The sequence below is a fragment of the Spirosoma pomorum genome, from assembly GCF_054776615.1.
Window position 1 is genome coordinate 1 of sequence record NZ_BAAHBP010000041.1, and the last position, 57,671, is coordinate 57,671.

Sequence of the window (57,671 nt, forward strand, 5' to 3'; positions counted from 1 at the left end):
CACAAGGGCGGCTATGGATAGCCGACGTGGCCGCGGCTCATCAAGCTGATGGCTCGTTGGGTGCAGGATTTAGTAAGGAGCTTATTGTGGCGTTGCGGAGAGCGCCTATCGAAGGTAGTAGGTGACCAAGCGGCATCGGCCGTCCGACTATAACGGGGCCTTCAAAGTGGCGTTAGCCCAGTGGAGCATCGATTTTGAGAAAGCGTCCCGCCCCGCATCGGCACGTGGTTTCGTGCCAGTTGCCAAACGATGGGTTGTTGAGCGGAGTATTGCTTGGACAAATTTCTTTCGACGGGTGACCAAAGACTATGAGTATACCACGGTCCGCCGTTGCGGTATCATCTTCGGTTAGTTGGCTGTACTTAGCCAACATTCAGATTATGCTACAGCGTATCGACGCGTATTGCCAAAGCTAATTCCCCAACACACTCTAAAGGTACTTTTGTCGAAAAGTCTAAAATCGGTAGGCACCCGTAATGCCAGCACTTGACGAGTTAAAGCCTGCTTGAAAACTGTATAGAGCCGCTCCACTACCGAATGAACCACTAGCCGTTATGGAGGGGATCAATTCAGCGCTTACATACCACCTTGGGTTTAGGTTATACTGTGCACCTAAGACAAAGCCTACTCCTATAGAAGGCGTTACAATGAGCAAACTTGAGCCCTTGTAGGTAGTACTACCTCCATTACCGTCGCTAATTGTCAAGGTACCCGTGTTAGAGGAGTTCAAGCTAAGACTGGCAATCAGTTCAGTACCGTAAATAAACTGGAGTTTGTCACTAATAGTCCTACGCTTCTCTTTTCCGGCAGCTCCACCTACCGAAAAGCCAATTAGAGTGTTGTTCTGAATAAAATTGGCGCTCAAGTTGCCAAAAGCCAATCTATACCGTCGGTAGGTATTTTCACTGATCTGCTTTTTGTAGACTAATCCAAAGCTACTTAAATCGCTGATTCTCAAACCGATTTCTCGATTGGGAGCGTCTTGAGCGAAGAGTGTCGAGGTAAGCAGTAAACCGGTTAGACATAGAGTCAAGAAAAGCTTCATCATTGTTTTCAATAAGTTTATACGTGAGCCAAACATATCAAAAACAAACTAAACAGAATCGATATATTTTGAAATAATCTAATGACTGGTACTATTTAAAATTTATACTTTTTCAAGGGTAGTTGTATAACTATTTTTATGTAAAGAGATTATTCACACATTGTGTGAATGATGATCTTACTAGAGAACAAGGGATAAGTCTATTTTATGAGAAAATTAAGACCAACACTGCCCTGCCATCTTTGATAGGATAGTGTTTTAGTAAGTTCGGTCCAAGCTCGTTCGCCAATCCCTTCTAAAGCCCAACGTTTTGCGATTCGGAAGTGGACACCTAATCCGGCGGATGTTTGCCAAGCTGTGTTTCGCTCATAATTGTAAGTGGTGGCTGGTAGATATTGAACGGCGGCCCCTAAGGCTTGACCAGAGAATTTACTTTGACCAAGGCTGGCTCCTACCTGACCAAACAAGGCTAACCGCCTGTCACGAACAAAATAGTAACGACTTGATAGACCAAGGCCTGTATAGCGGGAAAAGCTACCGTTTACATTGTGACGACCCTCTAGAGCAATTGACCAGCCGTCTTTGAGAAAATATTGAATACGGGGAGTAAAATACTTTGTATCTCCACTGGAGATGGGCCCAAAAGCACCCCCTACATTGATACCTGCGCTTAGATGACCTTGACCTAATAATTGACTCTGTTTTTGATCATTGGGCGACTGAGAGAACCCGAAAAAAGGCCCTAAAAAACCTACCAACAGTAAAAGCCTTTTCATAATCGTATGCTGTTTTGTTGGTAGCAAGTTAGGGCTAGAAAAGCAAGATCAGCCGGGATTAAAGTCTTTTAACATTTTGACAGAAAGCTGTTGTATAAGTGCAATTATGTTAGGTAGTTATTTCTTGTACTTGAAGACTAAATAACTCACTATACCAGGAGAATATGTACCATCATTAATTCGATAGGCACCATTAGCTCCTAATCGCTGGCAATTCGTTTGCAATTGTCGTTTCACTTGCTGATCAGTATTCAGACTCGGTCTTTGATCGAGTGTCGATAACGAAACCACGCCTAACTGCTCAATATCTTTGGGAATATCTCGTTCCAGCAGAAAAATTCTTACTGATAGGCTATCCGTCTGTAGGCTACCGCCTACTTCAGCCAGGGGCTTGATTTTAGACGTGACACAAGCATGTGAGCACATACCAAGACAGAATAGAACAACGATTGTGCTCTTCGAAATCTGTTTCATAATCAGTGTTATGATAACTACTAGCACAATATATGAGATCTATGGAATTTGATTGATAGCCTCTGGCATAAAAAGTAGTCTCATGAGACGTCCATTCAGGAAGATTGATGAAGGTTCTTCTGTCGAACTGTGCTTTGGTACTTCGATCCGTCGGAGACAGCTATCTCAATAAGTAACCGCAACGGCGACCCGGATCTCTTTTGCCACTAACAGATGAGTATGTAAGATTATTCCAATATGGATCACCCCAGCCTATCTTCGTTCACTTCCAGACACAAAATTTGGCATGGCTCATGCTTATATATGCTGCCAGTTTATTCCCGTTTGATGGCTTGCACGGTAACAATCGTTGGGGCCGATTGGTAAAAGTCAAACAAAGCCCGCCCGACCAATTCGTGGCTAATGTTGTTTAAAAACGTATGGCTATTGGCCTGAAAGTATTCTTCGCGGGGCGCTACGATCAGGTGCGAGTCAAACACACTAAATAGTTGTTTCTGGCCTTCCTGCTGGAGCATTTCCCGGCACTGCTGGCGTTGTGTGTGGCAGCGGGGATCCAGGTGCGCAAAAGGCGTCACCAGGAGCACGTTATGCCGGTAAGGACTCAACAGACGTAACAACTCCATCAGCGCTTTCGGCGGTCTGGCCAGGCCAAGCCATTGCTTCATCCGCCAGCCTGTCATTTGTACTAAGGACCACAGCCGGTTTCTGGTAGTTGGACCGGGAACAGCCGCCTGATCCGTCCGAAGTGGCCAGAGCAGCGACGGACTTAACGGCTCGGGTTTCGACGACCAGCGAACGGAAACATCCGTCGAGGCCGTCAACCAATGCTGATTGGGCTGGATAATAATCAGGTCATACTGGTTGAGTGGCAACCGGGATAACGTCGATATAGCTTGCGGAATAGTTAAATGCGCGTAGGCTCCAACCGAGACAGCGGGGCCGTTCTGACTAATCTGTCGGATAAAATGACCAATATAACTTAACTGACCAGCCGACAGGCCATAGCCATACGTATGCGCATCACCAAGTATCAGTATATTCATCCTCACGTAACGGCACGATTCAGGTCCGTCTACTGTCAGTACGTCTTTGGGTGCACAAACGTGGCAGCGTAAAAAAAATGTCCGATAGACTATTGATTTGCAACGCTTTTGGCGTTGGGTGCGTATTGGGATTATCAAGCATGTGCTCACGCTAATTTGACATAACTTTGTTCTTCAGGAAATCGTCATCCTTCTCTGACAATGACCTTCCGGGTGTCATCCAGGCTTGCCGTGCCAACGATCCCCGTGCACAGCGCATTTTATTCAAGCAGTTTTTCGGGTACGCCAAGAGCATCTGTTTGCGCTACACGTCCAGCGTTGAAGAAGCCGAAGACGTATTAAACGAAGGGTTTCTAAAAGCTTTTCAGCACCTGGACAGCTACAACGAAGCTTTACCATTCAAGGCCTGGCTGCGAACGATTCTGGTTAACACGGCCATCAGTCACTACCGTCGGAATAATCGTTACGAACAGCAGTCCTCCCTTGAATCAGGCGAGCAGGTAGCGCTCGATAATGATGTCGTTGATCAGATTGCGGCCGATGAAATCCTGGCCTTGGTTCAAAAGCTAAATCCTACGCACCGTACGGTGTTTATGATGCACGTTGTCGATGGCTACAGCCTCCACGAAATTGCCGAACTGCTGAATCATAATGAAGCAACTGTTCGCTCTAATTATTCACGCGCCCGCCAGAAGCTGCAACAGCTAATCAAGCAGGCGTACCCGTTCCATGTCAAGTCAGGCCCAGCGGCCTCTATTCCTTATCATGAAAACTGATCGCTTCACCGATATTATCCGGCGTAAACTGGAAAGTATTCGGCCGGAGTTTACCGAAAACGACTGGACCAGGATGCAGGCGGCCCTTCAGCAGGGAGCCCCGTCCTCATCAACCGTTGTCCAGCACCCGGCCAGCCGAAGTTGGTTTGCGCGTCCCTGGGTTCCGCTCACAGCAGCAGCTAGTGTGGCCGCGCTAGTGGCCGTGGCAGCCTGGCAACGGGCTGAGATTGCCACGTTGCGCCAAACGGTTCAGGCGTTAAGCCCGGCAAAACCAGATGCTCCCCAGCTGTCTTCGGTCCGTCCCGCCGACCCGTCGACTACGCCAGCAATTATCCATCAGACCGATACGGTGTACATCACCAGGTATATTCCCGTCCCGGCTAAAGTGTCGTCTAATTTCGACCAACCGGAAGGAAACGGACAGTGGGCCAACTCATCGCCATCCAATGAGCCCGATCGCCAAGGACTCTCGGTTACGGATTCCGAAGGCCGTATTGCTCAACGTCGCGCTCCATCCGGAGCTACTGGGCTCCCGTCTACTCCAATCTCACCGGAAACGAAAACGACGAACGGTACAGATGGACAACTGCTGATTGACCGTTCTGGCCAGGCAGCGAACGAGCGACCGATTAACCAGTCGAATCGGTCAGCAACATCCGCTTCAGGAAGGATTCGATCGGATCTTGCCCAATCAGGCACGAACGTAACGCCGTCCGAAGGGTTCAGAACTGGTACGTCGGGGAGCAGGAATCAGCGTGACCGAACTGGCACAATAGCGGACAGAACGGGGCAAAACGCAGGTAATGGAACTTACCCTGAATCTTTGGCTAGTAGCAACGGGGCAATGGGTACACCAAACAATGCACCCGCTGAACCTACTGAGTCAGCCAATGCCGGCGAATCAACCATCGCGGCTAACTTCGATCAGTTGGCCAATCAGCCGTTACAGCTAACCGATACGGACTGGAATACCATGCTGTTACGTAAAGCAACCCGCCGGATGCGGCCAGCCCGAACGGTAACGATCAATGGTACCCAAGCCCCAGCCAGCCAGTCAGTAGCCAGCCTTGCCCCGCGTTTTCGACTCGGTGTTGGCGGGGACTTGACGACTCGTGCCAGAAGTACCGCCATTACGGGCGAGCTTATCCTGGGAAAACACTGGACTCTGGGTGTTGGCTACGGCCAGTCGATTTGTTCCGACGGCGATTTCCAGTCGGAAAAGGATTTTAATATGAAGAATCCGCAGCCGTTCCGGAAGGAATTCAATAAAGTGATTGACCCTAAAGCTGACCCTGCCCAGTTCATTGCGAACATCCGCCTGCAACGGGAGCAACAACAGATTCCACTGCAGATCGGTTACCGGATTCCACTCGCCAAGTCGTTTACGGTTTTGCCGACAGTGGGAACAAATCTGACACTTTCGAATGAAGAACGTCTGTCTTTTGACCGGATCGCAAAAGTTTTTGGTGGCACAGATATCGTTCGGGTTGAGTCGAGCCGTAACCGCCCATACGATGTTTTCAACAACCTGACTTTTGGTGCAGCGATTGAGTGGCAAAAAAAACACTGGGTGGCTCAGGCGGGGCCGCTGGCTACCACACAGCTTGTTCAAGTCCCTAACCCAAATACATTAAATACAGTCAACGTGGGTGCCCGGGTTCGGCTATTCTACCAGTTCTAGCCAAACAGTTTCAACACGAAAAAGGCGCTTCCATGATGGAAACGCCTTTTTCGTAAAGGGGAATTTAGCCAGTCTATTTGGTAGCAGCAATGCGCCAAACACGGTCGGACGCATCGTCGGCGACGAGTAACGCGCCATCGGGAGCCACCGTTACGCCCACGGGGCGGCCATACACGTCTTTGTCTTTGCCAGTAATAAATCCGGTCAGGAAATCTTCGGGTTTACCAGGCTTTCCGTTTTCGAAAGGAACAAACACCACTTTATACCCCGAGAACGTCGACCGGTTCCAGGAGCCATGCTGGCCAACGAACGCACCATTCTTGTATTTGGTTGGGAATTGATCGCCATCATAAAAAGTCAGGCCCAGCGAGGCCGTGTGCGATCCCAGTGGAACGTCTGGTACAATAGCTTTCTGCACCAATTCAGGATGCTCTCCTTTCCGGCGCGGATCGACATTCTGACCGAAGTACGAATAAGGCCACCCATAGAAACCACCTTCTTTTACGCTGGTCAGGTAGTCGGGCACCAATTCATCACCCAGTTCATCGCGTTCGTTTACGGCCGTATATAAGGTATTGGTCGCTGGCTGCCAGTCCATTCCAACTGGATTACGGAGACCGCTGGCGTAGATTTTCTCGCCACTGCCATCCGGATTGATTTCCAGGATGTTCGCCCGGCGCACCTCGTTGGATTCGCCGTGTTCGCCTACGTTACTGCCTGACCCGACGGACACGTAAATTTTCTTACCATCCGGACTAGCCAGTAGGTTGCGCGTCCAGTGGTTGTTATAACCACCCGCTGGCAGATCCAGTATTTTCTTACCAGTAGCTGTCATTTTCATCTGACCAGCTTGATAGGGATATTGAAGTAGCCCATCCGTGTTCGCTACGTAAAAACTATTACCCAGCACTAACATTCCGAACGGCTGGTTCAACCCTTCCAGAAATACCTCACGCGTATCGGGTTTGCCATCTTTGTTGGTATCCCGGAAAATAGTGATTCGATTAGGGCTTTCTCCGGTATGCTCCGACTTATTCTGACCACTTACAATCGACGTAACTTTTTTCTTGACGCCCTTTCGTTCGGTATTAGCTTCAGCCACGAAAATGTCACCGTTGGGGGCTACGTATATCCAGCGCGGGCTGGTTAGGTCTCGGGCAAATTCGGTAACGGTAAATCCAGCCGGGGCCTGTGGTGTTTTTCCATCGGGCCAGTTAACTACGTTGCTGTAGTGAATGGTTGATTTAGTTTCGTAAGGTGCCGGTAAGTTGAGCTCTTTTACTTCGGTTTCAACTACTGCGCCGGTTCCTTCGGTTTCTTTCTTTTGACTACAGGCTAAGAGGCTGGTCGCTAGCCCGAGTGCTAGTATTGCTGATGTTTTCATTGATACTACGTTCTGTTTTGTTGAGCAGTGACACCTACTATCAGGTACCTTTACTCAACTACGTAGTTAACTCTTTGGTTACAATTCGCTGGTAACGCATTTGCCCTCGACCAATCACAGGGGCATCGAAAATGTAGCGTAGGCGATTGGCCCTTTGTAAAACACCTCGCTTACGGGCTTCATACCGAATCGGCGGTAGAAATCGGCGGCATCAAGCCGGGCATCGCACCAGAGTCCCTTGGCTCCCAAACGCCGGGCCTCGGCAATGACATAATTCAGCAGTTGCGTTCCAATCCCCTGACGCTGACAATCCGGGCGAGCCGCAAACTTCCGGAACCGCGCCAGACGACCTGCGTCTGTTTTTTCCTCAAGAAAAAGCGAGATGACCGCTATCAGTTCGTCGTTCTGGAAAGCGCCGTAGTGGTATCCGCTGGTGTCATCATCTATTTTTACGTAGTCGAGCGGTTTGTCCGGCCAGAGCACACTATGACGTAATGCGTAGGTCTGCTCAGGCGTGATCGGTTTAACGTTTATCATGGAATTAGAAGGGTAGTTTTCCCAGATCGACGTTTCCTCCTGTCAGAACAACGCCAATTTTCTGACCAGTAAACTGATCTTTGTGTTTTAGCACGACGGCCAGTGGTACAGCGCAAGATGGTTCGATCACGATCTTCATCCGCTCCCAGACCAGCCGCATGGCCGCGACAATCGCTGCGTCGGAAACGGTCAATACGTCCGTTACGTGTTCACGGATAATGGCCAGCGTCCGTTCGCTCAAGCTCGTCATCAGGCCATCGGCAATGGTATTGATGTATGGCGCTTTCTCTACTTTACCGCTTTTGAACGACAGAACGGCATCGGCGGCCCCTTCGGGTTCACCCGCAATAACACGAGTTTCGGGCGATAAATAGTGAGTAATCAGACTTGTTCCGCTCAGAAGCCCTCCCCCGCCAACGGGCGTCAGGATAACGTCGAAGGGTGTTTCCTGCCCGTAGTCTTCGATCAATTCTTTGGCAGCGGTCGCCTGCCCGGCAATAACCCGGTCATCATCGAACGGATGGACCAGTACGGCTCCGGTTTGTTCAATCAGGTCACGAACGCCCTGTTCCCTAGCCTCCAGCGTAGGCTCGCATTCCACAATCTGGGCACCGTATCCCCGTACCGCATCTTTCTTCACCTGGGGCGCCGTGCGGGGCATCACGATATAAGCAGGCAGACCAACCTGCCGGGCCGCAAAAGCGACAGCCTGCGCGTGGTTCCCCGACGAATGCGTCGTTATAGCCCTACCTTCCTCATTAGCGGCTACCTGTAGCACCGCGTTCAGACCACCCCGGGCTTTGAAAGCGCCTATTTTTTGAAAGTTCTCACACTTGAAATAGAGATCGGCACCCGCCCGCTGGTTGATCGTTTGGTTGATCAATACGGCCGTGCGGTGGATGTAAGGCCGAATCCGCTCGTGGGCGTTAGTGATGGTTTCGAGGGTAATCATAGAGCAAGCAATAGGTAACAGTCGACGCAAAATACGGATAAACCTCCCATCTCTGGTCAGCCAGTTTAGTGATAGCCGACGTACCAGTACCATTTCCCTGGTTTCGACTTGGATTTTCAAATGGGAAAGCGGTCATTTGTCTTTCAACGAATTCTTAAACCCTTTACTCCATGACAACGTCCCGTCGCTCGTTTATGAAGCAGGCCGCCGGTGCCGCAGCCGGTTTGGCATTGATGCCTGCTGCTTTTGCCGAGGCCCCGCTAAAAAAACCGTTTTTCGATATTTCGCTGGCTGAATGGTCGCTGCATAAAGCACTGTTTGCCAAGAAGATCACTAATCTAGATTTTCCGGCTATCGCCCGTAAAGAATTCGACATCAGCATTGTCGAATACGTCAATCAGTTCTTCAAGGACAAAGCCCAGGATAAAACGTATCTGAACGATTTGCTGACCCGGTGTAAGGACAATGGTATCTCCAATCACCTGATCATGATCGACGGTGAAGGCGAACTTGGCGCGACGGACAAAGCGGAGCAAGACAAAGCGATTGCCAACCACCACCGCTGGGTCGAATGCGCGAAATACCTGGGTTGCAAAACGATCCGGGTGAATGCTGCTGGCAAGGGTACCGCCGAGGAAGTATCAAAAGCCGCCGTCGATGGACTGGGTAAGCTCGGCGAGTTTGCCAAAACGATGAACATCAATATCATTGTAGAGAACCACGGCAGCTATTCATCCAACGGGCAGTGGCTGTCGGGCGTGATGAAGCAGGTGAATATGAAGAATGTCGGCACGCTGCCTGATTTCGGCAATTTCTGCATAAAGCGGGCGTCGGGTCCCGACCGGACCTGCGAGGAGCAATACGACCGATACCAGGGCACGAAAGAGCTACTACCCTTCGCCAAAGGCGTATCGGCTAAAACCTACGATTTCGATGAGAATGGCAATTGTATCGAAACGGACTACAGTCGCATCCTAAAAATCGTAAAAGACAGCGGATTCAAAGGCATTGCCGGTATCGAATACGAAGGCAGCAAAGTCGACGAGTATGAGGGCATCCGCAAAACCAAAGCTCTGTTAGAGCGCGTAGGAACGATGGTGTAGATTGAAGGAGGAGTGGGAACAAGGGAAAAGGAACAAGGAGAAATAGTGAAGATAATAGTCTGCCGCTTTTTTGCCCTTGTTCCTTTTCCCAGCGGCCCGGTCCTACTCTTCTTGTTTCTGTTTTTACTTTATCTGAATGAAAAAAAAGTTTACCTACCTAGTACCATTTCGTTTACCGATTGTTTTTCTTTCCCTTTTTGTCCGCCTGTCGCAACCAACTCATGCACAGGCTATTTTTTCGCCGGGCCAGCTGAGACTGAGGGACGGGACTACCCGCAGCGGCCAATTGGCGATTAAACGCATCAATAAAACACAGCGGATTATCCTGCTTGATCAGTCGGGGAAAAACAGCTACGCGCCCGTCGATGTAACAGCGATCCGAATCGGTGACGAGCATTTTGTATCCCGGAATGTAAGTGTCCGGGACAGCAGCCATGTCCTGCTGCGCCAACTTGTTTCGGGCTACGTGTCGCTGTTTCAGTATGAACGGAAGGGTGGAACGAACCTACTGCTGGTGGAAAAGGACCAGACGCTTACGGCCCTCAATGCAGCAGCGCCGGGCACAACACTAACGACGTTACTGGCCGACTGTCCGTTATTAACAGCTCCGATGGCAAAGGCGTCCCGCCGGGATCTAAGCCGGTACGTCGTTGACTATAACCAGTGCGTTAAACCTAATATGCCCACAACGTCTTTGCTATCGGCTTCGCGCTCCGTCAGCGTTACGGTCAGTCCGCGGTTGTTTCTGGCGAGCGGTTCGTTCCGGTTTCAGGAATCCGACGGCAGCAAGTCAGCCGCATCGACGACCTGGTCGACACTGGGCTACGGCGCCGACATTGGCCTTTCTTGGCGCAGTCGACTGAGTGCGAGTTTCACAATGGCCCTGCTTCGTCAGGAAGGTCGCTGGAACCTCGATCAGACCGCTAAACTGGTTCTCCTTGTCGACAGGCTGGGCGAACAGACCTTATTTTTGAATCCGAATCTCCGCTACTCATTTACTCGAACAAGCCAACAAAAAGTTGTTCCTTACGTACAAGCAGGATTAGTATTCAATAAATTATTATCCGGAGAGATGGTACAAAGCGACCGGGTGTACGCCAACCCCCAAACGCTGATTATCAACCAGGAAGCGGGCCTTGACGAGCTGGGCTGGTCAGCCGGCTTGGGTATCAACTGGCATATTACGTCTCGTTGGTCGGCCGTGGGTGATTTCCGCTGGGTCTACACCAAAGCCCTCAACGGGTATCAGGTTGAACTACGATCTACCTACGCTAAACTGAGGCCCGTCAACAGCTCCTCCATTGGCTCATTGGGGGTAAGTTATTCCTTTTGAAAAAGAAAAAGGGCGGACAGGAACAGGAAGAAGAGATGCGTCATCAATTCCTTGTTCCTGTCCGCTCTTCTCTCTCTTCCTATTTCAAACTTCCCATTCCCCCATCGACGCCAATAATCTGTCCGGTGATCCAGGAGGCCTGGTCGGAAAGCAGATAGGCGGCCATACTGGCAATATCGTCGGGGGTACCGTACCGGTTTAGTGGGTGTCGTTTGTTAGCTGATTCCCGTTTGGCGTCATCGCCTAGCAAGCCAACAGACTCGGCCAAAGGGGTATCGGTTAGCGATGGGGCAACGGCATTTACCCGCACTTTGAACGGAGCGAACTCAGCGGCCAACGACTTTGTCAAGCCTTCTACTGCCGATTTTGCCACCGACACCGATGAGTGAAGCCCCATGCCCAGCTTAGCAGCCACCGTGCTGAACAGCACGACACTCGCTCCCTTTGCGGCTTTTAAGGGTGCATAAGCCGCCTGGATAGCCGACACCGCGCCCAGTACGTTAATCTCCAGGTCAGTCCGGTAACTATCAATCGTTAGTCGCTGAAATGGCTTCAGGTTGATCGTACCGGGACAATACACAAGCCCGTGCAGAACGTCAGGCAGTTGATTAAGCGCATCAGAAGCGGGCGTTTGTGTAACATCCCAGGTCATGTGCGTTGACTGACTATCTGCGGGTTGTTGCCGACCAGCCGTAAAAAGCGTAGCGCCCTGTTCCTGAAGCGACTTTGCCAGCGCGTAACCGATGCCTGAACTGGCACCAACAATAAGAATATTTTTTCCTTGCATGTACTTGAAATATGGACGTATTGACGATGTCAGACTAAGCCGACGTACAACGTTTTTGTTTGACACTTGGCCTTAACTAAACGCGCTACCGGCTAACGTGACGACTTTCGTACCAGTCCACATTTTAAATACTCAGCAAGCTTGATTCAAACACAGAGGCACAGAGAACACAGAGTTGATTTTGTCGAACAACGACATCTATCCTCTGTGTTCTCTGTGCCTCTGTGTTTATCTTTTTTTACGCTCCGATCAGAGCAGGCAATTGTCTCGATATAGTCTTTCTCCTTTTTTAGATCGTCACGCTCGGTTGCGATACGTAACGCAGGAATTCCTGTCGGGTTGCGTCCTCCTTGAATTTGCCGCTGTAAGATGAAGTGATCGTCGATGAGTCAGTATCCTGAACGCCCCGCGTCGATACGCACAGGTGCTTCGCATCAATCACGACGGCGACGTCGTCGGTTTTTAGAACGGATTTTAGTTCTTCCGCGATCTGTACCGTTAGGCGTTCCTGCACCTGAGGTCGTTTGCAGAAATATTCCACAATGCGGTTCAGCTTGGATAGGCCGATAACCTTGCCGCTGGAGATATAAGCCACGTGCGCCTTACCAATAATCGGGACAAAATGGTGCTCGCAGTACGTCTGGACCAGAATATCCTTCTCGACCAGCATTTCGTCGTAGCGAAACTTGTTATCGAACAACGTCGGCTCAGGTTTATTCTCAGGATTGAGGCCCCGGAAAATCTCCTTAACGTACATCTTCGCCACCCGCCGGGGCGATCCACGCAGACTATCATCGGTCAGGTCGAGACCCAACGTTTCCATAATAGCCCGGAAATGGCCTTCAATCTGCTCTATTTTTGCGTCGTCATCCAACGCAAACGCGTCCGGACGCATGGGCGTATCAATGGACGTAGCAGCGTGAATGTCACCGAGTTCATCAACTAATTCGTCGGAGAAATAACCACTATGCGTACCGTTAAGCGACGTGCCGTTCGACGGGTTCTCGTTAGGCGGGATACTCGACGAAGTTCCGTTCAGTTTCATACAATCTTACTTTAAGATCCAGGTGATCATCCAGTTGACCGCGTAGGATGGAATAAATGACAATAGCAATGTTCTCGGCGGAAGGATTCAGATCGGCAAATTCAACCGTATCGAGGTTCAGGTTCTTGTGGTCGAAGCGCTCCGTGACGTGTTCTTTGATCAGATCGCCCAGGTGCTTCATATCGATAACATAACCCGTTTCGGGATCAATCGGGCCGGTCACCTGAACAATTAATTCGTAATTGTGGCCGTGGTAATTTGGATTGTTACACTTGCCGTAGACGCGCGTGTTTTTTTCATCCGACCAGTTCGGATTATGCAGCCGGTGCGCTGCGTTGAAATGTTCCTTACGAAACACCGCAACCCGTGGGGCCTCGGCCCGAGAAGTATTCATAAATAGACTCGAAAAAAGTTCAATCAGCCAGTCCGCACAAAGGTTGTGTACTACACCGGCTGACGTCAGCGCATGCCCACCGGACGCGCTTCAGGACCGTTAAGCAGCCGAACAGAATCCGGCCTTAATGCTGTCATCCATAAAACGCCGACCTACCGGGGTTGGTTCCAGATATTGGGTCGTTTCCCAGGTAGCTGCCCTTCGTCAATCGGGGAACTGGCTGTTTACCGATCGGGTTGTGTGCGCATGAAGGTTTTCAAACGCCTGCTTACCACCATCACTGTTAGTATTGCTTTACTGGCCGTTCTGGCTTTTTTAGTTATGCAATTAAGTACTTTTGGCGCCAACCCAGCCGGGGAGCGCCTGGAACGTATCAAACGCTCCCCCAATTACAAAGACGGCGCGTTTCAGAATCTGTCGCCTACGCCGGTCATGGCCGAGAACGTGACATACACACAGATGGCGCGGGAGTTTTTTAACAAAGCCAAAGACAACGTTCCGCCCGCTCCGATCCCATCAGTCAGAACGGATTTGAATGCTCTGCCCGACGAGAAGCCCACGATAGTTTGGTTTGGGCATTCGTCGTACCTCGTCAAATCGAAAGGCACCACCATCCTGGTCGATCCGGTTTTTAGCGGTAATGCGTCGCCAGTCTCATTCTTCGGTAGTGCCTATCCCGGTTCGAACGTGTACGATGTTGACAACATGCCGGACATCGATATGCTCGTTCTCTCGCACGATCACTACGATCACCTCGATCATACAACCATTGTCAAACTGATTCCCAAGGTCAAGAAATTTTACACCGGACTGGGCGTTGGCGCTCACCTGGAGCGCTGGGGTATTCCGGCCGACCGGATTGTCGAGTTTGACTGGTGGGACACGCATCAGGTAGCCCCGGATATTGAGTTGACGGCCGCACCAGCGCGCCATTTTTCGGGACGCAGCCTGGCCCGAGGTAAAACCCTCTGGACTTCCTTCGTTCTGAATCTGCACGGTTATAAATTGTATTTGGGGGGCGATTCGGGCTACGACACGCACTTCAAAAAAATTGGCGATAAATACGGCCCCTTCGATCTGGCTATTCTCGAATGTGGTCAGTATGGCGAGGGCTGGCCAAATATTCACATGTTTCCGGAGCAGACCGCTCAGGCCGCGCTTGACCTTCGGGCTAAGACATTGCTACCCGTTCACTGGGCCAAGTTCTCCCTAGCCAACCACGCCTGGAATGAACCCGTAAAACGTCTGCTACAATCAGAAGCAGCCCAAAACCTCGACATCACAACACCTCGTATTGGCGAGCCCATCGTTATAGGAGCGTCGAATCCGAAGGCGGTGTGGTGGGCATTTTGAGGATTAGCCAACGTATGATTTGTGGCATGAAACGACGTTCTTTGGACAGCTAATAGCCTTGAGAACATTCAATCATGACCTCAACCCGACGCCAGTTCATTCGCACGGCCGCGCTCACCGGCACGGCTGCCTCTGTTTTTCCATCCATCCTGAATGCAAGATCGGTCGAGGTCCGACCGACCGCCGACAAAGTCCGTTTGGGCTTCATCGGCGTTGGTCTGCGCGGCCGTAACCACGTAGCCCAGGCTCTGTTTCGGGACGATGTCGTTATTCCAGCTATCTGCGACACCGATCCAGCCAGCATTGCCACCACCAACGAATTGATTAAAAAGGCCGGTCGCCCTCTGCCCGAAGCCTATACAAAAGGCGACGAAGCTTTTTTGCAGATGCTCAAACGCGACGATCTGGACGGCGTCGTGATCGCTACGCCCTGGGAGTGGCACGTACCCATGGCCGTTGCCACCATGAAGGCGGGAAAATATGCCGCCGTCGAAGTCTCCGCCACGGTCAAGCTCAAAGAGTCCTGGGATCTGGTCGATACGTCGGAAAAAACGGGTATGCCCTGCATGATCCTGGAGAACGTCTGCTACCGGCGCGACGTGATGGCCATCCTGAACATGGTCCGGCAGGGAATGTTCGGCGAGATGACCTACGCCCACTGCGGCTACGAACACGACCTGCGCAACATCAAATTCAACGATGGCAAAGGCCATGGCGTCGGGGCCGAATTTGGTAAAGGTGCCTTCTCGGAAGCCAGCTGGCGCACCCAGCACTCCGTCGACCGCAACGGCGACCTCTACCCTACCCACGGCCTGGGACCGGTAGCCCACTGGCTCAATATCAATCGGGGCAATCAGTTCTTGCGGCTGACGAGCATGGCCACCAAAAGTCGGGGCCTGCACAAATACGTTGTCGACAAAGGCGGCCCCAATCATCCTAACGCCAAGGTCAATTTCAAACTTGGTGATGTGGTGACGACGATGGTCGAATGCGCCAACGGGGAAAACATCGTTATCATCCACGATACGAACTCACCCCGTCCCTACTCGCTGGGCTTCCGGGCGCAGGGCACGCAGGGCATCTGGATGGACGATAACGACATGATATACCTGGAAAATGCCAACGGTACCCACCTCAGCCCCAAGCCGCATACCTGGGAGCCATTCGCTCCGTACCAGGATAAGTATGACCACCCACTCTGGAAGCGATACGCGCAGGAGGCCGAAAACAGTGGTCACGGCGGCATCGACTTTTTTGTGCTGCGTGCGTTCATCGAAGCCGTTAAAGCCAAGGGGCCTGTCCCCATGGACGTGTATGATGCCGCGGCCTGGAGCGCGATCAGCCCACTTTCCGAACAAAGTATTGCCCAAGGCAGTAAGCCAATTGACATTCCGGACTTTACACGCGGGAAATGGAAAACAAACAAACCCATCTTCGCACTTAACGGCGAATTTTAAACGGTCCAGCATAGTAAGAACCGATTTCTCTTCTTAATTTGTAAAAAAATTTAAAATATAACTTTTCGCGCTGTCGACTGCTCATGACACCAACCGAAACTTCCTTACCCACGCAGGTCCGCCCGAACTACACCGGTCCACTGGTTATCATCGGTGTACTTTTCTTCACTTTCGGGTACGTCACCTGGACCAACGGTGTCCTGATTCCGTTCCTCAAGATTGTCTGTAATCTGAAAGAAGACTGGCAGGCATTTCTGGTAACGTCGGCATTCTACATGGCATTTACGTTCCTGGCGATTCCTTCTTCGGCCATCCTGCGGAAAACAGGCTTCAAAAATGGTATGATTGTGGGGCTCTTCATTGTGGCGTTGGGCTCGTTGGTATTTATTCCGGCAGCTATGACCCGTACGTTTGGTCTGTTCCTGCTGGGTCTGTTCATTCAGGCGATGGGTATTACGTTGTTGCAAACGGCCACAAATCCGTACGCCAGTATTCTGGGGCCCATTGAAAGCGCGGCTAAGCGGATCAGTATTCTGGGTATCTGTAATAAATCGGCGGGAATTCTGGTACCGGTTATTCTGGGTGCGGTTATTCTGAGCGACGCTGACGCCTTAGAGTCTCAACTGGCCTCGATCACGACTGAAGCCCAGCGAAACGTTCTTCTGGACGAAATGGCGTCCCGGATTATTACGCCCTACGTTATGCTGGCTGGCTTTCTGGTGCTGGTTGCCATCCTGATTCGATTCTCACCCCTGCCCGATCTGGAAGAAGCGGACGACGACCTGGTACCCGATACAGCCGCTAAATCCACGGCTAAGACCAGCGTATTCCAGTTTCCTAACCTCGTATTAGGTGTCGTTGCCCTCTTTCTGTACGTAGGCGCTGAAGTTATTGCCGGTGATGCTATTGGCCAATTCGGTCGAAATCTGGGCATCAGCCTGGACGAGGCCAAGCATTTTACGTCCTATACCATGGCGGCCATGCTGGTTGGTTACGTAGTTGGCATCATTACTATCCCCCGATTCATTACCCAGGAAAAAGCGCTGACCTACTCAGCCGTACTGGGACTAATTCTGACGGCATTGTCGATTTTCTCGGAAGGTTACACCACCATTTACTTGATGGCAGCCATGGGGCTGGCGAATGCGCTGATGTGGCCTGCTATCTTCCCGATGGGTATTCGGGGGCTGGGTCGCTTCACCAAGATTGGGTCAGCTTTGTTGATCATGGCTATATCGGGGGGCGCTGTATTGCCGCTGATCTTCGCGCAGGCAACCCCTGTTGAACACCCACAACAAGGCTTCTGGGTAGTGGGCGTCTGTTACTTGTTCATTCTCTACTACGCCGTTGCCGGTCATAAAAAGAAAAGCTGGTAAGTAGAACACACGAAAGTCTCTACTAAAACCCTCCCTTGAGTCAAGGGAGGGTTTTGTCGTTAAAGACGGTTGTCCTAGTTGCGTACATCTTAAATTTTTCGACTCGACTGTTGCACAATAGAAAATAATTATAACTTTGAATCACAAAGTACTTTACATGGCACAACATCAGGAAGAACTCGCAGCCTTACAGGAGATTCGTAGCCTTATGCAACGCTCCTCCCGCTTTACGTCGCTGAGTGGGTTATCGGGCATACTAGCTGGCCTGCTGGCGCTGATTAGCGTGGGAATCGTTTATGGGTATCTGCACCAGAAAGACGTAACGTACGCTGATGTGTGTCGAGGTAATCTACCCGCCGAAACAGGCACATTCCTGGTGGTAGTCGCTCTTATTACTTTGGTGCTGGCGTTGGGCTCAGTGATCGTTCTAACCTACGTTAAGGCGCAGAAAGCGCAGGAGTCTATCTGGCATCTTCAGGGGCAGCGTCTGTTCAGCAATCTAAGCATTCCGTTGCTGGCGGGCGGGGTATTTTGTCTGATACTGGTGTATCATCAAATCGTTTATCTGGTAGTACCCGCCATGCTCGTATTCTACGGTCTGGCGATGCTTAACAGCAGTAAATACACGTTTGCCGAAATTCGCTACCTAGGTATAGGTGAAATTATACTCGGTTTACTGGTCGGATTCTGGGTCGATTACGGCTTGCTGGCCTGGGGAGCCGGATTTGGAATACTGAATATCCTCTATGGCACGCTACTGTACTTCCGATACGAAAAACGATAAAATCGTTACTATCAAAAATAAATGCTACCCATCAATCACAACGGTTCGTTAGTGCGCTGACGGACCGTACAGCCTACTGGTCAGAACGGTGAACGACTACATAAAACATATCAACAAAGACTTCGAGAGTCGCGCCCGCCTGGGTATCATGTCGGTCCTTCTGGCAGCCGACAGCGCCGACTTTTCGTTTCTGAAGCAGACGTTACAACTGACCGACGGTAATTTATCCAGTCATTTGCGAGCGCTGGAAGAGGGGGGTTATTTGCAAGCGGAAAAGCAGTTCATTGGCCGGAAGCCCAATACCCGCTACCAGGCAACTGAACAGGGCACCGCAGCCTTCCGAAATCACCTAGATGCACTAGAGCGTTTAATTCTAACCAACAAAAGCCTCTAATTTTTTTCGCCTTTCACTCTTAAATACAAAGTACTTTCAACCAAACAACATACTCCAATGCGTGACGACATCCTATTAAACCTGGACAACCCCCGACAACTGGAAACGTTGTATCGGGCTAACAAGCCGACGTTCAGAACGGCTTTCAACGACCTTTACCCTCAACTACGTGACAATCCACTGGCCGAGGGCTGGTACCAGCGCCTAAATTATAGCCAGGAAGAGTTGTTCTGGGGTACGACCAGCGAACGAACGTTTGTTATCGGTGCTTCTCTGCTAACGGCACTTTTAGCCAAGCTGCCTGAATTGCTGTCGTTGAATCAGGAGTTTTTTTTCCAGCGCAACGTAGGCTTTATTGTATTCCCTGTGCTGATCGCCTATTTCGCCTGGAAAAATAAGATCTCAGGCAAGACGGCAGCCGGGTTGACCGGTTTCGTCCTGCTAGCAGCTGGATTTATCAACTTACTTCCCAAAGGACCAACCAGCGATACGCTGCTTCTTTCCTGCATTCATTTACCCCTGTGGTTATGGTCGCTTCTGGGATTTGCCTTTGGCGGAGGTAGCTTTAAGAAAGGAGTAAACTGGCTTGGCTTCCTACGCTACAACGGTGAACTGGCCGTTATGACGGCTTTACTGCTGATTGCAGGTGGCCTGACGACAGCGATTACGATTGGGCTGTTTGAACTGATTGGCTGGCACATCCAGAAATTCTATTTCAATTACGTCGTGATGTGCGGCTTAGCGGCCGTACCGATTGTGGCCACCTTTCTTACTCAGGTTCAACCAGGACTTGTCAATAAGGTAGCCCCGGTCATTGCCAATCTTTTTAGTCCAATCGCCCTGCTCATGCTGCTGATTTACCTGGTTGCGACCATCAGCTCAGGAAAGGATCCGTACCATGACCGGGAATTTCTGCTGATTTTCAACCTACTACTGATCGGCGTAATGGCGCTTACCTTTTTCTCAGTAGCCGAAGCGTCGCCTACCAACAAAAAACCTATTCAGGTTATTATTCTCCTGCTGCTGTCAGCGGCAACTATTCTGGTTAACGGCATTGCTTTATCGGCTGTATTGTTTCGGATCACCGAATGGGGCATAACGCCAAACCGACTGGCCGTACTGGGCGGTAATGTCCTAATATTAGCCCATCTGGTCGTTGTCGCGGTTCGCCTTTGGGGCGCGATGACTCGCAAAAACGATCTCTCGTTCATTGGTCAATCCATGATGCTCTTCCTGCCAATATACAGTATCTGGAGCGCGGTAGTTATTTTTCTGTTCCCCTTCGTTTTTAGCTTTAAATAAGCTCCGAAATCCAACTGCAGTATGTCGACAGTCGGTACCATTGCCTGCCGGACGGCAATCCTATTAATTGATGGCATACCACCGTTGGCTTTTCAGAGAGATTATTCAGGCACTGCGTCTTACTTTTTGGTATGACTTACTTGTTGACCGGTCATGAATCGGGGCGACTCCGGTTCAGGCTCTTGCAGCCCGACGATTTTGATCTGTGGCTTCCTTTTTACTACCACCCAGAGGCTACCCGGTACTGGCAGGGAGAACCCACTGACCCAGTTTTAAATTACCAGCAATGGTTCGAAAAGACGTTCTACCGCTACCAACACCATAAAGGGGGCATGAACGTACTTATCGACCGTAAGACAGGAGCCTTTGTTGGGCAATGCGGCCTACTAGTTCAGGTTGTTGATGGAATACAGGAGTTAGAAATCGGCTACTCTATTTTGCCTCAGTTCTGGAACCAGGGGTACGCCACCGAAGCGGCCATTACCTGTCGGCGGTACGCTTTTGCCAATGGGCTTAGCGACAGTCTGATTTCAATTATTCACGAGCAAAATATTCCCTCACAAACAGTGGCGCTTAAGAATGGTATGACCGCCGAGAAACGAACTATTTACGCAGGAAATCCAGTCATTATTTATCGGGCTTACCAATAGCTAGCAGACAATTCGCCAATGAGTATATTTCAATGAGTAACCAGCGTTCCCTGATGGCTTTTCACTATTAATAGTCACTGGCAGTCAGACAGCTAGCGATTACTTACTGTTTTAGCCCCTGTGACGACATGAACGCACGTTTTTTAAGTCTATTTCTGTTTCTGGCATTAACGCTGACCGTCGCTTTTGGACAGTCAACCACTGTCACACTGACCGGCCGGATCGTGGACGCGTCGACCAACCAGCCCGTTCCTTTCGCCAGTATTTACCTGAACGCATCAACTCAGGGAACAACGGCTGATGCGCAGGGTAACTATCAGCTCGATGGCTTACCAGTTGGAACCTGCGAACTGGTAGCGAGTGCATTGGGCTTCAATACCAACCGACAAACCATCCGGCTGACGGGGGCTCGTACGCTGTCGATCAGCCTCAAACCGGAAAGCAAATCCTTACAGTCCGTTACGGTCACCGCCCGACGAACTAAAGCGTATGACCGGATGGTCCGCGTGTTTGAACGCGAGCTGCTTGGCAATACCCCCTTTGCCAATCGGTGCCAGATCAAAAACATAGAAACAGTTACCCTGACAAGTCAGGACGGAAAACTGACAGCGCAGGCCAGCGAACCGCTGATCATCGAGAATCTGGCGCTGGGATACCGGGTGCATTATAGTCTGCTGCGTTTTGACTCGTTCCGGGGCATTACGTACTACGCGGGCACGAGCCGATTTGAGGTGTTGGCCCCCGATAACGCTGAACAGGCGCAGCGCTGGGAGAAAAATCGCCAGAAAGCTTACCAGGGCTCATTTCGCCATTTGTTGACCAGCCTGGTGGCAGGAACGTACGAAAAAGAAGGCTTCCTGTTGTACGAGGCTAATTTTGCGGTACCTGCTAATCCCAATGTGCCGGTAGTGCAACGGGCCGAACGTATGCCAACGGCAGTTGCTCAGCCAGACAGCATTATAAAACCCGCGGATTTGGCTACCGAGCGGCAATTGCGTAGTACCAAACCGCTGGAAGTATTCTACACCCGTCAGCGGGCGGGGAGTATGATGCCGTACAAAGAAATGCCTTATGCTTATTCGCTTATCTATCTCCCTAAAGGCAAGGCGGCATTGGTAACAACCGACGGCTGGGTAGCGCAGCCGAATGGGCTGGAAATCCGGGGTACCATGAGTGAAGATCGGTTATCGACCCTCTTGCCGGCCGACTGGAAGCCTGCCTCCTCATCCACTCAGACAATTGCTTCACTGCCGAACGAGGGAACGGTATTACCCCCTGACACAATCAGCCGGGAAGTGGCCCGCCGATGGACCAGCCAGCAGCAGCACAACGCCCCTGCCCTTTTCGTCCAGACGAACAAAGGTATTTATTTGGCGGGCGATACGCTCTGGTTCAGCGGTTACGCTCTCGATCCGCAAACCCACGAGCCCGTAGTAAGCGCGCAGCCGGCTGGCGATATTCCGTTGCATCTGGAATTTTTATCTCCGGCGGGACGCGTCCTGAGTCATCAGTGGGTACGCGTGCAGGAAGGCCGGGCGTCAGGCTGGCTGCGGTTGTCTGATTCGTTGGCGACAGGCACGTACCGCTTACAGGCCTACTCAGAACAGGATGTACGTAACGCCCGACCCGCCTTCGAACGGACGTTGACGGTGATAACCAGTAATCCAAATTCTCCGTCGTCTGAAGTATCTGGTGCGGATACGCATAGCCCGTCCGATTCGCTGGACGTACAGTTTTTACCGGAAGGTGGTCATTGGGTGGGTGGCTTGCCAACGCGACTAGGCATCAAAGCCATTGACAAACAGGGGCGGGGTGTAGCCGTTACGGGGCGGCTTGTCAATCAGGCGGGTACAGAACAGGGGCGTTTCAGCACGAATCGCTTTGGTCTGGGCAGCATCGCTGTAACGCCCCAGGCAGGAACAACGTACCAGGCAATTTTTGACGTCGGTGCAGGCCCTATCCAGCCAATAAACTTACCAACGGTAGAACAAAATGGCCTGGTGCTTGGGGCAGACATGATCACGGACAGTACTCAGCTGCAACTAGCCATACAGGCATCGGCCCCGCTCGCCCAGCAGCCCGTATACATCACAATACAAAGCCGGGGGCAACTCGTCCAGCAAACCAAACTACAACTTCGTTCTGGCAAAGCTCGTCTGGCGATTCCGGTGGCGAAACTCCCCGCCGGACTGGCGCAGGTGACACTGTACAATGCGCAGGGGCAGGCTCAGCAGGAGCGGCTGGTGTTTGTTCCAGACCCGCAGCTTCCGGTACAGGCCCGGTTGATCACGGATAAGACTAGCTATCTCCCCCGCGAAACCATTCAGCTGGCGGTACGTATTGCCGATGGATTTGATGAACCGCTCACTATTACCGGCTCCGCCACGGTAACCGACGAATCACAACTCACTCCCGATTCCATCACGGCCGATATCCGGACGCATCTTCTGCTGGCCGGGGAACTGAAAGGTCGTATCGAACAGGCCAATCAATACGTAAAGCCAAGTGGACAGAACGGACGTAAAGCGCTGGACGACTTGTTACTGACGCAGGGCTGGCGTCGCTTCAATTGGCAGACCCCGACTGGTCAGCCAGAACCATCCAATGAACTGGCGTCCTCATCGGGGCAACGACTCAGTGGATCGATCATCGACAAAAATGAGAAACCTTTACCGGGTGCGGTTGTCCTGTTGACCTTCACCAACCCCCGCGGGGAATCCTTTGCCCGGTCGGCCCGCGCCGATCAATCAGGCCACTTCCTCATCGATGGCCTCAGCATGCAGGATACAATGTATTTACGGCCTCAGATCATGACGGCTTCCTTCAAACCAATCAATTCGGCTCAGGTTCGGCTTGACCAGCCCGGCGGTTATTTTCCTGCGAAATCCTCGGAACCGTCTTTTCTTCCAGCCTCTTCACTGATCGCCAGTAGACAGCAGCGGCAACCCAACGCCCCAGACCGCTACCGGGAACGGTCAGCGCGTCAGTTAGGGGAGGTAACGGTCCGGGCGACTAATCTGGATGCCGCCCGTCAGGCTCAGCAGAACGCTATTTACGGCCAGGCCGACGTTACGTTACTATTTGACGAAAAATCGCGGGCGTACGGCAATGCCTATGAGATGTTGGCGGCCCAACTGACGGGCGTACAGGTCCGTCCCAACACAGCGAATGCGGGTGGTGGTTATCTGGTTACCGTTCGGGGTATCAGTATGTTATCCGCCAACGCGAAGCTAAAGAAAATAGCTCCCCTGTACATGATCGACGGAACGTATCTGTCGGAGAACGACGAAGGAAACGCGTTGATGATGCTGGATCCAACGCAGATAGAACGTATTGATTTAATCAAAAACGCCGGAGCCTCTGTTTTTGGCGCTCGCGGGGCAAATGGTATTATTGCTTTTTACTCTAAGAAAGCACGATTCGGGCAGACGGGCACCAACCCAAACCAGGCTGACCTGATGGTGCAGGGTTACCCCGGCGAACGCACCTTTTACGTACCTAAATACGGCGCTCTGTCAGAGTCAACCAGCGGTCTTCCCGACCAGCGGGACGTATTGGCCTGGCGCCCCCTGCTGGCTACGGACAAATCGGGTATTACGTCGTTCCGGATTCCTTTATCCGATACGGCGAAGCTACTCCGCGTTACGGTGCAGGGAGTTACGCAGGACGGCCGCCCCGTAGCGGTAAGTCAGTTGCTGAAAGTGCGTTAACGCCTAATTGCAAATTCGTTTTTGTCATTCCGCCTACCGGCGGAATGACAAATGCTTCAACTCAAATCGCTAGCTAGCTCAAACAGCTTCCTAGCTTCTAGATCGTCCCGATTCGGGCGGCACGTTGCGCCGGGAACCAGGAGGTCAGCATTGTCAACACAGTGACTAAAATAGCCGTCAGAATGATGTCGCTGGTGTCGAGCCGGACGGGGTAGGAATCGATTACTGAGCTGACCGTTCCCATTCGGATAAAGCCGTACCGTTGCTGCGCCAGACAGATGCCGATCCCTAAAACCAGGCCGGCAAAAGCACCGGACAGTGCAATGATGGCCCCTTCCGTCAGGAAAATCCGGCGGATCAGACCCGACGTTGCTCCCAGGGCAAACATGATTTTGATATCTTCTTTCTTTTCGACCACCAGCATCGACAGGGAAAAGAAAATATTGATCGAAGCCACCAGAATGATAAAGCCCAGCGTGAGGGCAACAAGCAGTTTTTCGATACGGATGGTTCGATAGAGGTCCGTGTTCAGGTCATCGCGGCTCTGCACCAGTAGTGTTTCGCCCACTACGTCCTGCAACGCCTGTTTGGCTACGTTCTCGTTGGTGCCCGGCGTAAGCTGGATTTCGAGCGAGGTAACCTCGTTTTCGGCGTAGCCAAACAGGTCGCGGGCTACGTCGATGGGGGCTAATACGAAATTGTCGTACCGCGATTCAATGAAGAAAACACCAGAAACGGTCAGATAAGCGCTGTTGAACGCGTCGGGATTCAGGGCGTTGAATGACTGATCGCTCTGGGGATAAAGAATTTCCAGGGGAGCCAGAATATCCAGTACCGAAATGCTGAGATCACTTTGCACACCCGCGGCTACTACGGCGTAGTTGACGCCGTCTTTTTCCAGCATCCGTTTCCCATCGATCATAGCCGAGTCGAGCTGCTGGCGTTGCAGGTAATTATTTTCGACTCCCTTCAGCCGAACCACTGTTTGTCCATCCGAATAACGGGCCAGGGCATTATCCTGCGCTACGGTCGTTAACAGCGACACGCCCGGCGTCTGACGAAGGCGTTTGAGCAGATCCGGGGAGGCCAGAAAGCGTTTCCCCTGCCGGGGCGACACGGTCATATCGGCCTCGAAGGTTTTAAAAATCTGCCGGTTTAACTCCTCCATCCCATTAAAGACGGACAGCACGACCACCAGCGCCATCGTGCCTACACCCACGCCTAGCATGGAGAGTACCGATAGCCAGCTGATGAAACTGCGCTTCCTTTTCGAGAAAAAATACCGACGGGCAATCCAGGTGGGGAGGTTCATGTGTTAAAGAGCGAAAGTATGAATGAGTGAAAGAGCGAAGCCATCCGGTGCAATCGCTCTTTCGCTATTTCATACTTTCGCTCATTTGCTTTCTACTAGTGAAACGTGCCAGTGCGAAAATCGCCCTTTCACTCTTTAATTTTCCTCGTCTTCCTCCTTTGGGGCGGGGGGGATGTCGAGACCAGAAAACAGTCGTTCCATTTTGTCGGCGTACTCGGCGGTGTCGTCCAGGAAGAATACTAGCTCGGGCACGATCCGAAGCTGGTGCCGAACGCGGTCGCCAAGGTGCTGCCGAATAACTTTCCCTTTTTCCTGAATCGTTTCGAGCAGGAGATCTTTATTTTTCGTAGCCAGAAAGCTCAGGTACACGCGGGCAACGCTCAAATCGGGCGAAACGCGCACGTTGGTAACCGTAATAAAAGCTCCGTTGAACAGGTGCGGCACCTCGCGCTGAAATATCTCGCTCAAGTCTTTCTGCAGTTGCCGGGCTACCTTCTGTTGTCGTTTCGATTCCATGATGCTGTAATTGAGTCAGTGCTCCCTCCTATAACGCCGGTAAACTGACTTTGTTGATTCCCTGCCAGAAGCATTGTCTGCTGTCCTCAAATCGGGCTGTCAGTTATACCCACCGATTTGTAAACCCGCCAGACGGCCTACTTCTGGGAGATAGCTGCAAATATCCGCAGGTTTTTCCATTCTGCCGAAATTGGCCGTAATTTCGCAGGGGTCACTAATTCTTTTCCGTCCGTTGTTACGCTTTTTTCGTGCTTATTTCCCGTATCAATACGTCAGCCTGCTGGGTCTGTTCCTGCTGATCCGGTTGCCCCTGCTGCTCCATCCGTTTCCCCTGCTGACACCCGAACTGAACTGGTTGTTGGTTGGCGAAAAAATGAGCCAGGGCGGCCTGCTGTACCACGACATCTGGGATAGCATCAGCCCGCTCTCAGCGCTGGTATACTGGGGGTTGCATACCGTTGCCGGACGGTCGCCCGTGGCCTTACACATAGCAGCCACGGTGGTGTCGATCCTGCAGGTGGTCTACTTCAACTACCTGACTAACAACCGCGACGTATTTCCAGACCGTTCTTTCTGGCCGGGATTGGTGTATATGCTGTTTCTACACCTCTCGTTCGACTGCCTGACGTTATCTCCCGTTCTGATGTCGACCAGTTTTCTGCTGCTGGCTTTTGGTACGCTGATCCGGCAGATGGAGCGCCGGGGTGCAACGGATGAGGTGTTCGAGGTTGGTTTCTACATTGGTATTGCTGCTTTGTTCTATTTACCGTCGGCGCTGTTCATTCTGTGGGCCATTATTTCGCTGCTGCTCTACACGGGCGCTACGTTCCGGCAGTATTCGCTGTCTTTGTCCGGCTTCCTGTTCCCGATTGCGGTTACGGTCCTGTTCTATTATTTCAAAGACAGTCTTGACGATTTCAACCGCAACCTGCTGTCGTCGGTGTTCCGGGTTCGGCAGTATTCATTGTCTGATTTTCAGTCGCTGATCGCGTCGTTGATTATTCCGCTGGGCCTGGGCATACTGGGCTTCCTGAGCCTGTTCAGTACGACCAGTCGTTACGTTAATTTTCAGCAGCGGGTACAGCAGATCATGATGCTGTGGTTCGTTACCGCCGTGCTGACTACCCTGCTGACGCCGTTTCTGGCTCCCATGTCACTACTGAGTTTTGTGCCACCCATGGCTTATTTTACCGTGTTCTACTTCGAAAATATTCGTAAAGCCTGGCTGGGCGAAGTGGCGTTTGGCGTAGCGATGGCGCTGATCTTATTGCTGTTCTATCAGGGGGCGCTTGGCCTGATTCCCCGCAGTGATCTGGGTCGACTGACGCAGCTTCAGGTGCAGCCCTCGCCCCTGCCCCGTACGATTCAGAATCAGCACGTACTGATTATCGGGGAGGACCTAAGCGCCTACCGGAATAACCTTCCTGCCACACCCTACCTGAACTGGGACCTCGCCAAATACGATTTAAAGAATCTGGATAATTACGAAGCCGTTATCAACGTTTTCGACCATTTTCGAAAAGATCCGCCGGACTATATCGTCGATCACGAGAACGTAATCGACAAACTGTTTCAGCGAGCCCCCGCCCTAGCCGAACGCTACGAGAAAACGGCAACGGCCGGTATTTATAAGCGCAAATAACCACCGTCCTTAATCTGTCACGTACTCATCACGTACTCATGCCCTCCTATTCTTTTACCAATAAGCGTACGAACCTATATATCTTCCTCAGCGCGATTTTTCTCACCAATACGCTGATTGCGGAGATCATTGGGGTCAAGATTTTTTCGGTCGAAACGTTGCTGGGGACGCAACCCGCTCATATTCGTCTCTTCGGCGATTTCGTGCTGGACTTTAACCTGACGGCGGGTGCCGTGATCTGGCCATTCGTGTTTGTTACGTCCGATATCATCAACGAGTATTTCGGCAAGGCGGGCGTTCGGCGGATTTCGTTCCTGACGGCGGGTTTCGTGGCGTATAGCTTCGTGGTGATCTACGCCGTAACGACCTTGCCCCCCGCTCAATTCTGGCTTGACGTAAACGCGACGGATGGTGCGGGGCAGCCCATCAATATCAACAATGCTTTCCAGATGATTTTTCGGCAGGGGCTGGGCATTATAATTGGCTCGCTGACGGCTTTCCTGATCGGACAGATTCTGGACGTATCGGTTTTCCATGCGCTGCGCCGGATTACCGGCAGTCAGAAAATATGGCTGCGGGCCACCGGCTCCACGCTAGTGTCGCAACTGGTTGATTCGTTCGTGGTGCTGGGCATTGCCTTCTATGTTTTTGGCAACTGGTCGCTGACGCAGGTGCTGGCCGTGGGAATAATCAATTACATGTACAAAGCCACGACCGCTATCCTCCTGACGCCCCTGCTCTACGTAGCGCACTTTTTCATTGATCGGTACCTGGGCAAAGAACATGCGGAAGAACTGGCCAATGAATCGGCCATGAATTCGTTCATGTAGCCAAATCTCTACCTAAACCCCGTTACGTTTTTCCGTATGCTGTTCACCCAACTAGTCCGTCGATTTCAACACAGTGTCCGGTACTGCATCGCCCTAGCTGGGTGCCTGTTCGTGGGTAGTGCCCTGGCTCAATCAGCAGAGCGCCCGAACGTTATTTTTATCTTTTCGGACGACCACGCTTACCAGGCCATCAGTGCTTACGGCAGTAAACTGGCGAAAACACCCAGCATCGACCGGATTGCGAACGAGGGGGCTATTCTGCTCAACAACGTCGTTACGAACTCGATCTGCGGTCCCAGCCGCGCTACGTTACTGACGGGAAAATACAGCCACCTGAACGGCTATACGCTGAACGAACGGAAGTTTAACATTAACCAGCCCGTCTTCCCAGAACAGTTGCAGAAAAATGGCTACCAGACGGCCTGGATTGGAAAAATGCACCTGGGTAGTCTCCCCCACGGCTTCGATTACCTCGACGTATTACCCGGTCAGGGCCATTACTACAGCCCCGATTTCGTTAACGGTTCGGGCGATACGGTGCGGCACAAGGGCTACGTCAGTAACGTAGTCACGGATCTTTCGCTCGACTGGCTCAAAAAACGGGACGCCAGCAAACCCTTTTTCATGGTTGTTGGTCATAAAGCCACCCACCGCGAGTGGCTGCCTGACTTACAGGACTTAGGCGCTTACGATGATGTTACGTTTCCCCTGCCTTCCACGTTTCACGACAACTATCAGAATCGGGAAGCGGCTGCCAAACAGGACATGACCATCGACAAAACGATGCGCCTGAAAGAAGACCTGAAAGTCCACGCCGACTACGAACGTAGCGGTATCTACAACCGGTTTTCGCCCGAGGAGAGAAAGCAGTTTATGGCCTACTACGAAGGAAAGGTCAGCAAGGAATTCGACGAGAAAAAACTCAGTGGTGATGCATTGGTACAGTGGAAATACCAGCGTTACCTGCGCGACTACCTGGCCACGGCTCGTTCTCTGGATCGAAACATCGGCAAACTGCTGGACTACCTGGATCAGTCGGGGCTGGCGAAGAATACAATTGTCGTTTACGCGTCGGATCAGGGCTTCTATATGGGTGAGCACGGCTGGTTCGACAAGCGGTTTATTTATGAAGAATCCCTGAAAACGCCGTTCGTCATTCGCTATCCCGGCGTCATCAAACCTGGCACTAAAGTCGAGAAGATCGTGTCAAACATCGACTGGGCACCCACCCTGCTCGACATGACAAAAACCGCGATTCCGGGCGACATTCAGGGAAAATCGTTCGCGCCGTTGCTGACGGGAAAAGATACGCCCTGGCGTAAGGCAGCTTATTACCACTATTACGAGTTCCCGGAACCACATCATGTTTACCCGCATTTTGGCGTCCGCACCGACCAGTACACGCTGGTCCACTTCTACGGCGGCCTGGACACCTGGGAGTTGTATGACCTCAAAAAGGACCCCAAACAGGTCAATAATCTGTTTGGAAAACCTGGCTACGAAACGATCACGACCGACCTGAAAGCTCAGTTGAAAGCGCTGATGGTCGAATACAAGGACGCCGAAGCGCTTCAATTATTGGCAAAGAGTAAGTAAGGTAAATGGGCTGACTCCATGTTACGCAATCAATTCTTCATTAACTCGCTGATTGTTACGTTCGCTGGTTGGCTGTTCAGTTGCCAGAACCAGCAATCGTCCGACCAGCTGGCCCAACAGACAGCCGACAGCATTGCTCATTGTGCCGCCAAGGGAATGCCTTCGCGACAGATGACTATTCGGCAGGCAGCATCAGTCACGCCCGCAAGCGATGGCAGTATGGATGAAATGGTCTGGATTCCGGGCGGCACCTTTCAGATGGGCTCTACGGAGTTTGCCGATACGAAACCGGTTCATGCTGTTAAAGTAGCAGGTTTCTGGATGGATGAACACGAGGTAACGAATGCGCAGTTCGCTCAGTTTGTCAAAACGACCGGCTACATTACCGTGGCTGAGCGCCCGCTCAACCCCAATGATTACCCGGGTGTTCCGGCCGATAAGCTCGTTCCGGGTTCGGCGGTGTTTACGCCCCCTGGGCAGGCCGTTTCGCTATCTAACCCGCTCCAGTGGTGGAATTATCAGGAAGGCGCTAGCTGGAAACAACCGTTTGGGCCAGGAAACGATTTGCCAGGAAGTAATTTGAAAGGCCGTGCCAGCGAACCCGTCGTTCATGTTTGCTACGAGGATGCGGCCGCCTACGCTAAATGGGCTGGAAAACGCCTGCCCACCGAAGCCGAGTGGGAATTTGCGGCCAGGGGTGGCCAGGACAGCCAAACGTATTACTGGGGCAAGGAACAAAAGCCAAACGGTAAATGGGTCGCCAACATTTATCAGGGTCATTTCCCGGACAAAAACACCAAAGACGACGGCTATGCGGGTATAGCGCCGGTCAAATCCTTTCCGGCCAATGCGTACGGGTTGTTCGATATGGAAGGGAACGTCTGGGAGTGGTGTCAGGATTATTACCGGCCCGACTATTACGCTGTCAGCGCCCAGCAGAATCCCCAGGGGCCAGCCGACAGCTACGATCCCGAAGAACCGGGCGCGGTGAAGCGAGTACAGCGCGGAGGTTCGTTCCTCTGTAGCGACCAATACTGCATCCGCTACAAAGCCGGTAGCCGGGGCAAGGGCGAAGTCAGCAGCGGCAGTAACAATTTGGGTTTCCGCTGCGTGAAGGACAAGTGATTACGTAGGCGCGCCATTTTTCTGAGGAGATTATTTCCAAGAATTACTCTTTTGCCTATGCTACTGGAGAAGTTAGATCAATCGATTTTCACTCTGGATGCATTGATTTTTATAAGGACGTATCTGAACGTCAAAGTTTCTCTATTGCGCAAGGAAAGTTTAGGTTGTTCTTCGATAGATTTAATTAGTATTTTAAACTTACTATTCCACTCTTTTAATGAAACCTAGGGTGGATGGTTTTAGAAGCAGTTGTTTGGATGCAATATGGGCGCACTCAGCAGGTACTTATCTACGGAAAGTGGTGAACTTATTAGTTTCAGACAATTATTTTGTTGACTTACATAATCCTGCCCGGACTTCTTTAGATCGAATACCCGCTTTTCATGTTCCTACTTGGTGACACGTATTACTGGACGCGTCGGTTACTCAGCCAGCATATTCGCGCGCTGGGTGTCCAGCAAGGCGACGCTGTCATGGTACACGCCGGGATGCGGGGAATTGGGCCACTTATCAACGGTCCTGATACGTTGATCGGTGCCCTGATCGACGTACTTGGCCCCGATGGTACGTTGCTCTGTTACGTCAACTGGGATCAGCAATACGAAGACGCCCTTGACGAACGGGGACGACTCCCCGACTCCCTGAAACCTGATATTCCGCCTTTTGATCCGGTCCGCTCTCGAGCCAGTCGGGATCATGGCGCCTTTGCTGAATTTGTCCGCACAACGCCCGGTGCCGAACGAAGCAAAAATCCAGGTGCCTCCGTTATCGCCATCGGTGGGCAGGCCAAGTGGTTTACCACCGATCACCCCCTCGATTACGGTTACGGTCCAGGTTCCCCGTTTGCGAAACTCGTTGCAGCAGCGGGCAAAGTCCTGGTGATCGGAGCCCCGTTGGATACCATCAGTCTACTGCACCACGCTGAACACCTGGCCCAGATTCCGGGAAAACACATCCGCCGGATGGAAGTACCGCTACTACTGAACGGTCAGGTTGTCTGGCGGATGATCGAAGAATTCGACACGGTCGATCCGGTCGTCGATGGGCTGGCGGACGATTATTTTAGCACGATTGCCAACGACTTTCTGGCAACCGGTCAGGGACAGCGGGGCCTCATTGGTCAAGCTCCCTCAGCTCTTTTGCCTGCCGCCGGCCTGGTTGGTTTTGCCGTGCGCTGGCTGGAAGAGCGATTCGGATAACCAGTTATCCTACTCGCCGATTCATCCGAAAGCCAGCAGGCAGATTCAGTTTGACGAGTATTCCGCTCTAATGCGTATCTTTTGGATGGACCTGCCTTTGTCTGTTGATGAAACGTATTTCTCTTGTTGCTCTTTTCGGCGCAGTCGTTCTCCTTTCCGCTAGTCAGTTGCTCAGCGTTGATCATTCAACAGCCTCGTCCAACGAATGGCCGGAATACCTGGGCGGGGGCGACCGTAATCACTACTCCACGTTGACGCAGATTACGCCCGAAAACGTTCAGAAACTTCAGGTAGCCTGGTCGTATGCGGCACTTGATACGGGACAAATGCAGGTGAATCCAATCATCGTTGATGGAGTTTTGTACGGCGTTACGTCGGCGGTGCGGGCCTTCGCGCTGGACGCGGCTACCGGAAAAGAGCTATGGCGATTTGGCGACAGCCAGAAAAGCTCGATGAGTACCAGCCGGGGCGTAACGTATTGGCGCAGTGGTGATGACCAGCGCATTCTGCACACGATTGGACAGCATCTGTACGCGCTGGATGCCAAAACCGGAAAACCCATTCCAACCTTTGGCGACAACGGTCGAATCGACCTGCACTCGGGTCTGCCCGAAGCGGCTAAAGAGAAATTCATCATCTCGAACACGCCCGGCACCATCTTCGAGAACCTGATCGTCATGCCCGTACGTCTGTCGGAAGGAGCCGATGCCGCACCGGGTGATCTTCGGGCGTTTGACGTCCGGACCGGAAAGCTGGCCTGGTCGTTTCATACCATCCCCTATCCCGGCGAACCCGGTTACACCACCTGGCCCAAGGATGCGTACCAGAATACGTACGTTGGCGGGGCCAACAACTGGGCGGGAATGTCCGTCGATCGGAAGCGGGGAATTCTATACGTACCCACCGGCTCGGCGGCTTTCGATTTCTGGGGTGGAAATCGGCCGGGGCAAAACTTATATGCCAACTGCCTGCTGGCACTGGATGCCCGGACGGGCAAACGGCTTTGGCACTACCAGTTTATTCACCATGATATCTGGGACCGCGACCTGCCCGCGCCACCCAACCTGGTGACGATCAAGCACAACGGCAAATCAATTGACGCTGTAGCGCAGGTGACTAAACACGGCTACGTGTTCGTCTTTGACCGCGTAACGGGGAAACCGCTTTTCCCGATCAACGAGGTTCCCGTTCCAACAACCGGGCTGGGTAGCGAGAAACCCTGGCCAACGCAGCCCATTCCAACAAAACCGCTTCCTTTCGCAAGACAAGCCAACACATTGACGGAGAAAGACATTAGTCCCTATGCTGACAACCGCGATACGCTCATCGCCCGGTTTCGGCAACAGCATCGGCAACGGTTTGCGCCACCCAGCAAAGCCGGAACGCTGATCTTTCCGGGCTTCGATGGTGGGGCCGAGTGGGGCGGGGCCGCCGTTGACCCAAACGGTATTTTGTACGTCAACAGCAACGAAATGGCCTGGGTCCTGACGATGGTCGACACGCCCAAACAGGACGAATTAGCTCACCTAACAGCAGGCGAGAGAATCTATACCGTTAACTGCACGACTTGCCACGGTGCCAATCGCAAAGGCAACGTAAAGAGTGGCTATCCCTCGCTGGTCAACATCGAAGCCCGACGCGACCGGGCCTACGTGATGCAGACAATCAGTAGCGGCAAAGGCATGATGCCGGGCTTCACGACGCTCACCGCCGACGAGAAGCAGGCGCTGGTTGCCTTCCTGTTCGGGGACGAGAAAAAAGAAGTGACGGTGTCGGCGGGCAGCAAACAGCCGTACCTACCGTATCGTAACACGGGTTACAACAAGTTTCTCGACAGCAAAGGCTTACCGGCCATTTCGCCCCCCTGGGGCACGCTCAATGCCATCGACCTGAATACGGGAAACTACGTCTGGAAAATTCCGTTCGGCGAAGAGAAGTCGCTGAAAGAAAAGGGTATTACCAACACTGGCTCCGAAAATTACGGTGGTCCGGTCGTCACCGCCAGCGGCCTGTTATTCATTGCCGCGACCAAAGACGGAATGTTCCGGGCGTACGATCGGAAAACCGGAAAAACCCTCTGGGAAACCGAACTACCGGCCGCTGGTTTCGCTACGCCCAGTACCTATCAGGTGGCGGGCAAACAATACGTTGTCATTGCCTGCGGAGGCACTAAGCTCGGCACAAAAAAAGGAAATCAGTACGTAGCATTCGCGCTACCGAATTGATTTAAACGTAGGGAAAGAGTCCCAAAAACAAAATTAAAAGCGCAACATCTTGTAACATCTCCGCTACCCGTTCGGCGCTGTTAGCAGCAGTTTTCGAGAGATTTTGTTACGTTAATGAGCATTCCTTTTTACCCGCAGAAGACGATTTGTCAACAACTTACGTACGGGCTCATCATATAGCTTCAGGCATATATAAGCCAGTAATATAGACCCAACAACAAGCGCTGCCGCCCCAGGAAACGATTGCTCGAAGGTGAGATTTTCGTTCTTAACCCAGGCGTAATACAGGTAGATAAACGGATAATGTACCATGTACAGCGGGTACGAAATATCACCCAAAAACTTACACAGCCGGGTGGTTAGCTGATCTGTCGTCCTTGCTGAAGCACCAAGGTAAACTAATAGAGGAAAGATAATTACGGAGCAGACTGTATCGTACACCCCGTTCAGCCACAGCTGCTCACTACCGCCAATTCGTGGTATCGCGGATAAAACAACAATGGACAGGCCACCGATCCAGAAAGCCCCTTTGACCGGAACAGGTCTGAAGACCCGCGATAGTAATAGTCCCGCTGAGAAAGAAAATAGCATCCGCAACGACCCACCGATTATGTTTTCTTCCGTCAGGGAAAAGCCAACGCATATATCGCCGTAGGGCCCCCAGATGGCAAACACGGCTAATCCACAGCCTGCCAACAAAACAAGTACAGAAAGAGCTCTGGTCGGCAGCTTACGCAGAACGAATGCGTACAGCATATTACCGATGTATTCAAAAAACAAAGACCAGCTCGGCCCATTGAGCGGGTACATTTCGCCAACGCCCCGAATCTCAAAGCCGGGGGTTGCCGGAATGAGCAGCGCATTTATCAGAGTGGCGACAGTCAGCATCGTTACGGACACTTTCGATACGTCCCAGGCCGAGCAGCCCTGAAAGTAGAACATCCCAGCGCCGATAATTGCCCCGATAACGACCATGGGATGCAACCGGATAAACCGACGCTTGAGAAAGTCTTTCACCGTCATCGTTGCCCATCGATCATCATAGGCATAGCCGATAACAAAACCGGACAGAATGAAGAAAAAATCGACCGCCAGGTAGCCGTGATTAATTCGTTGATCTAAATGACTGGTTGCAAAAGCTTCAAAGACGTGAAAACAGACAACTGTTATGGCGGCTACGCCACGTAATCCGTCCAGTATGTTGTAGTGGGGTTTTGTGTCCGCAAAGGAAGCAGAAGAGGTTTCGTTTTTCGCCATTGAGTAGGAACGTATTGAAGAATCTGAGGAGCGTTGCATCATCATTAGATTACTGCCCAGCAGATTCTCGCAGACGGCAAGTTCGCCTTTTTCGGCCAGCCAACACAACCTAAAGACAGGCTGATATAGATCATCACCATCATTTTATAGTTTCGGATCGTGATCTAGTACGCGCAAAACGTTACTAGTTCATCGTTCTCTGACTAATTTAAAAGTAGAGCCGGTTGAATCACTTCTTTGGCTAGTATGAAGCTTTGTATACTCTCTGCCTTTATTGGTATATTTTTATTCGTTGGTGCCGTTCCGCCCCGAAAACAGCGTCTATTTAACGGTAAAGACCTCTCCGGCTGGTACGTTTTTCTCGAAAAACGCCAGAAAAACGAAGATCCGGCGCAGGTCTTTACGGTCGAGGACGGTATTATCCACGTCTCCGGTAAAGAATTTGGCTACATCTGCACTGAAAAAGCCTACCGCAACTATCATCTGACAGTCGAATTTAAGTGGGGCACTCATCGCTACGCTCCACGCGACACCGCCAAACGCGATAACGGTATTATGTACAATATTCCCCTGAATACCGAAGATCGGGTTTGGCCCGTGGGCATCGAGTGTCAGATTCAGGAAGGTGACGTGGGTGATTTCTGGCTGGTGGGTGGCACCACCCTTGTAGTCGACGGCAAACGAAATACTCCCGGCCCCTGGGTACGAATGGCAAAAAAACGGGATGCCGAAAAACCAACTGGCGAGTGGAACCGGGTAGAGGTTATTTCGAAAGACGGTGTCTGCACGCACATCGTCAATGGTGTAGTCGTGGCCAAGGGTACTGATGCCAGTGTCCGCGAAGGGAAAATTCTGCTACAAACCGAAGGAGCCGAAGCCTATTTTCGCCGAGTCGACCTGGAGGAGCTTACTCCCTAAATTGTTACGTTGTTTATCATTCCGAGGAACGGGGAATCTTCACTGAGCAGGAGTTTTATCTACCTTTTTCGAAAATTCCTCGTTCCTCGGAATGACAAAACACCTGGCAGTATACGTCAAACAGCTTTCTGAATACCACGTAACTACTCAACTCATTTATTCTTCCGCTACCGTTAAATCCTGCAAACACGTAGTTCCGGCGGCAACGCTGACGATGTATGCGCGGCCGCCTTCGCGTTCGATGGCTTCGGCTACCTCTTCGGGATTTTCAGGAGCATAGGCGAACATACAACCTCCCCCACCCGACCCGTTAATTTTACCCCCCAATGCCCCGGCGCTTAGCGCGGCTTCAAGCATACGATCGATTTTGGGCGTCGAGATCTGCTGCGCATCGCGGAGGTTAGCATGGTGATCAGTCAGGAGCTGCCCGAGTTTCTCGTGGTTCAGGCCACCGCTTAGTTCGTGGGGCGTTCGTAATGTATCCAGCGCTTCGCGCAGGATATCCCGGTTCTCGATGGTACCTTTCAGCAGAACGTATTCATCTTTGGTCAATACGTCTTTGTATTCGGGGAGCTCCGTAATCGCAGTCCTGTGCAGCGAAAACGCCGGGTTCATGGCTTTCAGCTGATCAGCAATACGTAACATACCGAATTTCACCCGGCCCAGAATTCCGATCGTGTCTTTCGGGTCCTGCGAATTGCCAAGCACAAACGTACCGAGCTGAGCCGCCGGTGAAGCAGGCGAAAATGGCTCCAGGTGGATTTTAGGCTGCGATTCCAGGTAAATGACGCCCCCAACCGCCGTCGAGTAATGGTCCATCATGCCGCCCGGCTCGCCAAATTCCAGTACCTCGGCCTTGTATGCCAGTTCAGCCAGCTCGGTAGCAGACAGCCGTTTAGGTTCATCGGCCAGGCGGCACAGTACGTTCAACCAGCTGATTAGCAGCGCCGACGAACTTGACGTACCGGCATTGATGGGAATTTCGCCCCGCACTTCGCCCTCGATCCCATTCGAAAACGAGAAGCCTGATCGCAGCAATACGTTAACAGCCGATCGAAAATAATCGCGGTCGTTCTGGTACGTTAGCGGCAAGGTTGCCAGGCTGAATCGTTCCTCTTTACCAATATCAGGCAATTCTAGAATAACATCGGGGGTGGCAATACGCTCGGCAGTGATTTGAATGCGGCAGGAGATCGCGGCAGCAATGACGGGCAGGCCCAGGTAATCCAGATGTTCACCAAAAAGGCAGATACGCCCTGGCGTCGAAACCGTTAGCGGTTGGTAAGACATACGAAACGTTGAAACAGAGTAGGACCACTGTGGGCTGCGTGTACATCAGACTCGTTGGTTGGTAATCAACGTAAGACTCGTTGTACACGCTTTCGTAAATATACTGGCGGTCGACAGTCGGCCTAACGTAGTCGGCGAAAAAAGTCAGTAGCCGTACGGGCAATCTGCCTTATTTTGCAGCCATTCTCCCCTATTCCTATGCATCTGACATTACGTTCCTGTGTTCGGCTCAATTGCGGCTTTCTTTTCCTTACCAGCTTACTGGCAACAACTACCTCGTTTGGTCAGACAACCGCCCCCGACACTACGTTCCGGAGCACATTCTACGAACAGAAGCGAACTCTGTTTGAAAGTCTGCCCAACACCAAAAAGGAAATCATTTTTCTGGGTAACAGCATCAGTGATTTTGGCGAATGGGCCGAGCTATTCGACGATCATCACATCAAAAACCGGGGTATCTCGGGTGACCTTTCCTACGGTGTGCTGGCGCGCCTGGGTGAAGTAACGGCCTCGAAACCCGCCAAGATTTTCCTGTTGATCGGCATCAACGACCTGGCCCGTGGGATTCCAGACGAAGCCATTATCCGAAATTACCGCCAGATCGTTCAACAGATTCGCCAGGACTCTCCGCGTACCCGTATCTACCTGCAAAGCGTTTTTCCAACGAACGATACATTCCCACAGTTCAAGCGCCATCAGGGCAAAGAGGCCCATATTAAAGCGCTTAACGACGCGCTCCGGCAGTTAGCCAGCGAAAACGGTCAAACCTACGTCGACCTGCATCCGTACCTGGCCGACAGCACCGGTAAGCTCGATGCTCGTTACACTAACGATGGCCTGCACCTCCTCGGCGCGGGGTACAGTCAGTGGGTCAAGGCGTTACGTGAGCTGGGGCACATGAAATAGGAGTACGCAAACGCAGCGTTTTCTTCCGCAGCCTCACGTATGCAGATAGCCTAAACAAAGGGCGCTAGCTGGTCGTTTTCTGATCAATTAACGTTCACCAACCGCAATCATGCAAAACCAAACCGCGGCTTATTTAACCAGCCCCAGCCCCGTTGTTCTGATTACCTACCAGAAAGAGCCATACCAGTATTTTGCGGTCTTCGTTGATCAAACCCGGCAGCAGGCGGAAGATCTGTTCAAGCAAAAATATAACCTTGACGCCGACGACAAGTACGAAGTAAAAGAATACGAAAACGTAGAAAGTTATTCGGTCTCCGAAGACGGCGAGCTACTAGTGAATGGTAGCTATAAGTGAAAAACTCTGGTAAAGCAGATCCCCTTGTTTGTCAAGGAACTATAAACCTCTGCTTTGCCAGAGTTTATATTAGTTCTGCTTAGCGCACTAGTGTCCTCTTCTCAAGGGTTCCTTTCGCAGGAATTTTGCTGTTTACCACCCCCAACCCCTCCTAAAACAGGTGGGGGAGTTAAAAAAGGTTACTTCTGTGTATCCCCCTTCTTTTTTAGGAGGGGGCCGGGGGGGTAAACAGCAACAAATCAAGACAGATTCACTAACGCGTGTCACCCTACAAGGGTAACACTTGAGAAGAAAACAATAAACGATTTAGTTAACACCGTATTGACTACTTAAGTACAGCTGCTTAAGTCAAAAAGTTTTCTACCTTTACGCTGCTAAACAGCGAAGCTTTAGGGGTGCCCGGACGGGCTGAGACATCACCCTTTGAACCTGAACAGGATAATACCTGCGGAGGGAAAAGCGAGAATACAGGTCGTTTTCAGTAGCGTATTCATACATTAGTCTGACAGGGTTGTGGTATAAACACGACCGGATTCCGGGACATCGTCCAGGCCAGACATTCGAATACGCGTTCGGCCTTTTTTCTGCCTATTTCTCCCAATTTATTCTGCTGCGGTCTCTCCTATCGGCGCTGCGTTTAGCCCTTAACGCACGATTATGACCGTATCCGTCAACAACCAACTCGTTGAGACGTTGCCCTCGGCCTCGCTGGGGAGCCTGCTGACCCAACTCGCCTTGTCCCAGAAAAAGGGAATCGCGGTTGCTGTCAACAACGTTATTGTTCCCCGCGCTACCTGGGAGCAGTTTTCTTTATCCGGCAACGAAAAAATCACGGTTTTACAAGCAACTCAGGGAGGATGAGCACAACCCCAAACACCCAGTCGCTGCCGACGCAGCAATCGATCACGCGCCAGCCACTGACCGGTTCGCGCAAAATTTACGTGTCCGGCCAGCTGCACGACATTCGCGTTGCCATGCGCGAAATCAACCTATCCGACACGGTATCGCACGTAGGGTTGGACAAAGCCCGCCAGCCGAACGCACCCGTAACGGTTTACGACACCAGCGGACCCTACACGGACCCGGACGTAGCCATCGATCTGGAACAGGGTCTGCCCCGCCTGCGCGAATCGTGGATCACGGGCCGGGGCGACGTCGAGCAGCTACCGGCTTTTTCGTCGGACTACTGCAACCAGCGCCTGGCCGACCAGAGCCTGGATGCCCTGCGGTTTGCGCACATCCGTCATCCCTACCGGGCCCGCGCCGGACAAAACGTAACGCAGCTGCACTACGCCCGGCAAGGGATCATTACGCCCGAAATGGAGTACATCGCCATCCGGGAAAATCAGCGCATCGACTCTCTGAATGAGCAACTACCCCGTTCGCAGTCGGCACTGTTGCACCAGCATCCGGGTAATAGTTTTGGGGCTAACACCCCTAAAGGGCACATCACACCCGAATTTGTACGACAGGAATTAGCTGCCGGGCGAGCCATTATTCCGGCCAACATCAATCATCCCGAAGCTGAACCCATGATCATCGGCCGCAATTTTCTGGTCAAGATCAATACCAATATCGGTAACTCGGTGGTGTCGTCGAGCATCGAGGAAGAAGTAGAGAAAGCCGTCTGGAGCTGCCGCTGGGGTGGCGATACGCTGATGGATCTGTCGACGGGTAAGAATATTCACGAAACCCGGGAATGGATCATTCGCAACTGTCCGGTTCCCGTTGGTACGGTCCCCATCTACCAGGCGCTGGAGAAGGTGAACGGCAAAGCCGAAGCGCTGACCTGGGAACTGTTCCGCGATACGCTGATCGAACAGGCCGAACAAGGCGTCGACTACTTTACTATCCATGCGGGCGTGCTGCTGCGCTACATTCCGCTGACGGCCCGGCGCGTCACGGGTATCGTCTCGCGGGGGGGCAGCATCATGGCGAAATGGTGCCTGGCTCACCACAAAGAAAACTTCCTGTACACGCATTTCGAAGACATCTGCGCGATCATGAAAGCCTACGACGTATCGTTCTCGCTGGGTGACGGACTTCGACCTGGCTCCATTGCCGACGCCAACGATGCTGCTCAGTTCGCGGAACTAGAAACGCTGGGTGAGCTAACCAAAATTGCCTGGAAACACGACGTACAGGTGATGATCGAAGGGCCGGGTCACGTACCCATGCACCTCATTAAAGAGAACATGGACAAGCAGTTGCGCGAGTGTGACGAAGCCCCGTTCTACACGCTCGGCCCACTGACGACGGATATTGCTCCCGGATACGACCACATTACGTCGGGTATTGGCGCGGCCATGATTGGCTGGTTCGGAACGGCCATGCTCTGTTACGTTACGCCCAAGGAACACCTGGGGTTACCCAACAAGAAAGACGTAAAGGACGGGGTGATTACCTACAAGATTGCGGCCCACGCGGCCGACCTCGCCAAAGGCCATCCGGGGGCGCAGTACCGTGACAACGCTTTGAGCAAAGCCCGCTTCGAGTTTCGGTGGGAAGACCAGTTTAACCTCTCGCTCGATCCCGACACAGCCCGGGAATTCCACGACGAAACCTTACCCGCCGAGGGAGCCAAAACGGCACATTTCTGCTCAATGTGCGGTCCGAATTTCTGTTCGATGAAGATTACGCAGGATGTACGCGACTACGCCGAACAGCACGGGCTGGCGGGTGAAGACGTCCTCGATCAGGCAATGCAGACAAAAGCGAAAGAATTTGCCGAGCAAGGTAACCAACTGTATTTATGACAATTAGTCCCTTACACTACCTCGTCACCCGACCCGAGCAGGCAGCAGTAGCCTGCCGGGCGGGCGTCGACTGGATTCAGCTCCGGGTCAAGAACCGACCCTACGCCGACTGGAAGAACTTGGCGCAGGACACGCTGGCCGTCTGCCAGACCTACAATGCCCGGCTTATCATCAATGACAACCCCCAACTGGCGGCTGAGATCGGTGCCGACGGGGTTCACCTGGGCCAGGACGACACGCCCGTTCCGGAAGCCCGGCTGCTACTAGGCAACGATTTCATCATTGGCGGTACCGCCAACACGCTGGACGACATGCGCCGACACCAGCAGAACGGCGCGGATTACGTCGGTCTGGGGCCATTTCGGTTCACGAGTACAAAAGAAAAACTAAGCCCGATTCTGGGCCTGGTCGGCTACCAGTCTATCCTGTCGGCGTTACGTTCTGAAAGTTTCCGTCTGCCCATCATCGCTATTGGCGGCATTACGCTGGCCGACATCCCGGCATTGCTTCAAACGGGTTTGCACGGCATAGCGGTTTCCTCCGCCATCAGCAACGCGGCTACCCCTGTCGAGGAAGCCCGGCTATTTTACCAGTATTTCATGCTAAAACGCACTAGAACAACAGCCAATGAACAGCCCTGACACCCAGCCTCTCGTTATTGCGGGGCATTCATTTTCGTCCCGCCTGTTTACCGGAACGGGTAAGTTTGGTTCGGCGCAGCAGATGGAAGACGCCCTGCTGGCGTCGGGTACGGAGCTGGTTACCGTCGCGCTGAAACGTATTGATGCGCACGACCAACAGGACGACCTGCTGGCTCGTCTCGCTCACCCTCAGTTTAAGCTGCTACCCAATACGTCCGGCGTCCGGACCGCGCGCGAGGCCATCTTTGCGGCTCAGATGGCCCGCGAAGCGCTGGAAACAAACTGGCTGAAACTCGAAATTCACCCCGACCCGAAATATCTTCTTCCTGATCCCGTCGAGACATTGAAAGCCGCCGAAGAGCTTGTCAAACTGGGATTTGTGGTCCTGCCCTACATTCACGCCGACCCGGTTTTATGTAAGCGACTGGAAGAAGTAGGCGTAGCATCCGTTATGCCCCTCGGCGCGCCCATTGGTACCAGCAAAGGATTACGCACGCTGGATTTCCTGGAAATCATCATCGAACAGAGCCGGGTTCCCGTTGTAGTCGACGCTGGCCTGGGGGCTCCTTCCCACGCGGCTGCCGCTATGGAATTGGGTGCCGACGCCGTACTGGTCAACACCGCACTGGCCGTCGCCGATGACCCCATCCGAATGGCAACGGCTTTCCGGCTGGCCGTTGATGCCGGTCGGCTGGCTTATGAAGCTCGACTGGCCCGCCCGGTCGCCCACGCTCAGGCCAGCAGTCCGTTAACCGCTTTTCTGGACGATCTATGAACAATCCGACCTGGTTTGACCACCACGACTGGGATGCCGTACTACGTGATATTTACGCCACTACGCCCCGGCAGGTGGAGCAGGCGCTGGCCCGTTCCCAGCGCACGCTGGACGATTTCAAAGCGCTGATCTCCCCGGCGGCTCAGGCGTACCTGGAGCCAATGGCCCAGCTCAGTCACCAGCTAACTCAACAGCGCTTTGGGCGCACCATTCAGTTGTACGCGCCCCTGTACCTCTCGAACGAATGCCAGAATATCTGCACCTACTGCGCCTTTAGTCTGGACAACAAAATCCGCCGACGGACGCTAACGGACGACGAGATTCTGCGCGAAGCCGATGCCATCCGCCAGATGGGCTACGAGCACGTGTTGCTGGTAACGGGCGAAGCGAATCAGACGGTGGGAGTACCATACCTGAAAAATGCCATCCGGCTGCTGCAGTCCCTTTTTGCCCATGTCTCGATGGAGGTTCAGCCGCTGGATCAGCCGGAGTATGAAGAACTTATCACCGAAGGGTTGACTACCGTATTGGTCTACCAGGAGACATATCACCAGGCCACGTACCGCAACCATCACCCCAAAGGCAAAAAATCAAACTTTGCCTACCGGCTCGACACCCCGGATCGGCTGGGCCGGGCGGGCATTCACAAAATTGGACTGGGTGCACTACTAGGGCTGGAAGACTGGCGCACCGACAGCTTTTTCACGGCGGCCCACCTGCACTACCTCGAACGAACGTACTGGCAGACGCGCTACAGCATCTCATTCCCCCGACTACGACCCATCGACCTGCTTCAGAACGACACGATCACGGCCAAATCGTTCGAACGGTGCATGAGCGACCGCGATCTGGTGCAACTCATTTGTGCCTACCGGCTATTCAATGAAGAGGTAGAACTTTCTCTCTCGACCCGCGAAACGCCCCGTTTCCGCGATCATGTCCTGAAACTGGGTATTACCAGCCTGAGTGCGGGCTCCAAAACCAATCCCGGCGGTTACGTCGTGGAGCCGCAATCGCTCGAACAGTTCGCCATCTCGGACGAACGCAGCCCGGCTGAAATGGCAGATATTATCCGGCGGCAGGGTTACGAACCCGTCTGGAAAGACTGGGATAAAACATTTTTACGCGCATGACGGAACAGGAATTGAACCGCTACAGTCGGCACATCCGGTTGCCAGAGGTTGGACTGGCGGGGCAACAACGACTGAAACAGGCCCGTGTTCTACTAGTGGGAGCCGGTGGACTGGGCTGCCCGGTAGCGCAGTATCTGACAGCGGCTGGCGTTGGTATACTGGGTATTATCGACGGCGATGTAGTGGAGGAAAGCAACCTGCATCGGCAGATTCTTTTCTCACCAGAGCACGTTGGTCAGCACAAAGCTGAGGTAGCCGCCCGGCTACTGTCCCGGCAAAACCCGCATATCCAAGTCATAGCGCATCCCCTTTTTCTTGATCGGATGAACGCGTTGTCAATCATGCAAGCGTATGATCTGGTCGTCGACGGGTCAGATAATTTCGCAACCCGCTACCTGGTCAACGACGCCTGCGTACTGCTGGGTAAGCCACTGGTGTTCGGGTCGATCTACAAATTCGACGGACAGGTTAGCGTGTTCAATTATCAGGATGGGCCTACCTACCGATGCCTGTATCCCGAACCCAGCGATCTGGACACCTGTGGCGAAGTGGGCGTATTGGGCGTTCTGCCGGGTATTACGGGTTGTCTGATGGCCAATGAGGTAATCAAGCTGATTACAGGTATCGGTGAGTTACTGAGTGGGACCCTCCTAGTTTTCAACGCGCTTACGTTTTCGTTCAATACGTTTGTGTTCACCGCCGACCCAACGAACAAAGCGATTCAATCACTACCCGAACCGGATCGCTTTTGCTCTACAGCGCCCGACGTAACTGAACTGGACGCGGCCCTGCTGACAGACTGGCTCGCCCGGCCGGACGCTCCATTACTGATCGACGTTCGGGAGCCCGACGAATACGAGCGGGATAATCTGGGCGGCACGTTGATTCCACTGGCTACGCTGTTACATAATCCAGCACTAATTCCAACCGATAGACAGGTCGTTGTGCATTGTCAGTCGGGGGGACGTAGCCAGCAGGCGGTCGACTTTCTGCACCAGTGCGGTTACAGGCAGGTGATAAACTTGCGGGGAGGGCTGAACGCCGTGCGTCGCTTAAAGGTAGATTGATTCCCTTATCTTCTGGAGGGCAGCTACCGGATCAGGCGTTTGCCATAGAGCGCCCATCAAGGCTGCGCCGTCGAACCCAGCCTGCCGAACCTGGGAGACGGTATCGGCCGTAATTCCCCCCAACCCGATCAGCAAAGGCAGGGCTGTGTATTGCTGCCGCATCGCGCCGACCTGTCGGGCAATCGTATCCAGGCTAACGGTAGGGCCATAGCCAGGTTTGCTGATGCTGGAAAATAACGGGCTGTAAAAGACCACTTTGACCCGCCCGGCCAGTTCCGGCCACTCACCAAGCTGATGAATGCTGGTCGAGAATGTTTTCTGGCTGGGTTGATCGTCAACCGCGGCCAGTAGCTGACGATCCATTTCTTTGAGATGCCATCGGAACGGTGCCTCTACTAATCCCGGCGAGGGTGCAGCAATCAGACACTGACTTCGATACGTCGAGGCTACCGGCGGCAAAGGTGCTTCGGCGTGGGGATTACGCCAGTAGAGATAATCCAGCCCATTCGCCAGTAAGGAATCAAGTAAGCCTCCATCCTGACTCGTCGGACTATCGTTCGTTATCCCAATAAGCCGGAACGATTGATCGGATATCCGAGACATGGCTAATGAAGGAAAGTTGCAGATTAATGTCTTGACCGTTGCGCGTGGTTATCCTTTCAATAAATAACGTTGCTGAAGGCAACCGTTATAATTTCAATCGAACGCCCAGTTTGCTCAGGCGCCCGGCCACCCAGACGCAGAGTAAGGCAAACAGAAACGACTGGAGCAACCCGATTCCACCCGTCAACAGCATAGCGGGCAAGTGAAAAGCTAATGCCGTCGTCAGTGCGTAGGCGAAGTAGGGCATCAGGTAGCAGAGCAACGTGTCGGTTCCGGCGGGTTTGATTAGGGTAAACCAGTCTTTTTTGCCGTACACGTCCACCAGCCAGTAGACAATCAGAAATGCCAGAATAGTAAAGGCGCTGCACAAGAACAGCCAAGCCGGTGTGGCACCTAATTTAGACAAGCCCCCATACGGCCGGGTCAGGATAGAGAGGCCGATCAAGCCTGCTGAGATCGCAACGAAAACCAGTGTCATTTTTCGGTTGTCGCCCAGACGGCGGTAGTACAGAAAGAGCGTTCCGATAACAACTCCCCCCATACTCAGTCCTGCCAGTGTTCCCCCACGGATGGCGCTGGGAATAAACGAAATCGCGTCAGGCAGCAGGTGCGCCTGATCGGCCATGCTAAGCAGCGCAAAAGCTACCCAGGCAACGATCAGTATGCCAAGCCGGTCATGCGCAAAGACTGTAACCAAGGCTGCCGCCAAGTACGACCAGCCAATGAGCCCCAGAATACCCCACCAGTGCGTTGCGAAGCGGGAAACTGGTTCGCCTTCGCCCCGGTACACCAATGCCATCGCTACCAGGATACTAATACCCAGTCCTTTCAACGTATTGATCAGCCAGGAGGGCATCGTTTTGGGATAAATATTCCAGATCAGGATGAAGCAGATACAGGCCAGTACATTCCAGGCGTGACGCGGCATACCCGTGGCTACTTCGTTGATGGACTCGCCATTTACCAGAAACACTCCCATCGTCAGCAAGCCCATTGTTCGGCAAAGGACATGCTTCACCAGTTGACCATTGCTGTCGCCCTTCGCCCGTCGCGCCTGCATTGCAAAGGGCAGTGACAGACCAACGATAAACAGAAAAGCCGGAAAGACGATATCGGCTAATCCTATACCATCTACCCCCCGTCCTACGTGCTCCAGCCAGGCTGGAATATCCGTCAGCGACCACAGATCGTTGACGAAGATCATCAGCACCATCGTCAGCCCGCGAAGGACATCGATGGCCCCAACCCGCATGGTGAACGAAGCTGGTTTGGTTAGCGGATCGGCAGGAGTTGGAACGGTCTGCATGGTGGTTCGATGAGTTTATACCGAATACTTATTGACGACCGGGCGTATCGGTGCGGAAGCTTTCCAGATTGCCCTGGTCCTGTAGCGTTACGTACACTGTCCGGTTGTCTTTGCCGCCAAACGTTACGTTGGATGGTAACTTCCCGGTCAGTGCAACCTCGCGGAGTACCTTACCATCTGGCGAAACAATGGCAACGACGCCCTTGCCGTGTCGGGCAATGTAGAGATTCCCCTTCTTATCACAACGCATGCCGTCCATACCGAAATCAGGGAATTCGAGCAGGATGCGCTTGTTGCTGAGCTGGCCATTTTTCAGATCGTAGACCCAGACCTTCCGCTGAACAGATTCATTCACGTATAGGTGCTTGTTGTCGGGGCTTACCTCCACGCCGTTCGTCGTACCCATGTTGGCTTCCAGCAGGGTTACTTTTCCGTCCGGGTCGATACGCCAGAGGTTACCTGTGTTTTCTTTCCAGTTCGGATCGCTGGCATAGAGCCGGTCACTATCATCGATCGCTATGTCGTTAGGCTGGTTCATGCGCGACTCGTGGGCAAACACACTCACCGCTTTGGTAGTCATATCTACTTTCAGGATGTTGTGCTTCGGATAATCCGCGATGAACATCTCCCCTTTCCTGTTGAAGCGAATGCCATTGCCAACGCTGCCTTCGGGCAGTTCGACAAAAAGGCTGCTCTGTCCCGCTGGGGTTATCTGTCCGATCGTACCTTCTTTGGCAAAATTAACGGCGTAGATCGTACCTTTTTTATCAACGGCGGGACCCTCAACGCCTTTGGTAAAACTGTTGACCGGCGTAAACACGCTGGCCTTAAATAAGTCGTCAGCCTGAGGACCGACGGCAGCTGTGAGCCCCAAACTACCAGAAAGCAAGGAGGCTGTCACCATGACGGACAGCCCCTTACCGATGAACTCGTTACGTTTCATACGCTTGTTTTAATTCCTATTTTACACCCGCTCAACCACTGACGGTTGCGTTTCCGGGTTTTCTTCCTTCGGCACTCGACGGTGCCACCAGGACGCTAAGATAGAACCGGTAATGTTCATAAGTGGCCCAAAAACGGCCGGAGCTAAGCCAACCGTCGCAATTTTCCCCATTTCTTTGGCTAGACCCGACGCCAGACCACCGTTCTGCATGCCGACCTCGATAGCCATAGTTCGACAATCGCGCTCGCTCATTTTGAACAGACGGCCCGACCAATAGCCCAAGAAGTAGCCGGTCAGGTTGTGCAGCAATACCAGTAGAATCAGCGCAGGGCCGATGTTCAACAGGCTTTCTCGACCGGCAGCGGTGATGATAACGATGATAAAACCAATACCGAACATCGATACCAGTGGCATGGCATCGTCCAGCCATTTGGCCTTGCCGCTCAGGAACCTGTTGAACAGCAAACCCGCTCCAATGGGAATGATGACCATTTTGGTGATGTCCCACATCATGTCCAGCACCTCAATATCGACCAGCGCCCCGGCGTAGAACTTCATCAACAGGGGGGTTACGAACGGTGCCAGCATGGTCGAGAACGCGGTGATCGTAATGGACAGCGCCAGGTTAGCTTTTGCCAGGTACGAAATCACGTTCGAGGCCATCCCGTTCGGTGAGCAGCCGATCAGGATAATTCCAGCCGCGATTTCGGGCTCGAACCCACTCATGTTCGCAATAGCAAAACCCACAGCGGGCATGATCAGAAAGTGACTGACTACGCCAATCACGACGCCCTTCGGCATCTTGACGACCCCCACGAAATCCTCGACACCCATCGACGTACCCATGCCGAACATGATCAACTGAATCAGCGGAGTAATCAACGTACTGAATTTAAACGAACCAGCCGACACGAAGTACTGCGGGTAATACAGCGCCGTCGTCACGGCCGCGAAGATCATGATGGTGTAGGCAAACCCTTTCAGGCTGTCGAAGCCGCGGAAACCGACCGCCAGGGCCAGGAAGGCACCGATGAAAGCCGGGCCAGCCAGGGCGATCTGCCCCATCAATGCCATGCCGAGCGCCACCAGAAAACCGGCAGCGGCAACGCCCAATGCTACTTTGTACATTATTACGTTTCAGGGTTTAGGAAGTAGGGCCTGTTTACCAGGTCCGGTTTTTCATGTAAGCATCCAGTTGATCCCGTGTCATGGGGATTTCGCCCGGATTGTTTTTTAACCAAGCCAGAAAATCGTTGCGAATCGGTTCGGTCCATTGATTGTCAATCTGCCCCGTGGTGTATTTTCCCGACTTCAGCATAGCATGGCCAAACTTGTCCCGCAGCGCAATAAACTCGGCGGTCACGATCACTTTTTCGGCCAGGTGCGCCGGGATGAAAATTACCCCCTGACTCCGAGCCAGCACCAGATCACCGGGCATAACGATAGCCTGCCCGATGCGGATGGGCGTATTGAGGCCCATCAGAACCACGTCTTTCAGATACGACGGGTCCCAGTCGCGTACATAGGCGTTGAAGCCATTAATTTGCTTCAAACCTTCCAGATCCCGGGCCGCTGCGTCGAACACAACGCCGTTGCCCGATTTGGCATAGATTGAATTTCCCAGGTTGTCACCAATCAGTGTACCGTCGGTCAGTTTACCGAAGCAATCCGCCACGTATACATCCCCTTTGGTCAGCTGGTCAATTGGCCAGGCGTTGGTGTTACCAGTACGGCCCTGCTTCACACCCCGCTCCTTGATGGCTTTCTCCACGTCAGGACGGCTAGGCATGAACATGGCTGTAACTGCCCGACCGGCAATGGGCTGATCGTCATGAATGATTTTCCAACCCCGTTCAAACTGACAAGTGTATCCCTCGTTCCGGAGCACGGTCCAGGCTTCTTCGATGCCGATCTTTTTGGACCGCTGAATCAGGTCGTCCGAGACCTTGGGGCGCCCATCCGGAAACCGCTCCCCTTTCCATTCGGCCGTCAGATACGTCAGTTCGTCCTTGGCCATGGTTTGCCCCTGCGCCGACCATCCGCCAAGAATACTTACTACAAAGAGTGGTACTGCTAAAAAACTAACGCGCATTCGTCAAAAAATTTAATGATTTGTACTAAGGCAATGTCATTTACAGGTATGAGCATTTCATTCAACTCTTGTTTTGCCCAGTCCTCTCCTAGATAGTAATCTTGTTATGGTTTCGCTCTGACCACCCCCTGCCCCCTCCTAAAAAATAGGAAGGGGTTATTGAACGGGTTCCTTCTGACTCTTCCCCTCCTGTTTTAGGAGGGGGCAGAGGTGGTAGCTATGAGAACATTTACCCCGTACTAGGGTCCCTGGGTTACGTACACTGGATTGGCAATGCCATTCAAGTCGTAGACAATTTTGCCTTTCCGGATCGTCATTTCACACTCCAGTTTTTCCTTACCCGTAATCTTGTAGCCGGTATAATCGAAAAAGCCGAACGTACCCGCATCACGCACCTCAAACTTGCCTTCGTGCAGCTTCAGAACCGCCACGTCGGCTTCCGAACCAACCGACAAACTACCCAGTTCAGGGCGTTTGATGGCCTGTGCGGGTGCCCAGGTGCTGGCTTTGATTACGTCGGGAAGCTTCATGCCCATCGCCAGAAATTTCGACATGACGTTGAGCATATCTTTCATGGCGTTGTTCATGCTGCCCGTGTGAATATCGGTGCTGATCGTATTGGGATAGAATCCTTCCTTGATGGCCGGGATGGCCTGCGAGAACGCGAAGCTGATGCCGCCGTAGCCCACGTCGAAAACAAGTCCTTTCTTCTGCGCTTCCCAAACGAAGGGCTTTACGTTGTTACTGGTAACATCCACGATAGCTTCGCGGGTTTTCAACTGACCAAAACAGTGCGTAAAAACGTCGCCCGGCCGTAGTTTGTTCAGAAACAATTCCTGAAGAGACAAGGTTGGCGTACTACCGCCGAAGTCGATCATCACCGGAACATTAGCCAGTTTTCCGGCTTCCACGGCCCGGTCGGTTGGCGTCCAGTCGTGGCCGTTGAAGTGAGCCAGTTTAACACCGACAATCTGATCGGGGTATTTTTTGGCCATATCCGCCGTTTGCTGCGCGTCCATGTCGTCGACCTGCTGTTCGAATTTCCCACCCCGCATACCACTGCCCACGATGTTTAGCAGGGTCAGCACGCGGGTTTTCGACAGATCGATGGTTTGTTTCTTGAATGTTTCGAAATCGCGCCAGCCCGTACAGCCCGCATCCACAATGGTCGTTACGCCGTTTCGGAACGTAAACCCGTCGGGCGGCAGGGCGTTTGGCCCGTTGCTGTATGTCTGATCGAGATTCGTACCAAAGAAGACGTGCGTGTGCATATCAATCAGGCCGGGCGTGACATATAGGCCCTTGGCATCGACCACCTGCCTGGCTCCTTTCGAGTCAATGCTTTTGGCTACCTGAACAACCTTGCCATCGCTGATGGCGACGTCCATGATGCCGTCGATGTTATTCTTAGGATCAATAACATGCCCGCCTTTAATGACAATACTGTACGACTGCGCGAACGAAAAGTAGCCCGCCAAGCAGCAGAGGATGAACAGCGTAAGGGTGCGTTTTTTCATCGGTTTGATTGAGAAGAGGTTCGTTCAAGGCCACAGGCGCCGGCGGGTGCAGTTATACGGTCGCTTTCGACAGCTCTTCTTTTAGTCGTTTCGCCACGATCTTTTCCTGACCGGGTTTCATCATCCAGACTGTTACGTTGATATTGTTCGGGCCACCGCCCCCCACTTCAATCGACGGATCACCTTTGCGAAGGGCTTCCTGCAGGTCTTTGCTGGCAATTTTTAGTTTCGCCGGGTCCCAGGAGATTTTCAGCGTGGGCGTATGATTACCCAGCGGTGGCACGTGTACTTCGGTCTGAACGCCACTCACCGTTTTGACGCTGTTGTCGATGTGTGCTACGCCATCTTCCCAGGTTTTCCAGAGCTTGTCGTGGTCCTCGTTGATGAACTTCTCCAGCGCCACGTACATCCCCAAAATCTCTTCCTTGTTCACCTTCATGCCCCGGCCGATGTTGAAGCCACGAGGGGGCATGTGCAGCCGGGCCGCCGAAACGATATCTTTCTTTCCCATCAGCAAACCCGCACTCTGCGGACCACGCATGGCTTTGCCACCCGAGATCACGACGAAGCTGAAGCCCATGTCGTTGAAGCGCCACAGGTTCTGAACCGGTGGTACGTCGGCGGCAATGTCGATGGAGGTTGGTATGTTGTGTTTCTTGCCCAGCGCCACCCATTCTTCGTGCATGATCTTGCCTTTGTCGGCTTCGATGTGCAGGAAGTGCATCAGCGCGGTACGTTCATTAATGGCTTTCGCTACGTCCTCCGCTGTTTCGACCTGGATAATTTTACAGCCGGTATTAGTCAGGGCGTGGTTGTAGACGATGTCGTGCGCTTTCTGGCAGATCACTTCGGTTTTCATGCCGGTCCCCGCCAGATGCGGCAGCATTTCGACCTTCTTCTGGTCCATGCCGGTTAGAATACCGGCCAGACCCAGCGTCATAGCGGAGAAGGCACCCGACGTAACGACAGCCGATTCGGCGTGGGTCATCTGCGCGATCTTCACCCCTACCTTATCCTGCAATTCGTCGAGTAGACAGAACTCCTTGGCGCCGTAGTTGATGGCGTCGAGCACTTCGTCCTGCATCAGCGAGCCCGTCATGTAGGTCAGCGTACCCGCGGCATTGATGAATGTCCGGACGCCCAGTTCCTTGAACAGGTCGCGTTTTGGTGCAGCTGCGGTTTGCAACGCATCATTATCGACTGCTGCAACGGCCAGAGGGGCACCACCGAGCAGAGCGCCCCCTACCAGGGGAGCGCTCGACAGATGCTTAATTACGTTACGTCTGCTTAGCATGGCTGGTTGGAATTAGATGTATGCAATGCAGTCCATTTCCACCAGCGAATCACCCGGAACACCACCGTAAACGGCTACCGTCGTCCGTACCGGCGGCTTGCTACCAAACCGACCTTTGTAGACCTCGTTCATGCCTTTGTAGTCGTTCAGATCGTGCAGGAATACCGACACTTTCAGGACTTTCTCCATCGACGAACCGGCTTTAATCAGTTCCTTTTCCAGCTCTTTTAGCACCTCTTCGGTGTGTACCTTGATATCGCCTTCTTTGTGGTATCCTTTTCCGGCAACGAACACCAGGTTACCAAACTTAGTCGATCCCGAAAATAGCGGCACATCATCAACCGTCTGTACGTTAAATACTTCTTTCTGTGGCATTGCCGCCGATTCAGTGGGTGCAGCAATCGCGTTGGATGCGGTACCTAAACCAATGGCACCGGCAGCCGATGCAAAAAGACGTTTGAGGATGGAACGACGTTCAGTTTTCATAGAATTAATGGAACAGTTAATGATTACTTTTTACGTTTTATTGGGGCTTTCTTCATGGATGCTTTAGGGAACAGCGCCAGCCGCACCTCGTTGACTTCGGCGGCCGAAACGGCATCGGCCGTATTCCCAAAGTTTGTCCGAATATGGGTTAGCACTTCAGCAAGTTCCTCGTTTTCAAGGAAACTGTGCTGCGGCATGACATTATTGTAGGATTGTCCTTTTACCTCAATGGGGCCTTCCAGCCCTTTCATCAGAACGGTAATGAGCTTCTTCTTGTCGCCGGTTACCCATTCCGAGCCAGACAAAGGCGGGAAACGCTGCGAGTCGCCCATACCATTACGTTGGTGGCAGGCGGCACAGTAAATACCGTACACCTTCCCCCCCGCCACGGGCTTGCCCCGATCCAGATTGTCTTTGATTTCGTCCGGGTTGCGGATGTTCGACATCATTTTTCGCTTCTCCATCTGCGCCAGTTGAGCCGAGCCGAAGTTTTTCTTGTCGCCCTTGTACGTTACGCGCCAGATTTTACCCTTTTCAGTTTCGGCGATATACAGCGATCCATCGGGTCCCATGGCAATGCCCATCGGCCGATAGACGGCATCATTTACGTTGACGATGGGATCGATACCCGCAAAGCCATCAGCAAATACTTCCCAGTCCGAAGCGATCGCGCCATTTTTAGCGGGCAGAAAGGAGATAAAATAACCCGCCTGCGGATACGGTGCCCGATTGGTGGAGCCGTGAAAAGCCACGAACGCGCCGTCTTTGTACCGATCCGGATAACCGTTCTGGGCGCCGTTTCCCCGGTAGAACAGAATATCGTTTGGCGCCCAATGGGCGGGAAAGCCGATCAGTGGTTTTTCGCATTTGTCGCAGCGGCCTACTGTTTTTCCGTCACCCCCGTATTCGGGGTTGAGCAGTTTCTTGCCCTGCACCTGATCGTAGTAGCAGTAAGGCCAGCCGCCATCCATGCCTTCTTTCACCTGGAACAATTCTTCCGCGGGGAGTACGGCGCTCTGCCAGGGTGAATATTTCTCGGCCCACAGCATCAGGAAATCGTCGCGCCCGTGCTGCAGCGTATACAGGCTGTTGTTAGCAAAGTTCCAGTCCATGGCCACTACGCTACGCAGACCGGTGGCATACCGCTTTCCATCTTTCTGGGTTTGGTTGGTTTTGTTAGCGTCGAACTGCCAGATACCGCCGTGGTCCTCCAGCATCGGGCAGGGATCAATACCCGGCGAACCAGGCAACCGATTTTTCTGCTGGCAGTCGTTAGAAGCCGCCCCGAACGCCACGTACATATGCCCGTCGTTGTCGAACGTAACGGGTTTGGCAATATGCTCGTGCATGCCGTGCTCGTGGTCGTCGGTCAGCACCACTTCCATCGGGCTGTCGGGAATCAACTGTCCGGGTTTTAGTTTGTAACGATAGACGTACAGCTCGGAGCTGAAATACAGATAGCCGTTGTAGATGCGCATGGCCGTTCCGTACGCCCGTTCGCGGGCCAGGCCACCAAACTGTTTGATAATGTCGGCCCGACCGTCGCCGTTCGTATCCCGTAGGGCAATAACCGATTCGTCTTTATCGCGGGCGAAGCGGGCTTTTACGTAGATGTCGCCGTTGTCGTTGACGGCTAGATGTCGGGCGCGACCGGGCAGACTGTCCACAACGACCGTGGCTTCAAAACCTTCGGGCAGAAATAATCCCCCGTTTTCGTCCGTCTGCACGGGCAACCCGTGCGACGACTGCCGCTGGGTGAATCCGGCCAGGATCAGCAATCCGAACGCCAGTCCTTTCAGATAATTCGTTGACATAATTGGCTTCCGTTTCGATCAGTTTAATTCATGCCCAGCGGACTGACAATTCCGTTCAGGTCGTAGACGATCTTACCCCCTTTAATGGTCATTTCGCACTCGAACTTCTGCTTACCGGTCATTTTGTAACCAGTCTTGTCGTAAAAGCCAAAGTTGCCCTGACGCATACTTAAAATGGCGACATCGGCGATAGCGCCAACGGTCAGGTGACCCAGATTTTCACGCTTGATAACCTGCGCCGGGCTCCACGTAACGGCTTTGATGACACTGGGCACGTCCTCGCCCATGACGACGAATTTGGACATGATACTTAGGATATCTTTCATGGAACCGTTCATGCTGCCCGTGTGCAGGTCGGTACTGATTGTCGTTGGATAAAACTTGGCGTTGACGGCCGGAATAGCCTGCGAATAATTGAAGCTGGCCCCACCGTAGCCCACGTCGAACACGATCCCTTTTTTACGGGCTGCCCAGGCAAAAGGCTTGACGGTTTTGGTAGCTTCGTCCACGATGGTTTCCCGAACGTTATCGCCCAGCAGCGTATAGGCGTGGGTAAAAATATCACCCGGCCGGAGGTGCTTCATGAATAGTTCTTCCAGCGGCAAAGGCGGGGTGCTACCCCCAAAGTCGATCATAACGGGCATACCCGACAATTTGCCCGCTTCAACGGCGTGGTCGACAGGTGCCCAGCTCGGCCCGCTGAAGTGCGCGACCTTGAAACCCACTACGTCGTTCTTATTTTCCAGAGCCACTTTAGCGGCCATTTTCGGATCCATGTCGGTGGTATCCTGCTCGTAGCGGCCACCGCGCATGCCCTCGCCCACAATGTTCAAAAATGAGAGAACCCGCGTTTTGGAGTTGAAAATGATATTCTTCTTAAACGTATCAAAGGATTTCCAACCTGCTCCACCAGCATCGACGATGGTCGTTACGCCAACCCGGAACGTAAAGCCGTCGGGGGCTACGGCCACAGCGCCGTTGCTGAGATAATGGTTTGGCTCGGTGCCGTAAAAAACGTGTCCGTGGATGTCAATCAGGCCGGGCGTTACGTACATGCCTTTCGCATCGACAACCTGTTTGGCCTGCTTTGGGTCAATAGACGTAGCTACCGCGGCTACTTTGCCGTCTTTAATGGCGACGTCCATCGGGGCGTCAATGTTGTTTTTGGGGTCAATGAGCCGGCCACCTTTGATCAGCAGGGTGTATTCCTGCGCAATGGTGGGCTTAGTCATCAGGCAGAGGACGAAGAGGAAGGCAAGAATTTTTTTCATAGGTTTAGGTACGTACTGGTTCCGGCATACACCGGAACCAGTACGCTAATTTTTATTTAGACGGCCGCTTTCATCAGCTCTTCTTTGAGCCGACTGGCGACAATTTTGTCCTCGCCGGGTTTGAGCATCCAGGCGGTCATGCTGATGCCGTTTGGCTCGCCCACCACTTCGATGGATGGCGTCCCGTTACGCATTCCTTCTTGCAGCGCTTTGGGGGTAAGCTTTACCTTCGTAGCATCCCAGGTGACCCGTAGCGTGGGTGTATGATTACCCAGCGCCGGGGCAAACGAGTCAACCGTTACGCCGTTTACGCTTTTGGCCGCGTTAGCAATGGTAGCCGCGCGCTCCTCCAGCATTTTCCAGTCTTTATCCTGATCGCGGGCCACAAATCGTTCCAGCGCGACGTACATCCCCAGAATCTCTTCCTTGTTCACCTTCATGCCCCG

53 protein-coding genes and 1 riboswitch (1 of these 54 running past the window's edge) are annotated in these 57,671 nt (G+C 52.7%); of the genes, 28 read left to right on the forward strand and 25 right to left on the reverse strand.

Going from position 1 to position 57,671, the window contains the following annotated elements; all coding sequences use genetic code 11:
* Positions 1-121: 121 nt before the first annotated feature.
* Entirely contained in the window at positions 122-352 is a 231-nt protein-coding gene (locus tag ACYVAD_RS25345) for a hypothetical protein (protein WP_461142354.1), read from the forward strand.
* A 102-nt stretch (positions 353-454) separates the two neighbouring features.
* Here the strand turns inward: ACYVAD_RS25345 and ACYVAD_RS25350 are convergent, their stop codons facing one another.
* The 4 genes from ACYVAD_RS25350 to ACYVAD_RS25365 all read right to left on the reverse strand — a co-directional run bounded on the left by ACYVAD_RS25350 (position 455) and on the right by ACYVAD_RS25365 (position 3,338).
* A complete protein-coding gene (locus ACYVAD_RS25350; protein ID WP_461142355.1) occupies positions 455-1,048 on the reverse strand; it encodes a hypothetical protein in 594 nt (197 codons plus the stop codon).
* Positions 1,049-1,245: 197 nt separating this feature from the next.
* Positions 1,246-1,821 (reverse strand): porin family protein, encoded by a 576-nt coding sequence (locus tag ACYVAD_RS25355; RefSeq protein ID WP_461142356.1) that lies wholly within the window; start codon positions 1,819-1,821, stop codon positions 1,246-1,248.
* A gap of 117 nt (positions 1,822-1,938) precedes the next feature.
* Positions 1,939-2,295, reverse strand: a complete 357-nt coding sequence (locus tag ACYVAD_RS25360; RefSeq protein ID WP_461142357.1) for a hypothetical protein — start codon at positions 2,293-2,295, stop codon at positions 1,939-1,941.
* Positions 2,296-2,609: 314 nt separating this feature from the next.
* Positions 2,610-3,338 (reverse strand): SGNH/GDSL hydrolase family protein, encoded by a 729-nt coding sequence (locus ACYVAD_RS25365; protein WP_461142358.1) that lies wholly within the window; start codon positions 3,336-3,338, stop codon positions 2,610-2,612.
* A gap of 167 nt (positions 3,339-3,505) precedes the next feature.
* Between ACYVAD_RS25365 and ACYVAD_RS25370 the strand changes: the two genes are divergently transcribed.
* Both ACYVAD_RS25370 and ACYVAD_RS25375 read left to right on the forward strand, forming a co-directional pair.
* Positions 3,506-4,114, forward strand: a complete 609-nt coding sequence (locus ACYVAD_RS25370; RefSeq protein WP_461142359.1) for an RNA polymerase sigma factor — start codon at positions 3,506-3,508, stop codon at positions 4,112-4,114.
* Complete coding sequence (locus tag ACYVAD_RS25375) at positions 4,104-5,795, forward strand: hypothetical protein (protein WP_461142360.1); 1,692 nt, start codon at positions 4,104-4,106, stop codon at positions 5,793-5,795. The genes ACYVAD_RS25370 and ACYVAD_RS25375 overlap by 11 nt, the downstream gene beginning before the upstream one ends.
* 73 nt (positions 5,796-5,868) lie before the next feature.
* On the opposite strand, the gene ACYVAD_RS25380 is transcribed toward ACYVAD_RS25375, so the two are convergent.
* The 3 genes from ACYVAD_RS25380 to ACYVAD_RS25390 all read right to left on the reverse strand — a co-directional run bounded on the left by ACYVAD_RS25380 (position 5,869) and on the right by ACYVAD_RS25390 (position 8,668).
* Positions 5,869-7,179: a PQQ-dependent sugar dehydrogenase gene (locus ACYVAD_RS25380; RefSeq protein ID WP_461142361.1), complete on the reverse strand. Its 1,311-nt coding sequence runs from the start codon at positions 7,177-7,179 to the stop codon at positions 5,869-5,871.
* A 114-nt stretch (positions 7,180-7,293) separates the two neighbouring features.
* Complete coding sequence (locus ACYVAD_RS25385) at positions 7,294-7,716, reverse strand: GNAT family N-acetyltransferase (RefSeq protein WP_461142362.1); 423 nt, start codon at positions 7,714-7,716, stop codon at positions 7,294-7,296.
* A 4-nt stretch (positions 7,717-7,720) separates the two neighbouring features.
* Positions 7,721-8,668, reverse strand: a complete 948-nt coding sequence (locus ACYVAD_RS25390) for a threonine ammonia-lyase (protein ID WP_461142363.1) — start codon at positions 8,666-8,668, stop codon at positions 7,721-7,723.
* A gap of 170 nt (positions 8,669-8,838) precedes the next feature.
* Between ACYVAD_RS25390 and ACYVAD_RS25395 the strand changes: the two genes are divergently transcribed.
* Both ACYVAD_RS25395 and ACYVAD_RS25400 read left to right on the forward strand, forming a co-directional pair.
* Positions 8,839-9,771 carry a sugar phosphate isomerase/epimerase family protein gene (locus ACYVAD_RS25395; protein ID WP_461142364.1) on the forward strand — a complete coding sequence of 311 codons (933 nt, stop codon included), beginning with the start codon at positions 8,839-8,841 and terminating at the stop codon, positions 9,769-9,771.
* Between the two features lie 136 nt (positions 9,772-9,907).
* A complete protein-coding gene (locus ACYVAD_RS25400) occupies positions 9,908-11,104 on the forward strand; it encodes a hypothetical protein (RefSeq protein WP_461142365.1) in 1,197 nt (398 codons plus the stop codon).
* 79 nt (positions 11,105-11,183) lie between these two features.
* Here the strand turns inward: ACYVAD_RS25400 and ACYVAD_RS25405 are convergent, their stop codons facing one another.
* The 3 genes from ACYVAD_RS25405 to ACYVAD_RS25415 all read right to left on the reverse strand — a co-directional run bounded on the left by ACYVAD_RS25405 (position 11,184) and on the right by ACYVAD_RS25415 (position 13,330).
* Entirely contained in the window at positions 11,184-11,891 is a 708-nt protein-coding gene (locus ACYVAD_RS25405) for an SDR family NAD(P)-dependent oxidoreductase (RefSeq protein ID WP_461142366.1), read from the reverse strand.
* A gap of 289 nt (positions 11,892-12,180) precedes the next feature.
* A complete protein-coding gene (gene folE / locus ACYVAD_RS25410; protein WP_461142367.1) occupies positions 12,181-12,936 on the reverse strand; it encodes a GTP cyclohydrolase I FolE in 756 nt (251 codons plus the stop codon).
* Positions 12,899-13,330: a 6-pyruvoyl trahydropterin synthase family protein gene (locus ACYVAD_RS25415; protein WP_461142368.1), complete on the reverse strand. Its 432-nt coding sequence runs from the start codon at positions 13,328-13,330 to the stop codon at positions 12,899-12,901. Before ACYVAD_RS25415 ends, folE begins: the two co-directional genes overlap by 38 nt.
* A gap of 72 nt (positions 13,331-13,402) precedes the next feature.
* Here ACYVAD_RS25415 and ACYVAD_RS25420 point away from each other — a divergent pair, with 72 nt between their 5' ends.
* The 8 genes from ACYVAD_RS25420 to ACYVAD_RS25455 all read left to right on the forward strand — a co-directional run bounded on the left by ACYVAD_RS25420 (position 13,403) and on the right by ACYVAD_RS25455 (position 24,356).
* Positions 13,403-14,683: an MBL fold metallo-hydrolase gene (locus tag ACYVAD_RS25420; protein ID WP_461142369.1), complete on the forward strand. Its 1,281-nt coding sequence runs from the start codon at positions 13,403-13,405 to the stop codon at positions 14,681-14,683.
* Between the two features lie 71 nt (positions 14,684-14,754).
* On the forward strand, positions 14,755-16,140 hold the full coding sequence (locus tag ACYVAD_RS25425; protein WP_461142469.1) for a Gfo/Idh/MocA family protein: 1,386 nt from the start codon (positions 14,755-14,757) through the stop codon (positions 16,138-16,140).
* Positions 16,141-16,223: 83 nt separating this feature from the next.
* A complete protein-coding gene (locus ACYVAD_RS25430; RefSeq protein WP_461142370.1) occupies positions 16,224-17,516 on the forward strand; it encodes a sugar MFS transporter in 1,293 nt (430 codons plus the stop codon).
* 157 nt (positions 17,517-17,673) lie between these two features.
* Positions 17,674-18,300 carry a hypothetical protein gene (locus ACYVAD_RS25435; protein ID WP_461142371.1) on the forward strand — a complete coding sequence of 209 codons (627 nt, stop codon included), beginning with the start codon at positions 17,674-17,676 and terminating at the stop codon, positions 18,298-18,300.
* Positions 18,301-18,448: 148 nt separating this feature from the next.
* Complete coding sequence (locus tag ACYVAD_RS25440; RefSeq protein ID WP_461142470.1) at positions 18,449-18,694, forward strand: winged helix-turn-helix domain-containing protein; 246 nt, start codon at positions 18,449-18,451, stop codon at positions 18,692-18,694.
* A 57-nt stretch (positions 18,695-18,751) separates the two neighbouring features.
* A complete protein-coding gene (locus tag ACYVAD_RS25445; RefSeq protein WP_461142372.1) occupies positions 18,752-19,996 on the forward strand; it encodes a hypothetical protein in 1,245 nt (414 codons plus the stop codon).
* A 131-nt stretch (positions 19,997-20,127) separates the two neighbouring features.
* On the forward strand, positions 20,128-20,646 hold the full coding sequence (locus ACYVAD_RS25450) for a GNAT family N-acetyltransferase (RefSeq protein ID WP_461142373.1): 519 nt from the start codon (positions 20,128-20,130) through the stop codon (positions 20,644-20,646).
* 128 nt (positions 20,647-20,774) lie between these two features.
* On the forward strand, positions 20,775-24,356 hold the full coding sequence (locus tag ACYVAD_RS25455) for a carboxypeptidase regulatory-like domain-containing protein (protein ID WP_461142374.1): 3,582 nt from the start codon (positions 20,775-20,777) through the stop codon (positions 24,354-24,356).
* 97 nt (positions 24,357-24,453) lie between these two features.
* Here the strand turns inward: ACYVAD_RS25455 and ACYVAD_RS25460 are convergent, their stop codons facing one another.
* Both ACYVAD_RS25460 and rbfA read right to left on the reverse strand, forming a co-directional pair.
* Positions 24,454-25,668, reverse strand: coding sequence for an ABC transporter permease (locus tag ACYVAD_RS25460; protein WP_461142375.1), 1,215 nt, complete (start codon positions 25,666-25,668; stop codon positions 24,454-24,456).
* Positions 25,669-25,803: 135 nt separating this feature from the next.
* Positions 25,804-26,184: a 30S ribosome-binding factor RbfA gene (rbfA, locus tag ACYVAD_RS25465; protein WP_461142376.1), complete on the reverse strand. Its 381-nt coding sequence runs from the start codon at positions 26,182-26,184 to the stop codon at positions 25,804-25,806.
* A gap of 232 nt (positions 26,185-26,416) precedes the next feature.
* Here rbfA and ACYVAD_RS25470 point away from each other — a divergent pair, with 232 nt between their 5' ends.
* From ACYVAD_RS25470 to ACYVAD_RS25495, 6 genes are all read left to right on the forward strand, one after another.
* Positions 26,417-27,826, forward strand: a complete 1,410-nt coding sequence (locus ACYVAD_RS25470; protein ID WP_461142377.1) for a hypothetical protein — start codon at positions 26,417-26,419, stop codon at positions 27,824-27,826.
* Between the two features lie 38 nt (positions 27,827-27,864).
* On the forward strand, positions 27,865-28,656 hold the full coding sequence (locus ACYVAD_RS25475; protein ID WP_461142378.1) for a queuosine precursor transporter: 792 nt from the start codon (positions 27,865-27,867) through the stop codon (positions 28,654-28,656).
* 36 nt (positions 28,657-28,692) lie between these two features.
* Complete coding sequence (locus ACYVAD_RS25480) at positions 28,693-30,252, forward strand: sulfatase family protein (RefSeq protein WP_461142379.1); 1,560 nt, start codon at positions 28,693-28,695, stop codon at positions 30,250-30,252.
* Between the two features lie 18 nt (positions 30,253-30,270).
* The gene (locus ACYVAD_RS25485; protein WP_461142380.1) at positions 30,271-31,377 is read left to right on the forward strand and encodes a formylglycine-generating enzyme family protein; all 1,107 of its coding nucleotides are present in this window, start codon (positions 30,271-30,273) and stop codon (positions 31,375-31,377) included.
* 383 nt (positions 31,378-31,760) lie between these two features.
* Positions 31,761-32,576: an aminoglycoside 3-N-acetyltransferase gene (aac(3), locus tag ACYVAD_RS25490; RefSeq protein WP_461142381.1), complete on the forward strand. Its 816-nt coding sequence runs from the start codon at positions 31,761-31,763 to the stop codon at positions 32,574-32,576.
* A gap of 107 nt (positions 32,577-32,683) precedes the next feature.
* Positions 32,684-34,801 carry an outer membrane protein assembly factor BamB family protein gene (locus ACYVAD_RS25495; protein WP_461142382.1) on the forward strand — a complete coding sequence of 706 codons (2,118 nt, stop codon included), beginning with the start codon at positions 32,684-32,686 and terminating at the stop codon, positions 34,799-34,801.
* Positions 34,802-34,912: 111 nt separating this feature from the next.
* Here ACYVAD_RS25495 and ACYVAD_RS25500 read toward each other — a convergent pair whose 3' ends face one another.
* On the reverse strand, positions 34,913-36,058 hold the full coding sequence (locus ACYVAD_RS25500) for an acyltransferase family protein (protein WP_461142383.1): 1,146 nt from the start codon (positions 36,056-36,058) through the stop codon (positions 34,913-34,915).
* Between the two features lie 246 nt (positions 36,059-36,304).
* Here ACYVAD_RS25500 and ACYVAD_RS25505 point away from each other — a divergent pair, with 246 nt between their 5' ends.
* Complete coding sequence (locus ACYVAD_RS25505; RefSeq protein WP_461142384.1) at positions 36,305-36,976, forward strand: 3-keto-disaccharide hydrolase; 672 nt, start codon at positions 36,305-36,307, stop codon at positions 36,974-36,976.
* A 156-nt stretch (positions 36,977-37,132) separates the two neighbouring features.
* Here ACYVAD_RS25505 and ACYVAD_RS25510 read toward each other — a convergent pair whose 3' ends face one another.
* Positions 37,133-38,266 carry a mevalonate kinase family protein gene (locus tag ACYVAD_RS25510; RefSeq protein ID WP_461142385.1) on the reverse strand — a complete coding sequence of 378 codons (1,134 nt, stop codon included), beginning with the start codon at positions 38,264-38,266 and terminating at the stop codon, positions 37,133-37,135.
* 198 nt (positions 38,267-38,464) lie between these two features.
* Between ACYVAD_RS25510 and ACYVAD_RS25515 the strand changes: the two genes are divergently transcribed.
* The 8 genes from ACYVAD_RS25515 to moeB all read left to right on the forward strand — a co-directional run bounded on the left by ACYVAD_RS25515 (position 38,465) and on the right by moeB (position 45,899).
* The gene (locus ACYVAD_RS25515) at positions 38,465-39,172 is read left to right on the forward strand and encodes an SGNH/GDSL hydrolase family protein (protein WP_461142386.1); all 708 of its coding nucleotides are present in this window, start codon (positions 38,465-38,467) and stop codon (positions 39,170-39,172) included.
* A gap of 109 nt (positions 39,173-39,281) precedes the next feature.
* Positions 39,282-39,527, forward strand: coding sequence for a hypothetical protein (locus ACYVAD_RS25520; protein WP_461142387.1), 246 nt, complete (start codon positions 39,282-39,284; stop codon positions 39,525-39,527).
* 381 nt (positions 39,528-39,908) lie between these two features.
* Positions 39,909-40,000, forward strand: a riboswitch (TPP riboswitch).
* A gap of 184 nt (positions 40,001-40,184) precedes the next feature.
* Entirely contained in the window at positions 40,185-40,388 is a 204-nt protein-coding gene (gene thiS, locus ACYVAD_RS25525) for a sulfur carrier protein ThiS (protein ID WP_461142388.1), read from the forward strand.
* The gene (thiC, locus tag ACYVAD_RS25530; protein WP_461142389.1) at positions 40,385-42,283 is read left to right on the forward strand and encodes a phosphomethylpyrimidine synthase ThiC; all 1,899 of its coding nucleotides are present in this window, start codon (positions 40,385-40,387) and stop codon (positions 42,281-42,283) included. The genes thiS and thiC overlap by 4 nt, the downstream gene beginning before the upstream one ends.
* A complete protein-coding gene (locus ACYVAD_RS25535) occupies positions 42,280-42,924 on the forward strand; it encodes a thiamine phosphate synthase (protein WP_461142390.1) in 645 nt (214 codons plus the stop codon). Before thiC ends, ACYVAD_RS25535 begins: the two co-directional genes overlap by 4 nt.
* Positions 42,911-43,699, forward strand: a complete 789-nt coding sequence (locus tag ACYVAD_RS25540) for a thiazole synthase (RefSeq protein WP_461142391.1) — start codon at positions 42,911-42,913, stop codon at positions 43,697-43,699. The genes ACYVAD_RS25535 and ACYVAD_RS25540 overlap by 14 nt, the downstream gene beginning before the upstream one ends.
* Positions 43,696-44,832 (forward strand): 2-iminoacetate synthase ThiH, encoded by a 1,137-nt coding sequence (gene thiH / locus ACYVAD_RS25545; protein WP_461142392.1) that lies wholly within the window; start codon positions 43,696-43,698, stop codon positions 44,830-44,832. The genes ACYVAD_RS25540 and thiH overlap by 4 nt, the downstream gene beginning before the upstream one ends.
* A complete protein-coding gene (gene moeB, locus ACYVAD_RS25550) occupies positions 44,829-45,899 on the forward strand; it encodes a molybdopterin-synthase adenylyltransferase MoeB (protein ID WP_461142393.1) in 1,071 nt (356 codons plus the stop codon). Before thiH ends, moeB begins: the two co-directional genes overlap by 4 nt.
* Here the strand turns inward: moeB and ACYVAD_RS25555 are convergent.
* The 11 genes from ACYVAD_RS25555 to ACYVAD_RS25605 all read right to left on the reverse strand — a co-directional run.
* Positions 45,885-46,502 (reverse strand): thiamine phosphate synthase, encoded by a 618-nt coding sequence (locus ACYVAD_RS25555; RefSeq protein ID WP_461142394.1) that lies wholly within the window; start codon positions 46,500-46,502, stop codon positions 45,885-45,887. The genes moeB and ACYVAD_RS25555 overlap by 15 nt on opposite strands.
* 85 nt (positions 46,503-46,587) lie before the next feature.
* Positions 46,588-47,808 (reverse strand): DUF5009 domain-containing protein, encoded by a 1,221-nt coding sequence (locus ACYVAD_RS25560; protein ID WP_461142395.1) that lies wholly within the window; start codon positions 47,806-47,808, stop codon positions 46,588-46,590.
* A gap of 28 nt (positions 47,809-47,836) precedes the next feature.
* Complete coding sequence (locus ACYVAD_RS25565; protein ID WP_461142396.1) at positions 47,837-48,751, reverse strand: SMP-30/gluconolactonase/LRE family protein; 915 nt, start codon at positions 48,749-48,751, stop codon at positions 47,837-47,839.
* A gap of 21 nt (positions 48,752-48,772) precedes the next feature.
* Positions 48,773-49,879 carry a bile acid:sodium symporter family protein gene (locus ACYVAD_RS25570; protein ID WP_461142397.1) on the reverse strand — a complete coding sequence of 369 codons (1,107 nt, stop codon included), beginning with the start codon at positions 49,877-49,879 and terminating at the stop codon, positions 48,773-48,775.
* Between the two features lie 34 nt (positions 49,880-49,913).
* Positions 49,914-50,843: an RraA family protein gene (locus ACYVAD_RS25575; RefSeq protein WP_461142398.1), complete on the reverse strand. Its 930-nt coding sequence runs from the start codon at positions 50,841-50,843 to the stop codon at positions 49,914-49,916.
* Between the two features lie 239 nt (positions 50,844-51,082).
* Entirely contained in the window at positions 51,083-52,360 is a 1,278-nt protein-coding gene (locus ACYVAD_RS25580) for an amidohydrolase/deacetylase family metallohydrolase (protein ID WP_461142399.1), read from the reverse strand.
* 52 nt (positions 52,361-52,412) lie between these two features.
* Positions 52,413-53,654 carry an aminotransferase class V-fold PLP-dependent enzyme gene (locus ACYVAD_RS25585; protein ID WP_461142400.1) on the reverse strand — a complete coding sequence of 414 codons (1,242 nt, stop codon included), beginning with the start codon at positions 53,652-53,654 and terminating at the stop codon, positions 52,413-52,415.
* A 12-nt stretch (positions 53,655-53,666) separates the two neighbouring features.
* Positions 53,667-54,140, reverse strand: coding sequence for a RidA family protein (locus ACYVAD_RS25590; protein ID WP_461142401.1), 474 nt, complete (start codon positions 54,138-54,140; stop codon positions 53,667-53,669).
* Positions 54,141-54,163: 23 nt separating this feature from the next.
* Positions 54,164-55,954, reverse strand: coding sequence for a PQQ-dependent sugar dehydrogenase (locus ACYVAD_RS25595; protein WP_461142402.1), 1,791 nt, complete (start codon positions 55,952-55,954; stop codon positions 54,164-54,166).
* Positions 55,955-55,977: 23 nt separating this feature from the next.
* Positions 55,978-57,225: an amidohydrolase/deacetylase family metallohydrolase gene (locus ACYVAD_RS25600; protein ID WP_461142403.1), complete on the reverse strand. Its 1,248-nt coding sequence runs from the start codon at positions 57,223-57,225 to the stop codon at positions 55,978-55,980.
* Positions 57,226-57,281: 56 nt separating this feature from the next.
* Positions 57,282-57,671, reverse strand: partial view of an aminotransferase class V-fold PLP-dependent enzyme gene (locus tag ACYVAD_RS25605; protein ID WP_461142404.1) — the final stretch only. It continues 840 nt past the right edge of the window; 390 of the gene's 1,230 nt are visible here — the last part of the coding sequence; the start codon falls outside the window, past its right edge; the stop codon is at positions 57,282-57,284.

Excerpts from the sequence above, each read along its gene's own strand:
- ACYVAD_RS25350 (WP_461142355.1), bottom strand. The coding sequence starts at position 1,048 with ATGATGAAGCTTTTCTTGACTCTATGTCTAACCGGTTTACTGCTTACC.
- ACYVAD_RS25355 (WP_461142356.1), bottom strand. The coding sequence starts at position 1,821 with ATGAAAAGGCTTTTACTGTTGGTAGGTTTTTTAGGGCCTTTTTTCGGG.
- ACYVAD_RS25360 (WP_461142357.1), bottom strand. The coding sequence starts at position 2,295 with ATGAAACAGATTTCGAAGAGCACAATCGTTGTTCTATTCTGTCTTGGT.
- ACYVAD_RS25365 (WP_461142358.1), bottom strand. The coding sequence starts at position 3,338 with ATGAATATACTGATACTTGGTGATGCGCATACGTATGGCTATGGCCTG.
- ACYVAD_RS25375 (WP_461142360.1), top strand. The coding sequence starts at position 4,104 with ATGAAAACTGATCGCTTCACCGATATTATCCGGCGTAAACTGGAAAGT.
- ACYVAD_RS25380 (WP_461142361.1), bottom strand. The coding sequence starts at position 7,179 with ATGAAAACATCAGCAATACTAGCACTCGGGCTAGCGACCAGCCTCTTA.
- ACYVAD_RS25385 (WP_461142362.1), bottom strand. The coding sequence starts at position 7,716 with ATGATAAACGTTAAACCGATCACGCCTGAGCAGACCTACGCATTACGT.
- ACYVAD_RS25390 (WP_461142363.1), bottom strand. The coding sequence starts at position 8,668 with ATGATTACCCTCGAAACCATCACTAACGCCCACGAGCGGATTCGGCCT.
- ACYVAD_RS25395 (WP_461142364.1), top strand. The coding sequence starts at position 8,839 with ATGACAACGTCCCGTCGCTCGTTTATGAAGCAGGCCGCCGGTGCCGCA.
- ACYVAD_RS25400 (WP_461142365.1), top strand. The coding sequence starts at position 9,908 with ATGAAAAAAAAGTTTACCTACCTAGTACCATTTCGTTTACCGATTGTT.
- ACYVAD_RS25405 (WP_461142366.1), bottom strand. The coding sequence starts at position 11,891 with ATGCAAGGAAAAAATATTCTTATTGTTGGTGCCAGTTCAGGCATCGGT.
- folE (WP_461142367.1), bottom strand. The coding sequence starts at position 12,936 with ATGAAACTGAACGGAACTTCGTCGAGTATCCCGCCTAACGAGAACCCG.
- ACYVAD_RS25415 (WP_461142368.1), bottom strand. The coding sequence starts at position 13,330 with ATGAATACTTCTCGGGCCGAGGCCCCACGGGTTGCGGTGTTTCGTAAG.
- ACYVAD_RS25420 (WP_461142369.1), top strand. The coding sequence starts at position 13,403 with ATGCCCACCGGACGCGCTTCAGGACCGTTAAGCAGCCGAACAGAATCC.
- ACYVAD_RS25430 (WP_461142370.1), top strand. The coding sequence starts at position 16,224 with ATGACACCAACCGAAACTTCCTTACCCACGCAGGTCCGCCCGAACTAC.
- ACYVAD_RS25435 (WP_461142371.1), top strand. The coding sequence starts at position 17,674 with ATGGCACAACATCAGGAAGAACTCGCAGCCTTACAGGAGATTCGTAGC.
- ACYVAD_RS25440 (WP_461142470.1), top strand. The coding sequence starts at position 18,449 with ATGTCGGTCCTTCTGGCAGCCGACAGCGCCGACTTTTCGTTTCTGAAG.
- ACYVAD_RS25445 (WP_461142372.1), top strand. The coding sequence starts at position 18,752 with ATGCGTGACGACATCCTATTAAACCTGGACAACCCCCGACAACTGGAA.
- ACYVAD_RS25450 (WP_461142373.1), top strand. The coding sequence starts at position 20,128 with ATGACTTACTTGTTGACCGGTCATGAATCGGGGCGACTCCGGTTCAGG.
- ACYVAD_RS25455 (WP_461142374.1), top strand. The coding sequence starts at position 20,775 with ATGAACGCACGTTTTTTAAGTCTATTTCTGTTTCTGGCATTAACGCTG.
- ACYVAD_RS25460 (WP_461142375.1), bottom strand. The coding sequence starts at position 25,668 with ATGAACCTCCCCACCTGGATTGCCCGTCGGTATTTTTTCTCGAAAAGG.
- rbfA (WP_461142376.1), bottom strand. The coding sequence starts at position 26,184 with ATGGAATCGAAACGACAACAGAAGGTAGCCCGGCAACTGCAGAAAGAC.
- ACYVAD_RS25475 (WP_461142378.1), top strand. The coding sequence starts at position 27,865 with ATGCCCTCCTATTCTTTTACCAATAAGCGTACGAACCTATATATCTTC.
- ACYVAD_RS25480 (WP_461142379.1), top strand. The coding sequence starts at position 28,693 with ATGCTGTTCACCCAACTAGTCCGTCGATTTCAACACAGTGTCCGGTAC.
- ACYVAD_RS25485 (WP_461142380.1), top strand. The coding sequence starts at position 30,271 with ATGTTACGCAATCAATTCTTCATTAACTCGCTGATTGTTACGTTCGCT.
- ACYVAD_RS25495 (WP_461142382.1), top strand. The coding sequence starts at position 32,684 with ATGAAACGTATTTCTCTTGTTGCTCTTTTCGGCGCAGTCGTTCTCCTT.
- ACYVAD_RS25500 (WP_461142383.1), bottom strand. The coding sequence starts at position 36,058 with ATGGCGAAAAACGAAACCTCTTCTGCTTCCTTTGCGGACACAAAACCC.
- ACYVAD_RS25505 (WP_461142384.1), top strand. The coding sequence starts at position 36,305 with ATGAAGCTTTGTATACTCTCTGCCTTTATTGGTATATTTTTATTCGTT.
- ACYVAD_RS25510 (WP_461142385.1), bottom strand. The coding sequence starts at position 38,266 with ATGTCTTACCAACCGCTAACGGTTTCGACGCCAGGGCGTATCTGCCTT.
- ACYVAD_RS25515 (WP_461142386.1), top strand. The coding sequence starts at position 38,465 with ATGCATCTGACATTACGTTCCTGTGTTCGGCTCAATTGCGGCTTTCTT.
- ACYVAD_RS25520 (WP_461142387.1), top strand. The coding sequence starts at position 39,282 with ATGCAAAACCAAACCGCGGCTTATTTAACCAGCCCCAGCCCCGTTGTT.
- thiS (WP_461142388.1), top strand. The coding sequence starts at position 40,185 with ATGACCGTATCCGTCAACAACCAACTCGTTGAGACGTTGCCCTCGGCC.
- thiC (WP_461142389.1), top strand. The coding sequence starts at position 40,385 with ATGAGCACAACCCCAAACACCCAGTCGCTGCCGACGCAGCAATCGATC.
- ACYVAD_RS25535 (WP_461142390.1), top strand. The coding sequence starts at position 42,280 with ATGACAATTAGTCCCTTACACTACCTCGTCACCCGACCCGAGCAGGCA.
- ACYVAD_RS25540 (WP_461142391.1), top strand. The coding sequence starts at position 42,911 with ATGAACAGCCCTGACACCCAGCCTCTCGTTATTGCGGGGCATTCATTT.
- thiH (WP_461142392.1), top strand. The coding sequence starts at position 43,696 with ATGAACAATCCGACCTGGTTTGACCACCACGACTGGGATGCCGTACTA.
- moeB (WP_461142393.1), top strand. The coding sequence starts at position 44,829 with ATGACGGAACAGGAATTGAACCGCTACAGTCGGCACATCCGGTTGCCA.
- ACYVAD_RS25555 (WP_461142394.1), bottom strand. The coding sequence starts at position 46,502 with ATGTCTCGGATATCCGATCAATCGTTCCGGCTTATTGGGATAACGAAC.
- ACYVAD_RS25560 (WP_461142395.1), bottom strand. The coding sequence starts at position 47,808 with ATGCAGACCGTTCCAACTCCTGCCGATCCGCTAACCAAACCAGCTTCG.
- ACYVAD_RS25565 (WP_461142396.1), bottom strand. The coding sequence starts at position 48,751 with ATGAAACGTAACGAGTTCATCGGTAAGGGGCTGTCCGTCATGGTGACA.
- ACYVAD_RS25570 (WP_461142397.1), bottom strand. The coding sequence starts at position 49,879 with ATGTACAAAGTAGCATTGGGCGTTGCCGCTGCCGGTTTTCTGGTGGCG.
- ACYVAD_RS25575 (WP_461142398.1), bottom strand. The coding sequence starts at position 50,843 with ATGCGCGTTAGTTTTTTAGCAGTACCACTCTTTGTAGTAAGTATTCTT.
- ACYVAD_RS25580 (WP_461142399.1), bottom strand. The coding sequence starts at position 52,360 with ATGAAAAAACGCACCCTTACGCTGTTCATCCTCTGCTGCTTGGCGGGC.
- ACYVAD_RS25585 (WP_461142400.1), bottom strand. The coding sequence starts at position 53,654 with ATGCTAAGCAGACGTAACGTAATTAAGCATCTGTCGAGCGCTCCCCTG.
- ACYVAD_RS25590 (WP_461142401.1), bottom strand. The coding sequence starts at position 54,140 with ATGAAAACTGAACGTCGTTCCATCCTCAAACGTCTTTTTGCATCGGCT.
- ACYVAD_RS25595 (WP_461142402.1), bottom strand. The coding sequence starts at position 55,954 with ATGTCAACGAATTATCTGAAAGGACTGGCGTTCGGATTGCTGATCCTG.
- ACYVAD_RS25600 (WP_461142403.1), bottom strand. The coding sequence starts at position 57,225 with ATGAAAAAAATTCTTGCCTTCCTCTTCGTCCTCTGCCTGATGACTAAG.